The organism is Oscillochloris sp. ZM17-4 (assembly GCF_019599295.1).
Taxonomy (GTDB): Bacteria; Chloroflexota; Chloroflexia; order Chloroflexales; family Chloroflexaceae; genus Oscillochloris.
This window is the reverse complement of sequence record NZ_JAIEWN010000003.1, coordinates 55,497-99,660: the sequence shown is the minus strand read 5'-3', so window position 1 is coordinate 99,660 and position 44,164 is coordinate 55,497. Positions and strand designations below refer to the sequence as shown.

The following is a 44,164-nucleotide window of genomic DNA, read 5'->3' as shown; positions in this document are numbered from 1 at the left end:
ACTGACGTGCTCGTTGGCGGCACTGGCGTGCTCGTCGGCGCGGGCACCGGCGTGCTTGTTGGCGGCACTGGCGTGCTCGTCGGCGCGGGCACCGGCGTGCTTGTCAGCGTCGGATCTGGCGGCCTGCTAGAATTCGGCTTCTTCGTCGGCGTCGGCGTCCCCGTCGGCGTGAGCGTGTTGGTCGGCGTCAGCGTGGCCGTGGCCGTGCTCGTGGCCGTGGGCGTGCTCGTGCTCGTCGCCGTGGGCGTCGCCGTGGGCCGCGCTGTGGCGGTGGAGGTCAGCGTGGCCGTCGCCGTCGGCGCGGGGGCAGCGTCGGCGCGCGCAGGCAGCGCCAGCGGCAGGAGCGGCTTGCGCAGGAAGGGCGAGGCGAGGCGCAGCAGCGTGCAGGGGCCAGCGGAGTCGATATTCACTGGGGCCGAGTCTAGACTTTGACTCGGCGCAGACGCCTCAACCTGTAGCACCAGACTGGTGTTGTAGCGCGTCTGGCAGGCCCCAACATTCGGGAACGTACCATCTATCGTGATCACCAGCGTGGCACCTACCGGTATGGTGCCGTTCCAGCTCACTGTCGCGCCGGTGCCTGTCGTGAATGTGAATGCGCCAGCAAGGCTTGCACTTGGTGGTGGCGTATTCGTCAGATTGTAGGTGGCGTCGAGCGTATCGGTGACAATCACATTCAGGGGAATGCCCGTCGATAGCGGATTGTTGATCGTGATCGTATACCGCACCGCGGTCGTGCCGCCCGGCCCTGTGTTCAGACCCAGCACCGCCGTCTTGTTGAAGCCAACGACCGAGTCATCGTTGGTGATCGTGCCGGTGCCCGTAGCGCCGTTGCCGATCGGGCCAGTGATCGACACCGAGAACGTCTCATCGGGCTCGAGGGCATCATCGCCGTTGATCGTCACCGGCAAGTCCACAAAAGGAGCGTTGGCAGCAAAGGCGACGATGCCGTTTGTCACGGGCACATAATCATTGTTAGCGACCGTGGCAGTGCCATCAGCCGTGCTGTAGATAATCACGCCGGCAGAGGTAGGCGGCGACACGAAGGTCGCGCGGAAGTTGAGCGTGGTCGTTACGCCAGCCGCGCCCTCAAGGACTGAGGGGGCATTAAATGTCAGCGTCGAGAAGTCATCGTTGAGGATGGTGCCGGTGCCCGTGCCGTTTGTCGCCGAGATCACCGCACCGCCAGTCGGGTTCTGAAGCTGGATCGTGAAGGTTTCGTCCGGCTCCGCTGTCGTGTCGCCGATGATCGTCACCGGGATTTGCCGAGTCATGCCCCCTGCACTGGTGAAGGTGAAAGTCCCAGTCGCGGGGGCAGCTATGTAATCGCTATCGGCTACGGTCGCCGTGCCATCCTGCACCAGATAGACAACGGTCACCGGCGCGATAAGCGCCGATGGCTGGGCGTTCAGGCTCACCGTAAAGGTCAAGACCTTCGTCCCACTGTTCCCCTCGGTAATCGATGGCGAGTCAATACTCGCAGTCAGCGTGTCGTCATTGATGATCGTACCCGTGCCAGTCGCCCCGATAATCGGGGCAGAGAAGCCGCTCACGCTCGCGCTCGTCAGCGAGATGGTGAATGTCTCGTCCAGCTCGTAGGTCGTGTCGCCATTGATCGTCACAACGATCAGCCCTGTCTGCTGGCCCGCATTGATGTTGACCGAGCCAGCCGCCAGAGCGACGTAATCCGAGCCAGCCGTCGCCGTCCCATTCACCGTGGGGTCATAGTTGACCGTCACCGTGTAGCCAGCCGGCACTGGAGCGGGCAGAGTCACCGTAAAGGTCAAGACCTTCGTCCCGCTGTCCCCCTCGGTAATCGATGGCGAGTCAATGGTGATGGTTGAGAAGTCATCGTCGGTAATCGTGCCGATGGCGCTGCCGGCCGTGATCTGCGCGCTGGCGGGCGCGGGCGCCGTCAGCGTGACCGTCAGCGTCTCGTTCGGCTCAGTGATGCTATCCTGCACCACCTGCAGCGTGATCGTCTGGGTCGTGCCGGCGGCCGACCCCGCCGGGAAGGTAAGGGTGCCGCTCGCGCTCGCAGTTGTCACATCCGTACCGATCGTCGCCGGGTTTGCGCCCGACCCGGCGGCGGCATAGCTCAGGCTCACCGCCGCGCTGGCCGGGTCGAGCAGCGTCACCGTAAAGGTCATCGGCGTCGTGCCGGCCGCTGAGGTGCCCTCGGTCACGCTGCGCGTCGCCGGGCTGATGCTCACCCGCGGCAGATCATCGTCGAGGATCGTGCCGGTGGCGCTGCCGACGGTGATCTGCGCGCTGGCGGGCGCGGGAGCCGTCAGCGTGACCGTCAGCGCCTCGTTCTGCTCAGCGATGCTATCCTGAACCACCTGGAGCGTGATTGTACGGGTCGTACCAGCAGGCGCGCCCGCGGGGAAGGTGAGGGTGCCGCTCACGCTCGCAGTTGTCACATCCGTGCCGATCGTCGCCGGGTTCGTGCCCGACCCGACCGTCGCATAGCTCAGGCTCACCGCCGCGCTGGCCGGGTCGAGCAGCGTTACCGTAAAGGTCATCGGCGTCGTGCCGGTCGCTGAGGTGCCCTCCGTCACGCTCACTGTCGCCGGGCTGATGCCCACCCGCGGCAGGTCATCGTTGAGGATAGTGATCGTCGCCGGCGATATGCCAAGCGTGGCGTTTGTCGGGGCGCTCAGGGCGACGGTGAATGCCTCGTTCAGCTCGGCGACCGTATCGCCGTTCACCACGACCGAGATCGTCTTAAGAGTCTCGCCGGGCGCGAAGGTCAGCGTGCCGCTGGCGGCCACATAGTCATTGTTCGCCGTCGTCGCCGTGCCATCGGCCGTAGCGTAGTTCACCGTGACGGGCTGGAGGCTCACACTGCTCAGGCTCACATTCAGCGTGACCGTCGTCGTAATGCCGGCAGAGCCCTCGGCCACGCTGCCCGACGCCGGGGACGCCACGGCGATGCTCACCGCAGGATCATCATCGTTCAGGATCGTGCCAGTCGCCTGCGGCAGCGCCGACAGCAGCCTGAGGCCCTGCGGGTTAAAGAGCTCAAGGATAAACGACTCATCAAGCTCATCGACCACATCGCCGACCACCTGCACCGTGATCGTCTTTGTCTGCTCGCCGGGCAGGAAGGTGAGCACGCCATTGAGTGCCTGATAGTCATTGTTCGCGACCGTCGCCGTGCCGTCGATCGTGCGGAAGCTCACCTGCGCCGTCGAGATCGCCCTGATATCCAGGCTCACGGTAAAGGTCAGAGCGGTGAGGCCGCTGTTCCCCTCAGCCACAGAGACGGTCGTCGCGGCGAAGAAGCCGGTGGGCACCGGGTCGGGCACACGCGTCGATGTTGGCGTGCTCGACGGAGTTGGCGAGAGCGTCTGCGTCGGCGTCTGCGTCGGCGTCTGCGTCGGCGTCTGCGTCGGCACCTCCGTCTGAGTCGGCGTGGCAGTGCTCACCAGCGGCGGGGTCGGCGTGCTTACCAGCGGCGGGGTCGGCGTGCTTACCAGCGGCAGGGTCGGCGTGCTCACCAGCGGCAGGGTCGGCGTAGCTATCGGGATGCTCGTATCGCTGGGCAGCGGCACCAGCGTACGCGTTGGCGTCGCGGCCCCATTCGTCGGCAGAGTGGTGGTTGTCGCCGTCGGCGTGCGCGGGGTCGTCGGTGAGGGGGGCAGCGTAGGGCCGGTGGTAGCCGTGGAGCCAGAGATGATCACCAGGCTTGTCGGGGTGGGGGAGATGCCCGCGCCGCCGGCCACATCGGTGGGAGAGGGGGCTTTTGTCGCGGTGGGGCGCTGCGCAGCGACGGCCGTCGGCGTCGCCGTCGGCGTCGGCGGGTCGATCTGTGAGACCGGGGGAGCCACCTCAACGACTGGGGCGACGGTGATCGCGCCGCGCAGCCCCACCGGCGTCAGCTCGCGGCGAGCGATCTCCGTCTCGCGCAGGTTCGGCAGGTTCGGGTCGGGGGCGGCGTAGCTCAGGCCTGGAGGGAAGGGCATGTAGGCGCTCAGTCCCGACGAGGAGCCGACATCCTTAAACGGCGCGTTGGAGGGCGTCACGAAGCGCAGCGCCAGATCGGCGACACACCCAATAGGGAGGAGCGCAAGGAGTAGGGCGAGAAGGACAAGCCATGCTAGCCCGTCACGACGACGCCGTGGATCCGTTTGATTGTGCGACCGCGAGCGAGTGTTCATTGGCCTGCAACAGCGTAATTGTAAACGTGCTTCCCTGGCCGGGCGTGCTCACGACGCCGACACTCCCGCCGTGGCGGTCGATCAGCTGCCGAGTGATAGCGAGGCCGAGGCCGCCGCCGCGCTGGGCTGAGTTATTGCCCTCAACGCGCTGGAATCGCTTAAAGAGCATCGGCAGCATCTCGGATGAGATGCCGTGGCCCGTATCGATAATATCCACCTGGATGTTGTTACGGGCATCCAGAGAGGCCCGGACCGTCACGCTGCCCGCATCTGTGTAGCGCATGGCGTTATCGAGGATCTGGCCGAAGGCACGCTTCAGCTGCTCGCGGTCTGCCAGGACCGGCGGCAGGTCGGGCGGAAGATCCAGGTTGACCGCGATATTCTTCGACTCAAAGCCCTGGCGCAGCGGCGCCATCGCCATGCTGAGCACCAGCTCGACATCCTGGGGCTGCAGATCGGTCTGGAGCTGGCCGGACTCAATATCGGCAATCATGATCGCGTTATTGACCATATTGGTCATATCGACGGCCCTGGCGCGCACCTGGCCAAGCAGGTCGGACTGATCTGCCGTCAGCGCCTCGTCGCCGCGGCCGCGCAGCAGCAGCTCGGTGAAGCCGCGGATCACGGTGAGCGGCGTCCGCAGCTCGTGCGAGATCGTGGCGATAAAGTCCGTCTTGGCCTTATCGATAGCGACCGCCTCGGTGACATCGTGCAGGACGATCACCTCGCCGAGCGCCTGGGAGTCCTCAGCGACGACAGGCGCCCGCGAGAGCGTGATGAAGCGCTCGCCGAGGCGGAACTGCTCATCGCGGCCCTGGCCAAACACCTCACGGCGCTGCTCGACCTGCTCCAGGGGCAGGTCGGCGAAGCGCAGGGCAGAATGCTGCCAGTCATACCGGCCAAGGATCTGCTCGGCGGCGCGGTTGAGCAACACAATCTGGCCGCGCTCATCGCAGACCACCACGCCATCGCTGATCGAGGTCAGGATGGCCTGGCGCTGCTTGGCATCCTGCTGGACCTGGGCGTAGAGCACGGCGTTCGAGAGCACGGCCTGGGCCATATTCGCGATCACCGCGAGGCTCTGCTGCTGCGCCTCATCGAGCGGGTCGGAGCCTGAGAGGGCGAAGAGCAGCGCCCCAGAGAAGCGGCGCTGGCGAAAGAGCGGCGCGACGTAGAGCATCTGCACGCCGACATCAACGCCCAGGCCCACCTGCGTGCGCAGCTCAGCGTCAGCGATCGGCAAGACCCGGCTCTCCTGATCGCCGTGGGTGGCAAGGTCGGTCAGGAGCACGTGGTCGGCCGCAAGCTGCTGGCCGACCAGGGCGCGCAGCGGGGCCGGCGCCTCGGGCCGAACGCGGAAGAGGTAGAGATCATCCGCAGCGATGAGCGCCAGAGCCTCGGTGTCAGGGACAAATGACGCCGCAGCCGCGCTGACGACGGACAGCACCTCATCGATCTCGATCGTGCGGTTGAGCTCGCGGCTCGCGGTGTAGAGCCGCAGCAGGTGCTCCGTCATCTGGTTGAAGGCGGTCGAGAGCTGGCCGAGCTCATTCACATCAGCCACATGGCTGCGCCGGGCGAGGTCGCCGGAGGTGACAGCCGCCGCCGTATCGACCAAGTCGCCCAGGGGGAGCGTGATCCGGCGGGCCACATAGTAGCCGAGAAAGACGGCGCTCATCGCCAGCACGGCGGTCACGGCCAGCACAGCCGATCGGCTGCTCGACCATGCGCTCACCACAAAGTCACGCGAGAGGCCGACCGCAAAGTAGCCCGACTGAACGCCGCGGATCAGCAGCGGCGCATAGACGACCTGGTACTCCCGGTCGGCGAGCACCGTCGTGGTGTTGACTGAGCATGTGGGCAGCCGAGTCGCCTCCAGGGGGGTGACGAGGCGGCCGGTGAGGTTGCCAATATCGAGGCAGGGGTCCTCTGCATCGCCGGTGCGCTGCCCGCCGCCGGCCTCGGCCGCGCCAGCGACCGGCGCATTCAGCGCCGCCACCTGATTGATCAGATCAGCGTCAAGGTCGAGCGCCATCGGATCGACGCCGGTGACCGTCGTAGCCCGCGCGACGCCGTTGACATCGTAGATGGTGCTGATCGCCGACTGGCTCTTATTCTGTAGAAACTGAAGCAGCGTATCGAGGCGCTGGGCCACGAGCAGGCCGCCGACCAGCGTGCTCTCCGTGGTATCGGCGTTGCTGAGGTAGACAGGGGCGACAGTGAAGAAGTAGAGGTTATCGGTGCCGCTCTTCGAGCGGAAGGCGATCAGGCCGCTATACTTATCGCCGAGGGTGTCGCTGTTGGCGATCGGCGTCTGCTCCCTGCCCAGCACCGCCTTCACCAGAGGCAGGTCCGACAGGCTCGTGCCGACATAGCGAATGGGATCGTTCGCATTCTCCGGGCTGCGCTCCCAGTCGAGCAGCGAGACGCCGCGGGTGTCAAAGACGATCAGGCGATCCTGGTCGACATTCTCATTCCCCAGGCCCACCTGCCACAGCCCTTTGAAGGCGAGCTCAAGGCCGGCGCTATCGAGGTCGTGCATCGCATCGACGACCGACGGCGCCCCGGTGACCTGGTTCGGCGCGGTGAACTCGATCTGGCGGAGATAGGTGATGTTGCCAATCTCGCGCTGCGCAAAGGACTCGCTGAAGTTACGCGCCACCTGGCCGAGCTGGTTATTGAACCGCTCCTGCCAGTTGTCAGCCACAAGCGTAATCGCAATGCCGGAGCCAATCAGCATCACAATGATCATCAGCACGATATAGGGCAGGATGATCATGTAATGAATTTGTGACTGTAGCTCGCGGTATAAGCGACGCATTGATCAACCTGTGCGTGTAGAGGATTAAAGCGTCACCTGTAAAGCGCCTCTGGTGCAGCTTTTGGTCAGACTCTATTCTTACAGTTTGTAATAGATAGATGAGGGGGCGACTTCATTATATATGATTGCCAAAGCACATACAAACTGATTGTTGGCGACCGAAAATATGTCAAAGATGTAAAGCGTTTCCAGCAAGAGACACCCCTCCGTCCGCTGTCACGCAGAGCGGATGGGCATCAGTACGGGCTCGCCGTCCGCTGCTCCTGGCTCAGCGGCAGCGCGAGCGCAAAAATACTCCCCTTCCCCTCCGCACTTTGCAGCCAGATTCTCCCCCCATGAGACTCGATAGCGAGCTTACAAAATGTTAATCCCAGCCCCGTCCCGCGCACTTTCCGCCCCCGCACCTGGCCAAACTTCTCAAAGATACGCTCGTGGTATTGCGGCGGAATGCCCGGGCCCTGGTCGCGCACCCAGAAGGCCAGCCAGTCGCCTGCGGGCAGCGCGGGCAACTGCAGCGGCAGGCCATCCACCGCGCCGGTCACACCCTCGACGACCCGCAAGTGGACAGCGCCGAGCGTCACAGCGGCGCCGGTCGGCGAGAACTTGATCGCGTTATCGAGAAGATTCTGGAGCACGCGCACGAGCTTCTCCCGATCGGCCTCCAGCAAGGGCAGGCTCACCGAGAGCTGCTGCTCCAGCTGCACCCTCTGGTCACGGGCAGAGACGATCAGGCGGTCGAGGGTCTCATCGATGAGGGCATAGGGCGAGATCGGCTCCACCTCCAGCGCCATGTGACCCTGCTCCATCTTCGAGATATCGAGCAGGGTGTTGACCATCTCCAGCATCGTCTGGCTGCCCTGGTGGGCGATGCTCAGCAGCTCCTGCTGCTGGTCGGAGATCGGCCCGCCGAGGCCGCGCTTGACCATCATGATCCCGTTCATGATCGCGGTCAGCGGCGCGCGCAGATCGTGGATGAGCATCCCGGTATAGTCTTCACGCAGCTGGGCCAGCTCACGCTCCTTGGAGATATCCTGGAACAGCGCGAGCCGACCGATCTCGGAGCCGTTCGCCTCGCGCACCGGCAGCGTATAGTGGCGGATGAAGCGGGCCTGCGGGCTGCTCAGCTCCAGCTCAACCACCTGATCGGCGGAGTCATCGTCGTTCAGCCATGACGGGCTGCTCACCGAGAGGGCGCGCGCGCTCAGCTCAGCCAGCAGATCATCGATCTGGCGACCGATCAGCAGCTCCTTCCGGCAGGCGAAGATCTGGGCGGCCATCGGGTTCGCCGTCACCACGGCGCCGTGCATATCGGCCATCAGGATGCCATCGTTCGTCGAGTTCAGGATGGCCTCGAAGCGGTCGCGCACCGTCGTCACCTCCTGGAAGAGGCGCGCGTTATCAATGGCGACGCCGATGGTCGCCGCCATCCGCATCAGGCGTCCCGCATCCTCCTCGGTGAAGATACCGTCGCGCTTGTTGAGCAGCTCGATCACCCCAATCGTCCGATTCTTCACAATGATCGGCACGCAGAGGATGGTATGCACCTCGTAGTTCACCGACTCGCTCACCTTGACGTAGACGCGCGGGTCGTTCTGCACATCGTGGACGAGCTCATAGCGCTGCGACTGGGCCACCAGCCCGACGATCCCCTGGCCCTGCGGGACGCGCACGCCGAAGAGCTTCTCCTCGCCGGCCTCCAGCGTCATCACAAAGACCAGCTCATCCGTCTCGGGGTCGAGCATCAGCAGCGAGCCGGCGTCCACCTGAAAGTACTCATTCAGCTTCTCCATCACCAGGTGGTAGACATCGCGCGCGTTCAGCGAGGAGGTGACGGCGGCGGCGATCTCGTTGAGGGTGGCGAGCTCCGCGGTGCGGCGCTGGGCCTGCTCGGTGATGCGGAACGAGGTGATCGCGGCGGCGAGCTGCCCGGCCATCAGGCGGGCCAGGGCCACCTCGCTCTCGGAGAAGTGCCGTGGATGATCCACCGTCGCGAAGATCATGATGCCGATCACCCGATCCTGAGCGACCAGCGGGATCATCAGCAGCGAGCTGATATGCTCGCGGTCGAGGAGCTGGATCAGCCGCCGCGTCGTCTCGCTGGCGTGTGCCCCAAACTGCTCGTCATGGAGGTCGCCGATCTGGACGACCCGGCGCTCAGTGACGACCTGGAGCAGAGACGGCGTCTCGACGAGCGTGATCGGCATCGGCAAGCTGACCCGCGGCGGGTGAAGATTGACCATGCGGGCGGTGGTGCCATCCTCGCTGACAAAGAGCACGCCACTAAAGGGGATAGCAAAGAGCTGCGAGAACTCGGCGAGGCCGAGCATCAGCAGCTCATCAAGAGTCGCAGCCGTCTCGATGACCGAGGCGATTCGCAGCAGCGCCGTGGTGCGCAGGTCGATAAGCGACGGATCGCCGCCGGAAGCCGGAACCGAGAGGCCCTTACTCATCATCCCACCACCTTCTGCATTGCCCAGAACCAATCCCCGGAGCGATGGCCATGATACCTGATCAGGCGCGGCCTGCCGCGAGCCGATACACCGCGCGCATACCATCGCCGCTCGCGGAGTGAAACGGCGCAAGAGTCTCGAACTGAAAGACGCTCTCAGCGCCGAGGCTATCGACCAGTGTATCAGAGACCAGCACCTCGTCGGCGCGGGCGAGCTGCTGGAGCCGCCGCGCCTCACGGATCGCATCGCCGATCAGCACATAGCGCTGGTGGAGATCGGCGCCCACGAGTCCAGACGTGAGTGTGCCGGGCGCGAGGCCGACGCTCATCATCAGGTCGCAGCCGATCTGGGAGCGCCAGCGGCCGCGCAGGCGCCGAGCGACGATCTGGATCGCGAGGGCGGCCTTGATGGCGGCGATACGGCTATCGCCATAAATGGAGGGGAAGCCAAAGACCACCAGGAAGTTGCCGTCGTCGTAGTGCTCGACATAGCCGTGTTGCTCGTAGGCGATCGCGCTGATCTCCTCAAGGTAGGGCGTGATCACCTGTGTCAGCACCTGATCGGCGGACAGGTGCTCGCCGATGCGGTCGAGCCCGCGCACGCCGACAAAGAGCGCGACGGCGAAGCGGGTCTGCGATGCAAGGGCGCGATCAATCGCGCCGGCGTCAGCGAGCAGGCGGTTCAGGTCATCAGCGCTTATCCGCCCCTCAAAGAGCCGACGAGCCACAACCATACTGCCGCTATCGATCATCGCATCATGCTGCATGCGGGCGAGGATATTCACCGCATAGGCGGCCAGGGCAGAGGCGAGAGCGAGGCTGCGCATGCTATAGTGCCGGGGGATAGGGTCGGCAAGGGTGAGCACGCCGAGGGCGCGCTCGCCGTAGAGCAGCGGCACCACCAGCACCGAGCGCATCTCGCCGAGGCCGGGCACCGGCAGCCAGCGCGTATCGCGCTCGGCGTCATCGACAATATCGGCGCGGCGCTCACGCAGCGCCCAGCCGGCCAGCCCGTGCTTAAGAATGGCGCCGGCGGTCACGCTGAGCGGCAGAAGATCGCCCTCCTTCAGGGTGATCCGGTAGCGCACGCGGCTCTCATCGGGCTCAAGGAGCAGGAGCGACCCGTGCATCGAGTCGGTCACGCGCGCAGCGACGCGGAGCACCTGCTCAAGCGCGGACTCGAAGCGCTCGCTGCTATCGATCATCGTGCCCAGCCGCTCAAAGGCCGACAGCCGGTCGCTCTCGCGGTCGAACAGCATGCGGTGCATCGTGCTCTGGATAGCGAGGGTGAGCATATCGGCGATCGAGCGGGCGTAGGCCTGCTGATCACCGCCGAGGCGCACATCGGCGCCGGCGCTGGTGAGGCAGAGCATGCCGAAGGGCTGGCCGCGCACCAGCAGCGGCATGCAGAACAGCGTCATCGACTCGGGGCCAACCTGGAGCGGCAGCAGGTCGCGCACCTGCGCGCCGCTATAGAATGCCGTGCGCTGCTCCTGGAGGGCGCGGCCGATAGCCGTCTCATACAGGTCGAGGGTGACACCATCAGGGAGGCTCGCCTGGCCCCAGGTGGCCGACGGGTAGAGCAGGCCGCGCTCGCCGTCGAGGATGAGCAGCAGGGCTCCCTGGATCTGGAGGTGGTTCGCGATATGGCCAGCCGCAACGGCGAGGGCGGCCTGGGTGTCAGCGGCCATCGCCAGGCCTTGGGCTATCTGCGGGTAGCTGTCGGGGCGCGGCACATTCTTAATGGCCCGGGCCAGCGTGTTGCGCATATAGGCAACCTCGTCGCCCAGGGCGTGCGTCTTCGGCGGCGGGAGCGAGGTCTCGGTAAGCGCGACGGCGTACTGGTGCAGCGAGGCGGCCACCGTGCGGAGCGCCAGCTTGATAGCGACGATGAAGCAGAGCCCGACGAGCGCGCCGACGATCAGGGCGAGCAGCACGGCCCCCTCACGCGAGAGGTCAACGCTCAGATCGGCGGCCCGCACGAAGCCAACGATCAGCACGCCGAGGGCGAGTCCGCCCACCAGCGCATAGCTGAAGATACGCCGTATGTTGGTGCTCGGCAGTTGCACGCCAGGCCTTCCCGATGAGCGCAGAGTCCGTCAGAGAGATGAACGGATTGCGGCTCTGAGTTTGCATCTATAGGCGAGCAGGCACAATAGGGCACAGTATAGCCTGCGCCTCAGCGCGCTGCAACCGATGCGTAAAGCAGGGCGTGCGGCGTATGTTTTCGGCGCATACGCGAGGCACCCGGCCGTGAACGGCCGGGCTGATCCACAACGCCCGCTTCGCGGGCTGATGGCGGCAGCCCCGCAGGGGCTTCGTCGATCAGCCGGGCCGTTTACGGCCCGGCGGAGCTGGCAGCCCGAAACAATACGTCGCGCCCGTAGAGCATGGCGTGCTGGCGGGCGATCTGCGGCCAGCCGAACGGGGCGGCGGCAGCGCGCCCGGCGGCGGCCAGGTCGGCGCGCAGATCGGGGGATGCGGCGATGCGGGCGAGCGACTCGGCCAGGGCGGCGCAGTCGCCGGGGGGGGTGAGCATGGCGGCCGCCCCGTCGCCTAGCGCGGCGGCGGTCTCGGCATCGGCGGGGGCGCTGGTGAGCAGCGGGCAGCCGTGGGCGAGGGCGGCGAGCAGGCTCCCGCGCCGCAGCGAGGCTCCGTCGCGGAAGGGCAGGGCGGCGCAGTCGGCGGCCAGCAGATGGGCCGAGACATCCGCCGCATCGACGTGCCCGGTGCGGATCACGCGCTGGCCGAGGCCGAGGCGGGCGATCTGGGCCTCAAGCTCGGCGGCGAAGGCGACATCCTGCGGGGCGATGGCGGCCCCGCCGACGATCAGCAGCCGCCAGGGCGTGGCACTATCGAGGGTGGACAGCGCCTCGACGAGCAGGTCGGCCCCCTTGCTGCGCGAGAGCAGGCCGAAGTAGGCCACCAGGAGCTCGCCGGGGCCGACGCCGAGGCGCTCGCGCCAGGCCGCGCGGCGGTAGCCGGGGGGCGGGGCCACAGCGATATTCGAGCCGATCGGGATCGTCGCCAGGGCCGGGCCGCGCAGCCGCATGGCCGCCAGCCGATCCGCGTCGGCGGCGTTGGTGGCCACCACCGCGTCGGCGTCAGCGGCGAGGCGGCGGTTGACCCACGCGCGCAGGGGGCCGGCCTTGGGGAAGAGGTAGGGCTCCAGCAGATCGTGGAAGGTCACGGCGATCTGCGGGCGCTCCGGGAAGAGGCGCAGGTAGCGGGGGAGCAGGTTGACGCCGGCGCTCATCGCATAGGCCCCGGTCTGGTACTGAATATGCAGCCAGTCGGGGTGCCATACGTGGATGGCGGTGCGGATGGAGCGCCAGGAGCGCGGCGACCAGGTGAGCGGCCGGGGATCGCGCAGCATCTGGAAGGTGACAAAAGATGGCTCGGCGAGGTCGGGCCGATCCATGATCTGGTCGTAGATCGCCAAGCAGCCGTCCCTCATCGTGATCGCCACCACCTGATGGCCATCGGCGGCCAGGGCGCGGCCGAGCTGGCGGGTGTAGTCGCCAACGCCGCCGGGCTGCGGCGGGTACTCGCCGGTGAGGAAGGCGATGCGTAAGGGCGCAGCAGCGCGGCGCTGCTGCGCCCTTACGGCACTACGACTGCCGGCCAAGCAGGCTCTCGGCGACGGCGCGGATCTGGGCGCGGGCGGCGGCCGCCTCGGGCGAGCCGCCGGTGCCGAGCGCGTCCAGAGCGGCGAGGGCGGCGTGGTGGTGCTCGGCGGCCATCGCGGTGCAGTACTGGCGCGAGCCGGCGGCGTCGAGGATGGCCAGGGCGCGGCTCACCGCCGCGTCGTCAGGCGCGGGCTGAGCGTAGATAGCCGCCAGATCAGCGGCGTCGGCGGCGTGACGCAGGGCGTGGACCACCGGCAGGCTGAGCTTGCGCCGGTAGAGGTCGGCCGCGCGCGGCTTCCCGGTGAGCTCGGGGTCGCCCCAGATGCCCAGGATATCGTCCTCGATCTGGAAGGCCAGCCCGAGGCTGCGGCCGAAGGTGCCGAGGGCGGCGACCGTAGCATCATCGGCGCCAGCGGCCATCGCGCCGAGTGCCGCCGACCCATCGATCAGGGCGGCCGTCTTGCGCCCGATCATCGCCAGGTAATCCTCGGGGGAGATCGACAGGTCGCCCTCGAAGCTGATATCGAGGAACTGGCCCTCGCAGACGTGCAGGATCACCTCGTCGAAGCGGCGGAGGACGCGCAGCACCCGCTCGGCGGGCACCCCGGCGTCGACGAGGCCGTGGATCGCCAGGTGCGCGATCACAAACATCCCGTCGCCAGCGTTGATCCCTTGTGCGAGGCCCCAGAGGTGCCAGAGCGTCGGCCGGCCGCGGCGCGTGTCGCTATCGTCCTCGATGTCATCGTGGATGAGGGTGAAGTCGTGGAGCAGCTGGATGCCGGCGGCCAGGGGCAGCGCCTGGGCCGGGTCGCCGCCGGCGGCGCGGCAGGCGAGCAGCACTAGCTGCGGGCGGATGAGCTTGCCAGGGTCGGAATCCGTCGGCGCGAGCTGCGGGTCGCGCCATCCGAGGTGGTACTCCTGCATCGCATAGAAGCGGGCGACCCGGTCCTCGGCCTGGGGGAAGGCCGCGCGCATGGCGGCCTGGATACGCTGGCGCGTATCAGGTTTAGTGTCAGGTTGTGTCATTCTGTTCTCATCTAAACGGCTTACACACCACCGTTGGATATAGTACGAGATGCGATAGTATTCTCCGCATCCCAATGGGCTACGAGCCCGAAGCGTACGAACTCTTCTGTAACCAGGCCGTAATCAAAATCCATTGTCGGACTGAGGCCAGACTAGTACACTGCGACATATGTAAGGCCGTAGGAGCACAGGCAACAAGCAGCACACAACGACTGTTGCCCAGCGCAGAAAGCCTGCAAGTCGCAGCCACAATCTTGAAAGGAGTGCAGTGATGCCGCTCAACATGCGTTTCCGCTTCAGCCCGGCGAAGGATGGCCTCGTGAAGGTGCTCGGCCCGCTCGAGACTGAGATCATGCAGATCCTCTGGCAGGATGAGCGCAGCACCGTCAAGAAGGTTCACCGCCGGCTCTCGGCCCAGCGCGAGATCGCCTACACCACCGTGATGACGACCATGAGCCGCCTGGCCGAGAAGGGCGTGCTCAACCGGCACCGCGAGGGTCTCGCCTACGTCTACGCCCCGTCCATCTCGGAGGAGGACTTCGTGACGATGGTCGTCCGACAGGTGCTCGACGGCCTGCTGGACGACTACAGCGACACGGCCATCGAGTATATGGTCGACTACCTGGCCCGCAACAACCCCACCGAGCTCAAGCGGCTCCAGTCGGCCATCCAGAGCCGCACGGGCGCCTGAAGCGAATGTTGAATGCTGAATGTTGAATGCTGAATGTGACATTCAACATTCAACATTCAACATTCATTTCCCCCCACAGATCGTAATCTGTCGCCTGCGTGACGTGTACCGTCACAATCTCCCCAACCGGCGGCGATCCCCACACGAAGACCTGACCATCAACCTCCGGCGCGTCGCGGAACGAGCGGCCCAGCGCGAGCGGGCGTCCGTCATCCGCCGTCCCATGACCCTCAACAAGCACATCGATCCTACGGCCAAGCCAGTGCTGACTACGCTCGCGCGAGATCCCCTGCTGGAGCTGCATCAGCTCGTGCCAGCGCTTCTCGATCACCTGCGGGCGCACCTGCCCCGCCAGGGTTGCGGCGTGGGTGCCCGGCTCCTGCGAGTAGCGGAAGGCGCCGACCCGGTCGAGGCGCACCTCATCGAGGAAGGCGAGCAGCTCCTTGAACTCGGCGCTCGTCTCGCCGGGGAAGCCGACGATAAAGGTCGAGCGCATGGCCATATCGGGCATGGCGGCGCGCAGGTCGCGGATGATCCCACGGGTGCGGTCGGCGTCCGGGGGGCGACGCATGCGGCGCAGCGTGTCGGGGTGGGCGTGCTGCAGCGGCATATCGAGGTAGGGCAGCACCTGCCGTCGGTCGGCCATCACCTGGATGAGCCGATCGGAGACCCCGTGGGGGTAGGCGTACATCAGGCGCAGCCAGACATTCTCGGGGAGCACCTGGCAGAGCTCATCGAGCAGCGTGGCCAGGCCATCGGTGATCTTCAGGTCGCGGCCATAGTCGGTGAGGTGCTGGGCGACCAGGACGATCTCGCGCACGCCACGGGCGGCCAGCTCCTGAGCCTCGGCGAGGATGGAGCCGACCGGCTTAGAGGCCATATCGCCCTTGAAGCTCGGGATGGTGCAGAATGCGCAGCGCAGGTTACAGCCGTCGGAGATCTTCAGGTAGGCCGAGGGCGCGCTGCGGGTGCGGCGGATCTGGGCCGTGCGCCAGTCGGCGTAGGAGCTGGGGGTTGGGGGTTGGGCACTGGGGGTTGGGGCCTTTGCCGCAGGCTCAAGGCCGATCACGGGCACCTGCCTGCCGTTCGCGCTGGCACGCTCGCCAACCAGCTCGCCGATACGCATCCACTGCTGGGTGCTGAGGGTGGCATCGACGCCGGCCACGCCGGAGACGAGGTCGCCGTGGCTCTGGGCCATGCAGCCGGCGGCGATCAGGCGCTGGCCCTCGCGCTTCTGGGCGCCGAGCTCGCCGAGGACGCTCAGCGTCTCGCTGCGGGCGGCGGCGATGAAGCTACAGGTGTTGACGATGATCACATCGGCGTCATCGGCGCGGGCGGCCTGCGCGTGGCCCTCGCCGGAGAGGATTCCGTCCATGCCCTCGCTATCGACAGCGTTCTTGGGACAGCCAAGGGTGACTATGTGGTATTTCATACGAATGAAGGGGAGGGTTTTGGGGAGGGCACGCCCTCCCCAAACCTCCCGGCCTTCTTCTAGCGAAAATTCGTAAACTGGAGGGGAACCTCGATATCGCCCTCGCGCTCGCGCATGAATGCGATCACGGCCTGGAGATCATCGCGGCTCTTGCTGGCGACGCGCAGCGTATCGCCCTGGATGCGCGGCTGGATCTTGGGGAACTGGTCGCGGATCTGCTTGGCGATCTTCTTGGCGAGGTCGCTGTTGATGCCCTTCTGGAGGGTGATCACCTGGCGCACCCGGCTGCCGCTGACATCCAGGGCGGGGCCGTAGCTGAAGATCTTGAGCGAGAGCTTGCGGCGCAGGGTCTTCGTCTCAAGGATATCGCGCACGCTGGTGAGCGACATCTCGTTATCGGTCTCGATCACCAGGTCTGTCTTGCTGAGCGTCAGGCTCGTCTTGGTATCCTTGAGGTCGTAGCGGGTCTGGATATCGCGCTGGGCCTGGTCGACGGCGTTCACCAGCTCCTGGTGATCGAAGTCGGACTCGATGTCGAAGCTTTGTTCGCTTGCCATAGATTTCGGTGATTATGAATCGCAGCAGCGCTGCGCACGCGGATGAACGGTTAAGCCTGGGGCAACGCCACAAGGCGCAGCGATCACGCACGCTTCACGAGCTCAGTGGCTCAGTGTTCTAGTTCGGCGGCCAGGGCCAGTTCACCGGCTGGCCGGAGACCTGTCCGAGCGGGCCTTGCTCCAGGCCGTTGACGGTGACGAGGACCGCCGGCGGGTTGCCGGCGCGGATGAGGATGCGGCGCTGGGCCTCAAAGACCTGGCGCTGACCGGAGCTCATGGTGCCCTCGTAGATCGTATTGCCATCAGACTGGACGCGCACCCAGGAGCTCTCATCGCCGCGCAGCGCGGCGATGCGCAGCTCGACGATGATCGGCGCGGATGCGGTGGCGGTCTGCGTCGCGGTGAACGAGACGCCGCCAGCCGGGCCTGCGGTGGGCGTCCCCGGGGCGGGCGTCGTCGCGGGGGAGATGGGGGCGGCGGCGATCGCGGTGGCGCGCCCGGCGGTGGGCGAGGGCAGCGGCGATGGCGGGGGGACGGTGGCCGAGGGCTCGACCGTCACCACGCTCGCGATGCCACCATCGCCGATGCGCCCGATCGCGTTCAGGGTCACATAGGCCAGGCCGATCAGCGCGACGGTGACGAAGAAGACGCCGAAGAAGCTGGGGAGGACGTAGGATCGGCTGCGGGGCGGGTTGGTTGCCGGAACGATCCGGATCTTATCGGTGGCCCCGCGCTCGCGACGGTAGAGCTCGATCAGCTCATCGGCGGGGAGGGCAAGGTACTGGGCGTAGTTACGGATGAAGCCGCGAATAACAACATCGCCGGGGAGGCGCTGGTAGGCTCCCTCCTCAAGCGCTATCAGTGACTGCTGCAATATGCGGGTGTCGACAGACGCCTGGGCCAGCGAGAGCCCCTGGCCCTCACGCGCCTGGCGTAGCCGCGCACCTAGCTCACTCATGACAGGGGAACCTCATGGGCGCGCTCACAGCGTGAGGCGGCCTTCACTCGTTGATAACAGCAGCGACGGCCAGGGTATGCCGCGCCACCACACATCACATCCCTATTGTGTTATGGTCTTGCTACATCTGCCATATTATACCATACTGGCAGGGTACGGCCTCTTCAGATGATTAGAGCGCGGAGGAGCGACCCATGAGCGGAGTGCAGGCGGGCGGCCAAGACTGGCTGGCGATCTGGCGGCAGATGTACGAGGCCGAGCGGGCGCAGGGCGAGGCAGCGACCGACCCCTCATTCGGGCGGCACGCCGACCCGTGGGCCGGGCGGGCCAGGCGCTTCGCGGCGGCGAGCCAGCGCCAGCCCCAGCCCGACAGCTTTATGCGCGCCCTGCTGCCCCGCCTGCGCCCCGACGACACGGTGATCGATGTCGGCGCGGGCACCGGGCGCTACATGCCGGCCCTGGCGGCGGCGGTGCGCGAGGTGATCGCCGTCGAGCCGTCGGCGGCGATGCGCGCCGAGATGGAGCAGCTGATCCCGGCCGAGGGGCTGCGCAATGTGACCGTGCGCGCGGAGCGCTGGCCGCCCGAGCGGCCGATCCGCGGCGATGTGGTGATCTCCGCCCACGTCGTCTACGGCGTGGCCGAGGTCGGCCCGTTCCTCCGGGCCATAGACGGCGCGGCGCGGCGATCTTGCCACCTCTACCTGGGGCTGCGCCACCCCGGCTACGCCCTCGCGGCGTTCTGGGAGCGGGTCCACGGCGAGCGGCGGCTGGCGCTGCCCGCCGCCATCGAGGCGCTGGCCTGCCTGCACCAGCTGGGGATCTACGCCTCGCTGGAGCTGCTGCCCATCCCGGGCTCCTTCCGCTTCGCCGACATGGGCGAGGCGATCGAGGAGATCCGCCACCGTCTGCGGCTCTCCCCGCAGCCAGATCGCGACGCCCGCATCGCGGCGGCGGCGGAGGATCTGCTGTCGCCGAGGGATGACGGGAGGCTCTCCCTGCGCGCACAGCCGACTCATGCGGCGATGATCAGCTGGGCGCCTGCGACAAAATAATGAGTCTGTGCGTACAATCAATGGCGTTAATGGCAACTAGGCAACGCCCGCCGCCGAAGGTGCGCGCTATCCAAGGAGACCCCAATGACACTGATCATCCTCATGATCATCGCCGGCATCCTGCTGCTCACCGCCATCGGGTGGGGCACCTTCTGGGTGCTCATTCAGCTCGGGGTGATCGTGCAGAAGGCCGGCGAGCCGCCGACGACCGACACGAATAACTACTCCATCGGGCAGGGCCGCGACGTAGGGAATGGGGAGTGAGGGACGCGTGGATCGACGCTATGCTGAGGCAGCAATCATGGGGCTGGCCATCGGGCTGGGTGCCATCCTGCTTGAGGTGTGGGTCGGCCACGCCGGGTGGCCGGCGCGGATCGCCGCCCTCGTGGTGATCGGGGCGGTCATCTGCGCGGCCCAGTATGGCCTGATGCGCTGGCGCAAGATACGGTGACGGGCTAGGACGCCTCGGGGTAGGTCGCCACCTGCTCGCCGGCGCGGCGCCGGGTGAGCCGGCCCGCGCGGGCGGACACCTCGCGCAGCACGCGCCCCTTGTCGATGGTGAGCAGCCGCCTGCCGCGCATGAGCACGCGCCCGGCGACGATCAGCGTGTCCACGTCGGCCGGCTGGGCGCTGTAGAGCAGGGCCGCCGGGAGATCGTGGGCCGGCTGCATGTGCGGCGCGTCAAGGCGCAGCAGGGCGATGTCGGCCTGCATGCCGACCTGGAGCGCGCCGACGGCCCCGCCCAGGCCGAGGCAGCGGGCGCCGCCGGCGGTGGCCAGGCCGAGGGCCGCGCCCACCGGCAGCACCTGCGCGTCGCGCCGGGAGTGCTTCTCCAGCAGGGCGATCAGCCGGGCCGCCTCTAAAATATCGTAGCTGCTGTTGCTGGCCGCCCCGTCGCTCCCCAGGCCCACCGCAACCCCCGCGCCCAGCAGATCCACCACCGGCGTCACGCCGACCCCCAGCTTCATCTCGGTCTTCGGGCAGGCCGCGACGGCCACGCCGCAATCGGCAAAGACCGCGATATCCTCGGCGGTGAGGTGCGCCGCGTGGGCGACCAGGGCCGGCACCTCGAACAGGCCGGCGTCGCGCGCGAGGGCGACTGGCGTCTTGCCATGGGCGGCGAGGCTCTGGGAGACCTGCTCAGCCGTCTCGGAGAGATGGATATGGATGCCGAGGCCCGAGGCGCGGGCGGCGGAGGAGACCAGCGAGAGGAAGCCCGGCGTGCAGGTGTAGGGCGAGTGCGGGCCGAGGCAGGTGCGGATCCGTCCGCCGGCCGCGCCATGCCAGTGCGCGGCGAAGGCCAGCGTGTCCTGGAGCTGATGTTCCTCGTCGGGGCCGCTGAATACCGTCCAGGCCAGCAGGGCGCGCACGCCGGACTCGTCCACGGCGCGGGCGACCTCGTCCATGGCGAAGTAGTGATCGGCGAAGGAGGTGACGCCGGCCTCGATCATCTCGGCGATGCCCAGCAGCGTGCCCCAGTAGATATCCTCAGGGGTGAGGTTCGTCTCCATCGGCCAGATGCGCTGGTTGAACCACACATCGACCGGCACATCCTCGGCGACGCCGCGGAAGAGGCCCATTGCGGCGTGGGCGTGCGCGTTGACCAGGCCGGGCGCGGCGAGCATGCCGGCCGCGTCGATCACCTCGGCGGCGAGGCCGGGGCTGATCGCGGGGGCGACGGCGACGATGCGCCCGGCCCGCACGGCGATGTCGTGCCCGGGCAGCAGGCTGGCGGCGGCCCCGTCGATCTGGAGCAGGCCTGCGCCGCGGATGAGGAGGTCGTACATGGGCACCTGGGCTCCGGGGCGTTTGAAACACGAAGGGCGCGAAATGGCGCGAAGGACACGGACGCGAAACGGCGCGAACGCGAAATGGCGGGCACGTAAAGGGGCTGCGCTATTGTATGCTGATGCGCCGCCGCTGGCAAGTCTGTGACGCCACTAATGGTACAATACGCGCATAGTGCTCGCATATCGCATATTGAGGATGTGACATGAGCGTTTTTATGATTCGTGTGATCGCCGCAGCGGCGATGGCCATAGCCCTGGCGGCGATGACGCGCCGGGCGCCCGCCCGATCTTCTCGGCGCAGCGCATTCGGGTTCAGCGCTGCGGCCTTCGCCATGTTCGCCCTGAGCAACGGGCTCGCGTCTGCCGGCGCGGGCGCGCAGCTGGTGCAGGTCTCTAGCATGCTGGGGGTGGCGCTGATCGGCGTGAGCCTGCTGATGATGGTGCGGTCCTACACGGGCGGCGAGATGGGCGAGAAGCTGCGCCGCGCCCGCGAGATGGTGGCCGAGGAGCGGGCGCGCACGAAGGAGCGACGATGAGCGGCGACCTTGAGCAGATCGGCCGGCGGGCGAAGGCGGCGGCGCGGCAGCTGGCCCGCCTGGGACGCGCAGAGAAGGACGCGGCGCTCCTGATGATCGCCGATGTCCTGATCGAGCGGCAGGAGGCGATCCTGGCCGCGAACGGCGATGATATGGATGCGGCGCGCGCCGCCGGCACCAGCCCCGCGCTGCTCGACCGCATGCTACTCACGCCGGCGCGGCTGGAGGTGATCGCCGCCGACACGCGCAGCGTGGCCGGGCTGCCCGACCCGGTGGGCGAGCTGTTTGACGCGGCCGATCTGCCCAACGGCCTGCGCCTGCACAAGCGGCGCACGCCGCTCGGCGTGGTCGGCGTGATCTATGAGGCCCGGCCGAATGTGACGGTCGATATCGCCGCGCTCTGCATGAAGACGGGCAACGCCTCCATCCTGCGCGGCGGCAGCGATATCGCCCGCAGCGTGGCCGCGATCACTGAGGCAATCGGCGTGGCCCTGGGGCGCTGCGGGCTGCCCGCCGACGCCGTCCAGAGCATCACCGACCCCGACCGCGAGCTGGTGCGCGGGCTGCTGTGCCTAGATCGTTATGTCGATATGATCATCCCGCGCGGCGGCGGCGGCCTGCACCGCTTCTGCCTAGAGAACGCCACCATCCCGGTGATCACCGGCGGCATCGGGGTCTGCCACATCTACGCCGACGCGACGGCGGACGTGGCGCGCGCCGTGCCGCTCATCCACAACGCCAAGGTGCAGCGCCCGAGCGTCTGCAACAGCCTCGACACGCTCCTGGTGCAGCGCGAGGCCGCCCCGGCCCTGCTGCCGCCGGTGGCCGAGTCGCTGTGCGCCGCCGGGGTCGAGCTGCGCTGCGACGCGGAGGCGCTGGGCATCCTGGCCGACGCGCCCGGCGCCGCGGGCTGGCGGATCGTGCCCGCCGGGCCGGACGACTTCGGCACCGAGTTTATGGCCCTGATCCTGTCGGTGCGCGTGGTGGACGGGCTCGATATGGCCCTCGACCATATCGCAGCCTACGGCACGCACAGCGACGCCATCCTCACGGAGGACGCGGCGGCGGCCGAGCGCTTTGTGCGCGAGGTGGACAGCGCGGCAGTGTTCGTCAACGCCAGCACGCGGTTCAACGACGGGGGCCAGTTCGGCCTCGGCGCCGAGGTGGCCGTCAGCACCCAGAAGCTGCACGCCCGCGGGCCGATGGGGCTGAGGGAGCTGACGACCTATCGGTGGGTGGCCGTCGGTGACTATAGCGTGCGGGCGTAAGCGTGCGGTAAGGGCGCAGCAGGGGCCGCGCCTCCGAGTAGCCCAGCGACCTCATATGCATCGGGCGCGGCCCCTGCTGCGCCCCAACGACAATCCCATGATACAACCCTCTATCTTAAAGCTCGCCCACCTCTACCCCGCCGAGATGAACGTGTATGGAGATCGCGGCAACGTGATCGCCCTGCGGCAGCGCTGCGCCTGGCGCGGGATCGCCCTGGAGGTGACGCCGGTGGAGCCGGGGGATAGCGTGGACTGGGCCGGCTTCGACCTGGCCTTCTTCGGCGGTGGGCAGGACAGCGGGCAGTCGCTGATCGCCGCCGACCTGCTGGAGCGCCAGGGGCCGGGGCTGCGCGCCGCGATCGACGACGGGCTGGTGCTGCTGGCGATCTGTGGCGGCTACCAGCTGCTCGGCCACTACTTCATCACCCACACCGGCGAGCGCCTGCCGGGCCTCGGCGCCCTCGATGTCCACACCGTCGGCGGCAGCAGGCGCCTGATCGGGAATATTGTGATTGAGGTAGGGGTTGGGGGTTGGGGGTTGGGGGCTGGGTCTTTCGTGCCAACCCCCAACCCCCAACCCCCAACTCCTGTCCGTCTGGTGGGCTTCGAGAACCACAGCGGGCGCACCTACCACGGGCCGGGGGTGCGCAGCCTGGGGCGCGTCCTGTCCGGCCACGGCGACAGCGGCGAGGATGGCCGCGGCGGCGCGATCTACCGCAACACCATCGGCTGCTACCTGCACGGCTCGCTGCTGCCGAAGAACCCGCAGCTCACCGACCACCTGATCGACCTGGCCATGCGCCGCCGCTACGGCGCGGATGTGGCCATCGCCCCCCTCGACGCGTCGCTGGAGCTGCGCGCCCAGCAGACGATGACGAGCCGACTGCTGTGAGCATACTATGAGCACACCTCTCCAGATCCAGATCATCGCCACGCCCGGTTCCGCCGACCCGACGAGTGAGGAGGCCGCCGCCGCAGTCGCGGTGATTATGAGCCTGATGGCCGAGGGAGCCGAGCAGCCGGCCGACGACCCCGAGCCGGCGACCGGCTGGCGCGACACCGCCAAGCTTGTATCCCACGGGCTCGCGCCGAGCCGCGCGCCGGCCCGGGCGGGGTGGGGCACCATCGAGCGAATCCGCCGCGCCGGAAAGGGAGGCAGCGGAATCACCGGACTGTGACGATACCCGCCAGATGTTCAGGGGCACAGAGGTATAGAGCCCGCGTCTCTATGCCGCTGTGCCCCACGTGTTTGTCGCGTAGGAGAAAGTGAATCCCCGCATGAAGACACGCTATCGCGCCTACCTTGAGCTCCCAGCCCCCCACGATCTGGCGGCCGATCTGCTCAGGGATGCCCAGATCTGGCCCAAGCTCCCCGGCGGATGGGAGTCGCTCGGCACGCTCTGGCGCTATGACAGCGACCTCTACCGCATCGATATGCGCGCCGACAGCCCGGCAGGCGACCAGATGCGCTGGGAGGCCGCGCCGGTGACCGGCCAGGGCACCCGGGCCACGCTGACGATCACCCTCCACGACGGGGCGGTATCGACCCACGCCGAGGTTGAGGTGGTGCTCGATAGCCCCGGCCCGGCGTGGCCCTGGCGACAGATGCGCCTGGGGGGCGAGCTGCGCCGCCGGGTCGCGGCGTGCTACGCCGAGCTGAGCGCGGAGCTGCGCCGGCGCCTCGTGCGCGAGCCGGCCCTGATGATCGCAGGCGATGACGATGACGACGATGACACCGGCGGGCCGGCGCTGGTCTCGCGGAGCGTGAGCGCGGCCCAGGCCGCGCTCATCGACCAGCTCCGGCCGCGCTACCCGCAGACGGTCGAGCACTTCCTGGAGATGGGCGCCATCGAGCACCTGGAGCGCGTGGCGCGCCTGGAGGCCGGCTGGGAGCAGATCATGCGCGGGGCCTACGACGCCTCGGTCTATGAGGTCGCGGGCGAGCCGACGCCGACCCCCGACTTCGACCTGATCTACGCCGGCGGCGGGCTCGGCCTGCTCCACGCGGCGGTGATGGCGGCGCGCTACGGCCGCAAGGTGATGGTCTTCGACCGCAGCGAGGTGGGCTGCGCACACCGCGAGTGGAATATCAGCCGGGCCGAGCTGGATGCGCTCGTCGGGACGGGCGTGGTGAGCTGGGACGACCTAGACGCCGTGGTGATGCGCGAGTACCGCGACGGGCTGGTGCGCTTCCACAGTGGCAAACACAGCGACGTGCCATCCACCGACCTGTGGCTGCCCGAGGTGCTGAACGTGGCCATCGACGCGTCGGCGCTGCTGCGGCTGATGCGGCGCAAGCTGGAGGATGCCGGCGGCACGGTGCTCAGCGGGCGGATCTTCCGCAAGCTGCGCGTCTCCACGGGCGACCGGCCGACCGTCGAGGTGGAGCTCGCGCCGGCGGGCCGCGGGGATGGCGAGCGCTACAGCGCCCGCCTGCTGCTCGACGGCATGGGCAGCACCTCGCCCCTGGCCCTGCTTCGCCACGCCGGCCGGCCCTTCGCCGGCGTCTGCCCCACCGTCGGCACGGTGGCCCACGGATTCGCCCAGGGCGACGGCCCCCAGGAGTACGACCCGACCCTGGGCGACATCCTGGTGAGCGTGGCCGACTCGCAGAGCGGAGAGCAGCTCATGTGGGAGGGCTTCCCCGGCCGGGGCGACGAGCTGACCGTCTACCTCTTCTACTACTCGGCGATCCGGCGCGACAGCGCGCGCAGCTACTCGATGCTCGACCTGTTCGAGCAGTACTTCACCCTGCTGCCCACCTACAAGCAGCCGGGGCCGGCCTTCCGCCACACCAGGCCAGTCTACGGCTACATCCCGGCCCGCCACAGCCTGCGCCTCCAGGAGGCGCCCCTGCTCCCCGGCGTGCTGCCTGTGGGCGACTCGGCGGCCCAGCAGAGCCCGCTCACCTTCTGCGGCTTCGGCTCCCACGTGCGCAACCTGCGCCGCACCGCCGGCCTGCTCGACTACGCCCTGTCCCACGATCTGCTGGACCCGACGCACATGGCCCCGATCAACGCCTTCCAGGTCAACGTCTCGCTCAACTGGGTCTTCAGCCGCTTTATGGAGCCCTGGGAGCAGGCCGATGATGTCAACCGGCTCCAGAACATCTTTATGCGCGTGCTCCACGAGATGGGCGTCGAGACGGCGACCCGCTTCTTCCAGGATCGCATGCGCTGGGCCGACTACCACCCCATGCTGCTGGGGATGATGTGGCACAACCCGAAGATCCTGCTGGCCGCATGGAAGGTGCTCGGCCCGCAGGGCATCCTCCAGTGGATGGGCGACTACTCCCGCTTCACCGCCGCCGCCGCGACGGCGGCCATCGCCAGGGCGTCCGGCCGGCGCGCCGAGGCGGCGCTGATCGGGCTGGCCGACCGCGTCGCGCCCAGGGTCAGCCTGCGCCTGCGGGCGCGCTACGCCGAGTGGCGGTCGATGGGATGGGTGTGATGCTGTAAGGGCGCAGCAGCGCGGCGCTGCTGCGCCCTTACGATAGTGCTCAGCCAGTAGGCTGAGCTGTGGCCCAGCCTACTGGCTGAGCACCCAGTCCCGCCACTCGGCCTCAAGCTGGTCCAGGCTCTTGCCGTAGACGCCGAGGTAGTCGGCGGAGCCGGGGTCGGAGTGGCCGCTGACATAGAGGGCGTCGAAGCGGTCGCGGCCGTAGACCTTGATCAGAAACTCGACGAAGCTGGCCCACTCGTAGTAGAGCGTGTTCATGTCGTTGATCGGGCGACCGACATAGCTGGTGGCCAGGGGCAGGGCGTTGCCGGCGGCAACCCACGGCCGCACGAAGGCGGCGAAGCTCGGCTCGCCGCCCAGCCAGTAGTCGCCGGCGCCCCAGGTGGCCACCCCCTCCAGCAGGATCAGGTCGGCCTGAAGGTGCCGGTCGCCATAGCGATCCTGGGCCAGCTGGTGGACGAACTCGTGGGCCATGATGTTCACGGCGCGCGCGCGCGGCAGGTCGGGGCATGTGTAGACCTGCACCATGCGCTCGGCGGTGTAGGCGATCCCGTGCAGGCCGCAGCCCGGCTCCAGGACGAGGTAGGCGCTGATCCGGCCGGTCGGCCCGCTGCCGAAGCGCTGGCTCACGTAGGCCAGGGCGCGCCCAAGGTCGGCGGCCAGGGCGTCCTTCTCGCCGGCGGGGAAGAGCCCCTCGGCGCTGACGATATCGAGCGCGCCGCCGGGGGTGTACTCGCCCGAGATGGCCATGGGAGTCGGCGTGGCCACGCCGGGCAGCACCAGACGCTCCGGCGCGGCCGGGGCGCCCACCACCGCCGAGGGCGGCGCGATGCCCGGGCGGGGCCGCGGGGCCAGCAGCGCCGCCATCAGCACCAGCAGCGAGGCGATCAGGATCGGGCCGAGCGCCTCGCGTGAGATCCGCGGCAGGGAGCCCATCACTTGGAGGTCACGCTATAGCTCGCGACCTCAGTGGTGTGCAGGGTCGCCCCCATCACCATCAGCACGCCGCGCTCGCCGGGTGCCAGCCGCGCCGCCGCCCGCCCGTCGGCGCCCACGGACAGCGGCTCCACCCGCACCGAGCCGTCGGCGGCCGTGATCACCAGGCGCAGCTGCCAGTGCTGGGACAGGTCACCGTCCACGCGCACAAACCCCGCCGCCTGCCAGTCGCCCGCCCCCTGCTCCACATCGTCGCTGAAGCCGAGCTCCGGGATGGCGATGTTATCGATCAGCATGCCCGGCGCGTTGAAGCCCTGGTCGTTGATCTGCCAGAAGCGCAGCAGCACCTGCTGGCCAGCGTAGGCGCTCAGATCCATCTTCTCGCTGACCCAGCTCCCGCGCAGCCCGTCGTCAAGGGCGCGGCCGGGCGCGCCGCTCACCCCGGTGATGCCGTTACCATAGTTCACGCCCTGCGGGTCGTCGGTGGTGGTCAGGCTGCCGGGCAGGGTCTCCCAGGTATCCCCGCCATCGGTCGAGACCGTGACAAAGGCGTAGTCGTAGTCGTTCTCGATCTCGTACCATGTGTCGAAGGTGAGAGTGGCCGCGCTCAGGCCGCGCAGATCGACGGCGCGGGTGAGCGTAGCCTCACTATCATCGCTGCGGTTGCTCCACCAGGTGTAGCGGCCCCTGGGCAGCTCGGCGGCCAGGCGCACGCTGGTGGAGCCCTGAAACTCCAGGCTGGTGGTGCCATCGGGCAGGGCCAGGTAGTCGGCACCGAACTGCGACACCGTGTCGCTCATCTGGCCGCCGCGGATCGGCGTGGTATCGGCCTTCATCGGCAGCAGTTCCGGCAGATCGTGGCCGGTCTGGTAGGTGAAGCGCCCGTCGCCGGCGGATGGGTCATCGATCAGATTGGCCACCGCCCAGTCGGCGACCAGCTGGCCAAAGCCGGCGATATCGGGGCGGGTCTTGTCGGCCAGGGCCACGAAGGCATCCACCTCATCGCCGGCGTCGGCCTGGATGAGCGGGCGCAGCTGCTCGGTCCCGGCGTACTGGGCGTAGAGGTAGCGCAGGAAGAGGTGCGCGGCGCCATAGTGATTCGCCGAGCTGCCCGGCGCGCTGCCCCATGTGTTCAGCTGCGTGTCGGGGTTAAACAGGTAGCTGGTGGTGAAGCCATCGCTGATGAAGCCGTTCAGATCCTCGGAGAGCTGCGAGCAGCCCTCGTTGAACCAGATCGCCGAGTTGGGCTGCTGGTTCTGGTGGATCATGTGCTGGAACTCGTGGGCCAGCACATCGAGGTAGTGCGTGCCGCCGAAGGCGAGGGCGGCAGCATTCATGAAGAACATGTCGCGCTCGTTGCTGAAGCGGTTGACCTGGGCGGGCAGCGAGTCCTGGGATGAGTAGTAGCCCAGCACGGTGCCGCTAGGGTCGTTCGCGTTGAGGATGGTCAGCCGGTTGTCGCCATCAACGCCGGGCTGCACCTCAGAGCCGAAGATCTCGCGGGTGCGCGGGTAGATCTCCTGCTCGAAGGACTGCGCCGCCCGCTCCAGATCGCGCTGCCGGTAGTCCAGGCCCTGCTCGACATACATCAGCACCACCGGGCCGGCGTAGCGCAGCTCGGCCTGGATCTGGCGCTGGCCGTTGGTGGCGAAGTCGGCCACCCAGAAGCTGCGCGTCTCGCCAACCTGCACATCGAGCGGCGTGGTGCGGGCCACCGTCGGGCAGGCGGACGGGTCGGCGCGGCAGGAGCCGAGCGCGCGGGCGAGGGCAACCTGGTCGCGGGCGAGGCGGGGCGAGGCCGCGATCGCGGCCAGGTCGGCGGCGTCAGCGGCCGGGTCGGCGGTGGCGATGGGGGCGGCGGTCGGCGGCGCGGCGGTCGGCGTCTCGCTGATCGCCAGGGCGCTGGCGATCGGCGCGGGGGAGGCCGTCGGCGGCGCGGCGGCGCTAGATGCCGCCGGGGAGGCCGGGGGTGGGTCGGCGACAGCCGAGGAGCAGGCGGCGAGCGCGAGCGTGAGCAGCAGGGTGGCGGCGCGTTTCTTCATACGCCCATTGTACCCCGGCGGATCGGCGGGCGACAAGGGCAGCGCGCGGCAGATCCACATTGATCGGCCGCGCGCTGCATGGGGGGAGGGAGATGTTATGCGGCGACGAGGCCCCGTCCAGCCATGGCCCGCAGGCGAGCGATCCGCTCGGCGGTGGCCGGGTGGGTGCGGAACAGGCCGGCAAGCCCGCCCACCAGGGGGTTGACGATGTACAGGTGCGAGGTGGCCGGGCTGGCCTGCATCGGCACGCGCCCGGATGCCCACTCCAGCTTCTCCAGGGCGCTGGCCAGGGGCAGCGGGTCGCCCAGGATGCGCGCGCCGCCGGCGTCGGCCAGGTACTCGCGCGAGCGCGAGATCGCCATCTGGATGATCATCGCCGCGATCGGGGCCAGGATCATCATCAGCACACCGCCGACCATCCCGGCGATGCCCTCGTCCTCGCCGTCGTCCGAGCCGCCGAGGCCGGCGAACATCATGCCCCACATCGCCATATCGGCGAGCATCGAGATCGCGCCGGCGATGCTGGCGGCGACGCTGGAGATCAGCGTGTCGCGATGCTTGATATGGGCCAGCTCGTGGGCCACCACGCCGGCCAGCTCATCGCGGGTGAGCAGGCGGGCGATGCCGGTGGTGACGGCCACCGCGCCGTTGGCCGGGTTGCGGCCGGTCGCGAAGGCGTTGGGCGTCTCGCTCTCGATCATGTAGACCCGCGGCTTGGGGATCTCGGCGCGGGCCGCGAGCTCCTCGACCATGCGGTGCAGCTCGGGCGCGTCGGCGGGGCTGACCTCCTGGGCGCCGCTCATACGCAGGGCCAGCTTGTCGGAGAACCACCACGCCCCCATATTCATGCCGACGGCGAGGACCAGGGCGATCACCATGCCCGCCTGGCCGCCGAGCGCGCCGCCGATCACCACAAACAGCGCGGTCAGCGAGGCCAGCAGGGCCGTCGTCTTAACGTTATTCCACATCCTCATCGGTTCGCTCCATCGGTGCTTGCACGCCGGGGTACCATGCCCGGCGATGCACCTATGGTAGCGCGGGGAGGGGGGCGGCGGTAGGGGAAGGTGTCGGGGGCGGGGCGGGGATTCTTCCCCGCCCCTAGCGGTCTGGAACCGAGAAACTGAAGCATGTTCTGTTGGTGCGAGCATAGCTCGCACCAACAGAACATGCTTCATGTACCGTGTCAGGCCCCGAGCAAGATCAGCGCACCTCGGGCGGCGGCACCAGGCCGCGCTGCACGGCGGCGATGGCGGCCTGGGTGCGGTTGCTGACGCCGAGCTTCTGGAAGATCTCGCTGAGCCGGTTGCCGACCGTCTTCTCGGAGAGGCTGAGCTTGAGCGCGACGGCGCGGTTGTCGTCGCCCTGGGCCACCAGGGCCAGGATGTCGCGCTCGCGGGGGGTGAGCAGGTCGCCGGCGACCACCGCGCCCTCGCCGCGGCGCAGCAGGTCGAGGACGCGGGCGGCCGCGCTGCCGGCGAGGGCGGCGTCGCCGCGGTGGACGACCCGGATGGCCTCGATCAGCTCGGCGGCGTCGGCGTCCTTCAGCAGGTAGGCGTTGGCCCCGGCCCGCAGCGCCTCCAGGATGGTGCGCTCGTCGCGGTGCATCGTCAGGATCACGCTGCGGGTATCTGGGCTGGCCGCGGCGATCTGGCGGGCGGCCTCAATGCCGGTGAGGCCCGGCATCGAGACGTCGAGCAGGGCGATATGCGGGCGCAGGGCGCGCGCCTCGGCCACGGCGGCCTCGCCGTCGCTCACCTCGGCGATCACCGTGAAGCCCCCCTTGCGCTCCAGGATCTCGCGCAGGCCCTGGCGGAACATCGTGTGGTCGTCGGCTATAAGGATGGTGATAGGTTCACTCATAGCATTCATCATACCATTCTCCTGATGCATTGGCGGCGAATCCGCCCTGATGTGCACCTCCTTTGCATAATCGTACTATACCTCGTCTGTACAGGCGGTATAATGGGATGCATCTCGCGACAGCATCGCTCCATCGAGGGCAAGATTCCTGGGTAGTTTACAATTTGACCTGATGCGTCGCATGCGGTCAAATCTGCAATCTACAATCTGCAATCTTGCCTATCCCAGGCCACGCCTATGATGCCTCAGCCCAGCATCCTCCTCGCCCACGGCGACACGCAGGCCCGCAGCGCGCTGGCCCATGCGCTCTCCTCGGCGGGCCTGCGTGTCGCCGAGGCGGCCTCGGCCGATGCGTGCCTGCGCCTGGCCGCCGAGATCAGCCCGGCGGTCGCCCTGGTGGCCCAGGATCTGCCCGGCGGCGACGGGCTGGCCGTCTGCCGCGCGCTGCGGGACAGAGGGGTCGCCCGCACAACCCGATGCGCCCTGCTCGCCACCGCGCCCCCCGATACGCAGGTCGCGGAGGCGCTCAGCAGCAGCGCCGACATGTGGCTCGCCCCCCCGTTCAGCGCGCCGCAGCTGCTGGCCCTGGTGCGCCTGCTCCTGCGCACCCACGCGGCCGAGCGCGAGCAGGCGCTGCTGCTGCCCTACGAGAAGATTGTCCAGTCGGCCATGGAGGGCTTCTGGATCGTGCGGGCCAGCGATATACGCTTCCTTGCCGTGAACGACGCCTACTGCGCGATGATCGGCTATAGCCGCGATGAGCTGCTGTCCATGTCCGTCCGCGACGTTGAGGCCATCGAGAGCACGCAGGACACCATAGAGCGCAGCGCACGCATTATGCGCCAGGGCTACGACCGCTTCGAGACGCGCCACCGGCGCAAGGACGGGACGATCTTCGATGTCGAGGTGAGCGTACGGCTGATTGAGGCCGCCGAGGCCATGATGGTCGTCTTCGCCCGCGATATCACCGCAAGCAAGCGGGCCGAGGAGGATCTGCGCCGCAGCGAGGCCCGCTACCGCAGCCTGCTCGAGGCCATCCCCGACCGGGTCTTCCGCCACGATGCGCAGGGGCGGTTCATCGACTACCACAACCCGCGCGACGCGGCGCTGATCATGCCGCCCGAGATGTTCATCGGCAAGCACTACCGCGATGTCGTCCCGCCGGCGATCAGCGAGCCCTTCGCCGCCGCCCTTGAGCGCGCCGCCAGCAGCGGCCAGATGGAGCGCTTTGAGTACGATCTGTCAGGCTCTGACGGTATGACTCACACCTTCGAGACGCGGCTCGTCATCGGCGAGGATGCGGACATCGTGACGATCATCCGCGACATCACCGAGCAGCGCCAGGCCGCGCGCGCCGTCCAGAAGCAGCACAAGCAGTTCCTCACGATCTTCGACGCCTTCCCGGCGATCCTCTATGTCGTCGACCCGACCACCGACGAGGTGCTCTTCGTCAACAAGGTCTTCCAGAATCTGCTCGGCAGCAACCCGATCGGCGGCACGTGCTACCGCGAGTTCCAGGGCCTCGCGGAGCGCTGCCCGTTCTGCACCAACGAGATCATCCTGCGCACCCGCCAGCCCTACACCTGGGAGTATCACAACCCCCTCCTGCATACCGACTTTCTGATCACTGACCAGATCATCTGCTGGCCCGACGGGCGCGATGTGCGCTTCGAGCTGGCGATCGATATCACCGCGCGCAAGCAGGCCGAGGTCGCCCGCGAGCGCCTGAGCGGAGATCTGGCCCGCAAGAACCGTGAGCTTGAGCAGATCGTCTATGTCGCCTCCCACGACCTGCGCTCGCCGCTGGTCAATGTGCAGGGGTTCAGCCGCGAGCTTCAGGCGTCGCTCGATGATCTCAAGCTCGCCCTCGCCGAGCTCGATCTGCCCGCCACGCAGCGTGACCAGGTCAGCTTCCTCACCGAGCAGGATATCCCCGAGTCGCTCAGCTATATCCTCACCGGCGTGAGCAAGATGGACGCCCTGCTCAAGGGGCTGCTGCGCCTCTCGCGGCTGGGCCGCGCCGCGCTCAGCATCGAGCCACTCGATGTCGGACAGATTGTCGCTGAGACTCTGATCGCCCTCGACTTCCAGATCAAGCAGGGCGGGATCCACGTCGATCTCGGCCCGCTGCCGCACTGTCGCGGCGATGCCACCCAGGTCGGGCAGATCTTCGCCAACCTGATCGGCAACGCCCTGAAGTACCTCGCCCCCGAGCGCCCCGGCAGCATCAGCATTACCGGTCGCACCGCCGAGGGCATGGCCGTCTACTGCGTGGCCGATAACGGGCGCGGCATCGCCGCCGAGCACCAGGAGAAGATCTTCGAGCTCTACTACCGCCTAGAGCCCGCCCAGAGTGAGGGCGAGGGGCTGGGGCTGACGATTGTGCGCACCATTGCTGAGCGGCTCGGCGGCTGGGTGCGGGTCACCTCGACGCCAGGTGTGGGCAGCCAGTTCGCTGTTGCGCTCCCGGAGGCGCTATGAGCCACCCACAGAGAGAGGCTGCTGTGACGGATGAAGTGGTTATCCTGATCGCCGACGACGACGACGGACATGCGACCCTGATCCAGAAAAACCTGCGCCGCGCCGGCCTGCATAATATGATTATGGTCTTCGGCAATGGACAGGAGATCCTCGACTTTCTTTTTCGACGCGGCGACGGGCCACAGCGCGATCACGGGCGCGCCTACCTGCTGCTGCTCGATATCCGCATGCCGAGGGTTGACGGGGTCGAGGTGCTGCGCCAGATCAAGGCCGACCCCGAGCTGCGCAAGCTGCCGGTGACCATGCTGACCACCACCGAGGACCCGCACGAGATCGAGATCTGCCACCTGCTGGGCTGTAGCAACTATGTGACGAAGCCGGTAGACTACGATGCGTTTATCAAGGCGATCCGGCAGCTCGGGCTCTTCTTCAGCATTGTGCAGGTGCCCTCGCTCAACGGGCATAGCTAAGACAAGATTGCAGATTGTAGATTGCAGATCGCAGATTTGGTGCAGAAGAACGCCATGCACGGCATCAATTGGAACGCCATGCGCGGTAATCTGCAATCCAAAATCTGCAATCTGCAATCTGCAATGGTATAACAGGTATCGCAGAGGTGCTGGATGAACGACAGCGACACACCCCAGCCCGGCACAGGGGACACGGGCCGCCGCCAGCTGACATTGCTGGTTGTGGAGGATGATCCTGGCCTCAACCGCCTCATCCAGAAGCGGCTCACCCGTCACGGCTTTGTGGCCGAGGGCGCCCTGAGCGGCGCCGAGGCGCTGCGCAGGGTCGCCGAGCTGCCCGAGCTCCTGATTCTGCTCGACTACCGGCTGCCGGATATGACCGCCAACCAGCTCATCCTGACCCTGGCCGCCCAGCGGCGCGCGATCCCCTTCATTGTGATGACCGGCAACGGCGACGAGCGGATCGCCGTCGAGATGATGAAGCTCGGCGCCCGCGACTACCTGACCAAAAGCGAGACCTTCCTCGACCTGCTGCCGACCGTGGTGATCCAGGCGGTCGAGCGGATCGCGACCGAGCGGCGCCTCCAGCAGGCTGAGCGCGCCCTGCACGAGGCCGAGCACCGCTTCAGCCTGCTCTTCCAGCGCATCGGCATCGGCATCGTGCTGAGCACAGCCGACGGGCAGATCCTCATCGCGAACGAGTCTATCCTGCGGATCACCGGCTACTCGCTGGACGTACTGCGGCAGACCCCGATGGCGGCGCTCTATGCCGACCCCGCCGCGTACGCGGCGATGATGCATGCGGTGTCCGCCGAGGGTGGCGTGCGAGAGGCCGAGGTCACCATGCGCCGCAAGGACGACACGCGCTTCCAGGCGAGCTGCTCGTTCGACACGCTCGACATCGAGGGCAACCGAACCATCCTGATAACGGCTGAGGACATCACCGAGCGGATCGCCTCCCGGCAGCGGATCAGGCACCTGAACGCGGTGCTGAATGGGATCAGACGGGTCAACCGCCTGATCGTCGAGGAGGCCGACCGCGACAGGCTGATCCAGAGCGCCTGCGAGAGCCTGATCCAGACCTTTGGCTACGGCAACGCCTGGGTCGCGCGACTCGACTCGCAGGGTGGCGTTAGCGGCATCGCGAGCGCAGGGTTCGCTAGCAACACCGCGCAGCAGCTCAACACCATTGGCACCAGCAACACCCTGCCATGGTGCGCGCAGCAGGCGCTCCATCACACCATCGCACTCGCCATCCGCAGGGCGACAGCCTGCACGAGCTGCATGCTCGAGCGATCCTGCGCCGAGGAGCCGCGCCTGGTGATCCAGATGGCCTACAATGGCAAGATCTACGGGGTGATGTCGGTCGGGCTCGCCCCCGGCTTCGTGGTTGAGCAGGAGGAGCAGAACCTGTTCGCCGAGGTCGCCCGCGACCTGGCCTTCGCGCTCTATAAGATCGACATTGAGACCGAGCGCAGCAAGGCCGAGTCCGAGCTCCAGACATCGCGGGAGAGTCTCAAGCAGGCGCTCGACGAGCTGGAGCAGCGCGTCGCCGAGCGCACCAACGAGCTGAGCATGGCGAACCTGCACCTGGCTCGTGCCGTCCGTGTCAAGGATGAGTTCCTCGCCAACATGAGCCACGAGCTGCGCACGCCGCTCAACGCCATCCTTGGCCGCGCCGAGATGTGCCGCGAGGGCTTCTACGGCGCGCTCAGCCCGGGCCAGAGCGAGGCGCTGCGCACCATTGAGGAGAGCGGGCGACACCTGCTTGAGCTGATCAATGATGTGCTCGATGTGGCGAAGATCGAGGCTGGGCGTGTCGATCTCGACATTGAGCTTGTCCAGGTAGACGCCGTCTGTGAGGCCAGCGTGCGTCTGGTGAGCCAGCAGGCGCTCAAGAAGCGGCTGCGGCTCACACAGCAGCTCGACCCGTCGGTGGGCCTGATCTACGCCGACGGGCGCCGGCTCAAGCAGATCCTGGTCAACCTGCTGAGTAATGCGGTCAAGTTCACGCCCGAGGGCGGCGAGATCGGCATTGAGGTTGCGGGCGACCGCGAGCGCGAGATCGTCTCGTTCAGCGTCTGGGACACGGGAGGCGGCATCGCCGCAGAGCACCTGTCGCGGCTATTTCAGCCCTTCGTGCAGGTTGACAGCAGCCTCTCGCGGGCCCACGAGGGCACCGGCCTCGGCCTGAACCTTGTCCTCAACCTCGCGAAGTTGCATGGCGGCAGCGTGAACGTCACAACCGAAGTTGGACAGGGCAGCCGCTTTACCGCCGCCCTGCCATGGCGCAGCCCTGAGGCCGAGGCGGCGGTGGCGTCAGCCCAGCCCGAGGCTATCGATATGGCTACGCGGCCTGCGGATCAGTGCTACCTCGACGGGCCGCTGATCTTGCTAGCCGAGGACAACGAGGACTCGATCAGCCTGATCAGCAGCTACCTTGAGTTCCACGGCATGCGGCTCGCCGTGGCCCACAACGGCACCGAGGCCGTGCAGCTGGCCGCCGACATCCTGCCGGCGATGATCCTCATGGATGTGCAAATGCCACAGCTCGATGGCCTGGCCGCAACCCGCCAGATCCGCGCGATCCCTGACCTGCGCGACACCCCGATCATCGCCCTGACCGCCCTGGCCATGCCGGGCGACCGTGAGCGCTGCATTGAGGCCGGGGCCAGCGACTATATCAGCAAGCCGATCAGCATGCGCCACCTGCTCCAGATCATCAGCACCTTTATCGAGGCCTGACGCGGTGTTCGCCGGTGGGGGTGCGGGGGCGGCTTCGCCTTGTTTATTGTGTTTGGGCGGCGAAGCCGCCCAAACACAATAAAAAACCGGGTCTGGGGCGAAGCCCCAGGACGTTGCAGAAGCCCTGCAACATGGCCAGCTTCGCTGGCCATGTTGGCCAAGACACGGTTTTTAGGGCGGCAGACCTAAACGCGATGCGTCTGGGGCTTCGCCGCGCCCTATGCGCGCTGCGGGCGCGGGCGGGACTGCCACTCGCTGAGCAGGGCGCGGGCCTGCTCGTCGCTGAGGGCCTCGCTCGCGACGCCGAAGCGCTGGCTCGTCTCCGCGTCCAGGCTGAGGGCGCGGGTCTGGGCGATGCGCGCGAGGGCCTGGAGCTGCTTCTCGCTGGCAGGCTGGCTGGCTCCGGCCGGCTGATCGGACACCGCGCGGGCGCGGCCCTGGTCGGCGCCGTAGCGGGTGCGGTCATCGGCGACCTTCTTCAGGCTGTCGATAAAGCTGGAGGCCTGGCCCTTGGTCATCGTCACCAGGTCCACGCTGTGCTCGCCGGCGTAGCTGCCGAGCTGCTCGTTCGTCCAGCTCAGGTCGTCCTGGAGGGCGGCGATGTAGTTGCGCTGCTTGTCGCTGGCCGGCGAGTCCGGGTCGCGCACCGTGATCGGCGCGGCCTGGCCGTGGCCCTCGCGCGCGCCGGCGACCTGCTGGGCTACGGCATCGCGCTGGGCCGCGTAGATGCGCCAGCCGAGATCGACGGCCCGCTGGACATCCTCGTCGCTGGCGTCCAGCGGCAGGGTGACGGTCTCCTCAAGGGTGATGAAGTCTTCGCCGAGGCGGATGGCGGCGCGGTAGGTGCGGGTGACGCTGCGCTCGCCGGGGGTGGGCTTGGGGCTGGCCATACGTACTCCTTGCCGAGGGCGCCGGCCGTGGCGCGCGTTCGGCCTGCGTGTTCTGACCTGTCGTAGGTGCTCGTCCCGTGTGTACCTGGGGTGCCCAGTCTGATTGCTGATTGCTGATTGCTGATTGCTGATTGCAGATTGCAGATTGCTGATTGCTGATTGCAGATTGCACATTCCGCGCCTGGGTGCCCGCTGCTCTGTCGCTCGGCCTTGCAGCAGGAGCCATGTCAGTATAGCACGTTTGTTCCTATTGCACAAGGGGGGCGTTATACCAATTTCCTGTTGAACATACCGCATATATAGTACAGACATAGCGCATTGGAACGCACTGTCCGGCAATCTGAAATCTGAAATCTGAAATCTGAAATGGTATTAGCCGTCAGCCGAGTGATGCTATAATCCCCACAACGATTGAGCGTGCGGCGCGAGATTCAGTGGCTCAGTGACTCAATCATTCCGCTCAGTGCTCTAAGAAAGGACCGCCGATGGCAGCCGACACGACAGAGGCCGTGGTGCAGGCCGACCGGGAGTATATTCTGCAAACCTACGCCCGCCCCGACTTTGTGTTTGAGCGCGGCGAGGGGGTGTACCTCTACGACACGGATGGCAAGCAGTACCTCGACTTCGTGGCCGGGATCGCGGTCAACGCCCTCGGCTATGGCGACCCAGACGTGACCGAGGCGATCGCCGCGCAGGCCGCCAAGCTGATCCACGTCTCGAACCTCTACCACACCGCCCCCGGCGGCGAGCTGGCCCGCATGCTCGTCGAGAGCAGCCCGGCCTTCGACAAGGTCTTCTTCAGCAACAGCGGGGCCGAGGCGATCGAGGGGGCGATCAAGTTCGCCCGCCGCTACGCCCGCGAGCACTTCGGCGAGGGCAAGACGACGATCGTCGCATTCGACGGCTCGTTCCACGGGCGCACCATGGGCGCCGTCGCCGTCACCGCCCGCGAGAAGTACCGCGAGCCGTTTATGCCGGTGATGCCCGGCGTGCGCTTCGCCGACTATAACGATCTGGCCTCGCTGGAGGCCGCCATGGGCGATGATGTCTGCGCCGTGCTGCTGGAGCCGATCCAGGGCGAGGGCGGCCTGCGCGTGGCCGATGAGTCCTTCCTCAAGGCCGCCCGCGCCCTCTGCGACCGCCACCACGCCCTGCTGATCTTCGACGAGATCCAGTGCGGGATGGGCCGCACCGGCACGCTCTGGGGCCACGAGCCGAGCGGCGTGCGCCCCGATATGATGACCGTCGCCAAGCCGCTGGCCGGCGGCCTGCCGATCGGCGCGGTGCTGCTCAACCAGCGCATCGCCGACACCATCCACGCCGGCGACCACGGCACCACCTTCGGCGGAAACCCCCTGTCCACCGCCGTGGCCGGCGTGGTCTTGCGCAAGATCAGCGACCCCGACTTCCTCGCCCACGTCCGCCAGGTGAGCAGCTACCTCGACGAGTCGCTCCAGGATCTGGCCGCCGACATGCCCGGCACCGTGCTTGAGCTGCGGGGGCGCGGCCTGATGCGCGGCATCCGCATCGCCGGGTCGGCCGGAGCCATCCGCGAGGCCGCCCACAGCCACGGGCTGCTGGTGGCCACCGCCGGCGACGATGTGATCCGCCTGCTGCCGCCGCTGGTGATCGACACCCAGCATATCGATGCAGCGGTCGCCGCGCTGCGCGAGGTGCTGCGCTAGGCCAGGGTGAGTGCAACGTCCCTGGGGCTGCGCCCCAGACCTCACTTTTGTCAGGTTTGGGCGGCCAAGCCGCCCAAACCTGACAAAAAAAAGAACGCGGGGGCGGCTTCGCCGCCCCCGCGCCCCCACGGGAGGTGACGTTGCACTCGCCCGGTGCGCTAGGCGCTGTCGCCGCAGCCGCCGGCGCGATATCTGCTACAATTGCGGGGCAAGCGCGTTGTTCGTAGCGCCCTTGCCCTTCTGACCGCTTAGGCTTCACGCGCGCCGCTCGCCAGCGCCGCTGGAGTCCACCCACCTGAAAGGGACGGCCATGTCAGTCGTCGCACTCATTGGCGCCCAATGGGGCGATGAGGGCAAGGGGCACCTTGTCGATCTGCTCGCGAGCAAGGCGCGCCTGGTGATCCGCTACGGCGGCGGCAATAACGCCGGCCACACGGTGGTGAACCACCTTGGCACCTTCAAGCTCCATCTCATCCCCTCGGGGATCTTCGACCCGGCCACCGTCAATGTGATCGGCAGCGGCGTGGTGGTGAGCCCCGAGGCGCTGCTGACCGAGATCCAGGGCCTCGAGGACCGCGGGGTGAACACCAGCAAGCTCTTTGTCAGCGAGCGCGCCCACGTGGTGATGCCCTACCACGTCATGCTCGATAAGCTCCAGGAGGAGGCCCGCGGCGAGGGGAAGATCGGCACCACCGGCCGCGGGATCGGCCCGGCCTACGCCGATAAGATGAGCCGCAGCGGGATCCGCATGGCCGACCTGCTCCACGAGGAGACGCTGCTCAACCGGCTGCGCGGCGTCCTTGAGGAGAAGAACCGCCTGCTCACCAAGCTCTATGGCGTCAAGCCGCTCTCGCTCCACGACACCTACCTGCGCTACCTCGACTTCGGGCACAAGCTGGCCGACCACATTGCCGACACGCACCCGATCATCCTGCGCGCCCTGGAGAAGGATCTGCCCATCCTCCTGGAGGGTGCCCAGGGCAGCCTGCTCGATGTCGACCACGGCACCTACCCCTATGTCACATCCTCGCCGCCCGGTGCCGCCGGGGCCTGTCAGGGCGCCGGGATCGGGCCGACCCGCATCGACTCGGTGATCGGTGTGTATAAGGCCTACACCACCCGTGTCGGCGAGGGGCCATTCCCCACCGAGATCGATGGCCCTGACGCCGATGCGCTGCGCCAGATCGGCACCCCCTGGGCTGAGGTGGGCACCACCACCGGCCGGCTGCGCCGGGTCGGCTGGTTCGATGCGGTCATGGCCCGCTACGCCGCCCAGGTGAACGGGATCGACACCTTGGCGATCACCAAGCTCGATGTGCTCGATGGCGTCCAGACGATTAAGATCTGCACCGCCTACAAGCTCCACGAGACGACGCTGGAGTTCCCGCCCGCCACGACGGCTGTCCTCGAACAGGTCGAGCCGGTCTATGAGGAGATGCCGGGCTGGATGACTCCCACCACCGCCGTGCGCCGCTTCCAGGATCTCCCTGATAACGCCCAGGCCTATGTCGCCCGCATCTGCCAGCTGGTCGGCGCCCGCCTTGGGATCATCTCTGTCGGCCCCGACCGCGACCAGACGATCATGGCCGCCGAGGTGTTCTAGTAACGCTTCCTACGCAGTGAGGGGCGGCCAGGCTTAGCCTGTCCGCCCCTCACTGCGTGATCGCTATCCGATCAGCTTGGCCTGAAGCTCCATGTTCGATGGCTCGACCAGGATTGAGCCGTCGGGGAAGACGATCGTCGGGACGCTCTGGTGGCCGCGGTTCACCTGCATCACATAGGCGGCGGCTTGCTCGTCCGACTCAATATTCACGTAGGTGTAGGGCCGACCGACTTGATCTAAGACACGCTGGGCACGCCGGCAGTCGGGGCACCACGTCGTTCCGTACACAACAATCTCCTGGCTCTCCATAACACCATTCCCTTAGCATACGAGCGATGGCCGCGAGATATCACTGCACAGAATCATTATAGCAGATGCAGTTGCGCGATCAGTCCAGATCAAGATGATATTTAACGGGATTTTTCCCTCTTTGCACACACCTTGTCAACCCCTAAACGTTTGACATCTCCAACACCGGTATGCTACCATAATGGCATCAGCACCTCACAAAAGTTGTTGTCATTCTGATCACTTTGGCGGCCTGTGCCACGTGCGATGGTGCGCGGGGCTGTGTCCCATGCTTCGTTGTTTGGCCTGTGTTCGGCGCGCTGTCGGACGCAGGGGAGCGCACCAGAACCCATGAAACTGCACGAGTAGCAGGCCCGCGATCTTCTCGCCAAATACGGGGTTCCAGTAACCGGCGGCGGCGTCGCGAGCACCCCCGCCGAGGCCCGCGCCATCGCCGAGCAGATCGGCACCAAGGTCGTGGTCAAGGCCCAGGTGTTCGTCGGCGGGCGCGGGAAGGCCGGCGGCGTCAAGCTCGCCGACACGCCCGAGCAGGCTGAGCAGGTCGCCGGGCAGATCCTGGGCATGGACATCAAAGGTCTGACGGTCGAGAAGGTGCTGGTCGCCGAGGCGATCAGCTACCAGAAAGAGATCTACGTCAGCGCCATCCTCGACCGCGCCACGAAGCGGGTGATGATGATCGCCTCGGCCGAGGGCGGCGTCGAGATCGAGGAGGTCGCGAAGACGAACCCCGGCGCGATCATCAAGATCGCCGCGCACCCGCAGCTCGGCCTGCTGGACTATCAGGCCCGCGAGCTGGCCTTCGCCATCGGGCTGAAGGACGGCAAGCAGGCCCGCCAGTTCGCCCAGATCGCCAGCGCGCTCTACCGGGTCTTTGTGGAGTCGGACGCCTCCCTGGCCGAGATCAACCCGCTGGTGATCCGCGACGATGGCAGCCTCCAGGCGCTGGACTCAAAGGTGCTGCTCGACGACAGCGCCCTCTTCCGGCACGCCGACCTTGAGGATATGCGCGACTCGTCCGATGAGCCGGCGACCGAGCGCCAGGCTCGCGAGGCCGGGATCACCTTCATCAAGCTTGATGGCAACATCGGCTGTATGGTCAATGGCGCCGGCCTGGCCATGGCCACAATGGATGTGGTCAAGCTCTACGGCGGCGAGCCGGCTAACTTCCTCGATATCGGCGGCGGCGCCGGCAAAGAGAAGGTCAAGGCGGCCCTCCAGATCATCCTCGCCGACCCGAATGTCAAGGCGGTGATGTTCAACATCTTCGGCGGGATCACCCGCGTCGATGAGGTCGCCCGCGGCATCATCGCCGCCCTCGAAGAGGTTGACACCGATGTCCCGATGGTCGCCCGCCTGACCGGCACGAACGAGGTCGAGGGCCGCCGGCTGCTCGCCGAGTCGCGGCTTGTCCCGGCCGAGTCGCTCGCCGACGCAGCGCAGAAGGCGGTCGCCGCCGCGCGGGGCTAGCGTGCAGACGGTGAAGAGGTGCAATGACGCAGCCCATCGTGTGCCGTGTCGCTGCACTTCTTCCGCTTTTCTACAGGCTCGCTAGCAGCCGCCGGGCACATGCGATCAGCTCCTGCTGACGCCGATCCACAAGCGACCGGCTCAGATCATCGATAATGAGCGACCAGCGATCTCGCACCGTACGAACAAGTATCGTATAGTCTGGAGAATCGTAAAGCTGGCATAACCACTCATGATCACGCTGAAGCAGCGCCAGCTGTAGCTCAACCTCAGTATAGCGGCAGGCCACCACAGGCAGCCGCTCGGCCTTCGCCTCAGGGTAGCCAGTGTCGGCCACGAGCTCGCCCGGCTCACACTTGAACAGGCCTGCGAGCAGAGTCACCGTACGCTCGCCCGGAACAGAGAGCCCCACCTCCACGTGCGAGATGGCCACCCGCGAGATAGCAACCCGCTCCGCGATCTCCTGCTGAGTCCAACCATTCTCTGCGCGAAGGCGCGCAATACGCCGGTGAAGCGGCTCGATCATCGATAACTCACTTAGCAGACAGCGACGACTCAGACTGCTATAGTACCATCGGTTCTGAGTCACTCTGTGTCTGCAACGTGAGGAGCATCCTATATGAAGAAGCGTGCGCTTATTACCGGTATTACGGGCCAGGACGGCAGCTATCTGGCAGAGTTTTTGCTAGGGCAGGGCTATGAGGTGATCGGCATGGTGCGCCGCACCAGCACGGTCAACTTTGAGCGGATCAAACACTTCCAGAGCCGGCTCACGCTGGTCACCGGCGACCTGCTCGATGAGGTGTCGCTGATCAACATGCTGCGCGACCACCGGCCGAGCGAGGTGTACAACCTGGCCGCCCAGTCCTTCGTGCAGACGTCATGGCCCCAGCCGGTGTTCACCGGCGAGACGACGGCCCTCGGGGTGACGCGTATGCTCGATGCGGTGCGGCTGGCCGACCCCGACATCCGCTTCTACCAGGCCAGCAGCAGCGAGATGTTCGGCAAGGTGGTGGAGGTTCCCCAGAAGGAGACGACGCCCTTCTACCCACGCAGCCCCTACGGCGTGGCCAAGGTCTACGGCCACTGGATCACCGTGAACTACCGTGAGAGCTACGACATGTACGCCTGCTCGGGAATCCTGTTCAATCATGAATCTCCCCGCCGCGGGCTGGAGTTCGTCACCCGCAAGATCTCAAATGCGGTGGCGCGGATCAAACTCGGGCTCGATGAGGAGCTGCGCCTTGGCAACCTCGACGCCCGGCGCGACTGGGGCTTCGCCGGCGACTATGTCGAGGCGATGTGGATGATGCTCCAGCAGGATCAGCCCGATGACTATGTGATCGCCACCGGCGAGACCCACTCGGTGCGCGAGTTCTGTGAGCAGGCCTTTGGCCACGTGGGGCTCAACTATACCGACTATGTCGTCATGGACGAGCGCTTTATGCGACCGGCAGAGGTAGATCTGCTGATAGGCGACCCATCGAAGGCGCAGGGCGCGCTCGGATGGAGGCCAAAGACCTCATTCGCCGATCTGGTTCGGATGATGGTCGATGCCGATGTGCAACTACTTAAGGAGCAGAACCGATGACTCAGGCGGAGATGCGACTGATTGAGGAAGGCTGGGATGCGCTGGTGGAGCGTTTGGGCATCGCTGAGGCCACACGCTTCGCTATGCTCCTAGACCGCCGCACTGGAGGTGCGCTCCAGCACCTGCGCGTCCTCTGGACAACCCCGAGCGCCGGAAAGCGGCACGCGGGTGGGCTACAGAGCCAGCCAGTCAATCAGTTCGACGCCTAGGTCGCCGCGAGGCGCACCACCTCAATGATGAGCAGGCCAGGGGAA

33 protein-coding genes and 1 pseudogene are annotated in these 44,164 nt (G+C 67.2%); 17 read left to right on the top strand and 17 right to left on the bottom strand.

The genetic code is table 11. The features are described 5' to 3' along the window. The 6 genes from K2Z83_RS03775 to K2Z83_RS03750 all read right to left on the bottom strand — a co-directional run. On the bottom strand, positions 1-4,028 hold a 4,028-nt coding region (locus K2Z83_RS03775; RefSeq protein WP_370650045.1), incomplete at its 3' end, for a Calx-beta domain-containing protein. An 82-nt stretch (positions 4,029-4,110) separates the two neighbouring features. Beyond that, a complete protein-coding gene (locus K2Z83_RS03770; protein WP_220593846.1) occupies positions 4,111-6,984 on the bottom strand; it encodes an ATP-binding protein in 2,874 nt (957 codons plus the stop codon). A gap of 236 nt (positions 6,985-7,220) precedes the next feature. Continuing rightward, positions 7,221-9,437 carry a GAF domain-containing protein gene (locus K2Z83_RS03765; protein WP_255603257.1) on the bottom strand — a complete coding sequence of 739 codons (2,217 nt, stop codon included), beginning with the start codon at positions 9,435-9,437 and terminating at the stop codon, positions 7,221-7,223. 58 nt (positions 9,438-9,495) lie between these two features. Next, the gene (locus K2Z83_RS03760; RefSeq protein WP_220593845.1) at positions 9,496-11,502 is read right to left on the bottom strand and encodes a GAF domain-containing protein; all 2,007 of its coding nucleotides are present in this window, start codon (positions 11,500-11,502) and stop codon (positions 9,496-9,498) included. A 269-nt stretch (positions 11,503-11,771) separates the two neighbouring features. Then, positions 11,772-13,061, bottom strand: coding sequence for a glycosyltransferase family 4 protein (locus K2Z83_RS03755; RefSeq protein WP_220593844.1), 1,290 nt, complete (start codon positions 13,059-13,061; stop codon positions 11,772-11,774). Then, a complete protein-coding gene (locus K2Z83_RS03750; protein WP_220593843.1) occupies positions 13,045-14,088 on the bottom strand; it encodes a polyprenyl synthetase family protein in 1,044 nt (347 codons plus the stop codon). Before K2Z83_RS03750 ends, K2Z83_RS03755 begins: the two co-directional genes overlap by 17 nt. A 271-nt stretch (positions 14,089-14,359) precedes the next feature. Between K2Z83_RS03750 and K2Z83_RS03745 the strand changes: the two genes are divergently transcribed. Then, positions 14,360-14,779 carry a BlaI/MecI/CopY family transcriptional regulator gene (locus tag K2Z83_RS03745; RefSeq protein WP_220593842.1) on the top strand — a complete coding sequence of 140 codons (420 nt, stop codon included), beginning with the start codon at positions 14,360-14,362 and terminating at the stop codon, positions 14,777-14,779. A gap of 49 nt (positions 14,780-14,828) precedes the next feature. Here the strand turns inward: K2Z83_RS03745 and rimO are convergent, their stop codons facing one another. The 3 genes from rimO to K2Z83_RS03730 all read right to left on the bottom strand — a co-directional run bounded on the left by rimO (position 14,829) and on the right by K2Z83_RS03730 (position 17,726). Continuing rightward, positions 14,829-16,211, bottom strand: a complete 1,383-nt coding sequence (gene rimO, locus K2Z83_RS03740) for a 30S ribosomal protein S12 methylthiotransferase RimO (protein WP_220593841.1) — start codon at positions 16,209-16,211, stop codon at positions 14,829-14,831. A 59-nt stretch (positions 16,212-16,270) separates the two neighbouring features. Further along, on the bottom strand, positions 16,271-16,768 hold the full coding sequence (locus K2Z83_RS03735; protein ID WP_220593840.1) for a YajQ family cyclic di-GMP-binding protein: 498 nt from the start codon (positions 16,766-16,768) through the stop codon (positions 16,271-16,273). Positions 16,769-16,886: 118 nt separating this feature from the next. After that, entirely contained in the window at positions 16,887-17,726 is an 840-nt protein-coding gene (locus K2Z83_RS03730; protein WP_220593839.1) for a helix-turn-helix domain-containing protein, read from the bottom strand. Positions 17,727-17,920: 194 nt separating this feature from the next. On the opposite strand from K2Z83_RS03730, the gene K2Z83_RS03725 reads away from it, so the two are divergent. The 3 genes from K2Z83_RS03725 to K2Z83_RS03715 all read left to right on the top strand — a co-directional run bounded on the left by K2Z83_RS03725 (position 17,921) and on the right by K2Z83_RS03715 (position 19,229). Continuing rightward, on the top strand, positions 17,921-18,778 hold the full coding sequence (locus K2Z83_RS03725; RefSeq protein ID WP_220593838.1) for a bifunctional 2-polyprenyl-6-hydroxyphenol methylase/3-demethylubiquinol 3-O-methyltransferase UbiG: 858 nt from the start codon (positions 17,921-17,923) through the stop codon (positions 18,776-18,778). Positions 18,779-18,862: 84 nt separating this feature from the next. Beyond that, positions 18,863-19,042: a hypothetical protein gene (locus tag K2Z83_RS03720; RefSeq protein ID WP_220593837.1), complete on the top strand. Its 180-nt coding sequence runs from the start codon at positions 18,863-18,865 to the stop codon at positions 19,040-19,042. Positions 19,043-19,049: 7 nt separating this feature from the next. Then, positions 19,050-19,229, top strand: a complete 180-nt coding sequence (locus tag K2Z83_RS03715; protein ID WP_220593836.1) for a hypothetical protein — start codon at positions 19,050-19,052, stop codon at positions 19,227-19,229. Positions 19,230-19,233: 4 nt separating this feature from the next. Here K2Z83_RS03715 and K2Z83_RS03710 read toward each other — a convergent pair whose 3' ends face one another. After that, on the bottom strand, positions 19,234-20,565 hold the full coding sequence (locus tag K2Z83_RS03710; protein WP_220593835.1) for an amidohydrolase: 1,332 nt from the start codon (positions 20,563-20,565) through the stop codon (positions 19,234-19,236). Between the two features lie 218 nt (positions 20,566-20,783). Here K2Z83_RS03710 and K2Z83_RS03705 point away from each other — a divergent pair, with 218 nt between their 5' ends. From K2Z83_RS03705 to K2Z83_RS03685, 5 genes are all read left to right on the top strand, one after another. Beyond that, entirely contained in the window at positions 20,784-21,104 is a 321-nt protein-coding gene (locus tag K2Z83_RS03705) for a hypothetical protein (RefSeq protein WP_220593834.1), read from the top strand. Further along, the gene (locus K2Z83_RS03700; RefSeq protein ID WP_220593833.1) at positions 21,101-22,372 is read left to right on the top strand and encodes a glutamate-5-semialdehyde dehydrogenase; all 1,272 of its coding nucleotides are present in this window, start codon (positions 21,101-21,103) and stop codon (positions 22,370-22,372) included. The genes K2Z83_RS03705 and K2Z83_RS03700 overlap by 4 nt, the downstream gene beginning before the upstream one ends. A gap of 97 nt (positions 22,373-22,469) precedes the next feature. Then, entirely contained in the window at positions 22,470-23,264 is a 795-nt protein-coding gene (locus tag K2Z83_RS03695; protein WP_220593832.1) for a type 1 glutamine amidotransferase, read from the top strand. A gap of 7 nt (positions 23,265-23,271) precedes the next feature. Continuing rightward, positions 23,272-23,550, top strand: a complete 279-nt coding sequence (locus K2Z83_RS03690) for a hypothetical protein (protein WP_220593831.1) — start codon at positions 23,272-23,274, stop codon at positions 23,548-23,550. A 100-nt stretch (positions 23,551-23,650) separates the two neighbouring features. After that, a complete protein-coding gene (locus K2Z83_RS03685) occupies positions 23,651-25,822 on the top strand; it encodes an NAD(P)/FAD-dependent oxidoreductase (protein ID WP_220593830.1) in 2,172 nt (723 codons plus the stop codon). A gap of 78 nt (positions 25,823-25,900) precedes the next feature. Here the strand turns inward: K2Z83_RS03685 and K2Z83_RS03680 are convergent, their stop codons facing one another. The 4 genes from K2Z83_RS03680 to K2Z83_RS03665 form a co-directional block, all read right to left on the bottom strand. Continuing rightward, the gene (locus tag K2Z83_RS03680) at positions 25,901-26,767 is read right to left on the bottom strand and encodes a hypothetical protein (RefSeq protein WP_220593829.1); all 867 of its coding nucleotides are present in this window, start codon (positions 26,765-26,767) and stop codon (positions 25,901-25,903) included. Then, the gene (locus tag K2Z83_RS03675; RefSeq protein WP_220593828.1) at positions 26,767-28,809 is read right to left on the bottom strand and encodes an immune inhibitor A domain-containing protein; all 2,043 of its coding nucleotides are present in this window, start codon (positions 28,807-28,809) and stop codon (positions 26,767-26,769) included. The genes K2Z83_RS03680 and K2Z83_RS03675 overlap by 1 nt, the downstream gene beginning before the upstream one ends. A gap of 95 nt (positions 28,810-28,904) precedes the next feature. Then, positions 28,905-29,777 carry a zinc metalloprotease HtpX gene (gene htpX, locus K2Z83_RS03670; protein ID WP_370650044.1) on the bottom strand — a complete coding sequence of 291 codons (873 nt, stop codon included), beginning with the start codon at positions 29,775-29,777 and terminating at the stop codon, positions 28,905-28,907. A gap of 232 nt (positions 29,778-30,009) precedes the next feature. Then, positions 30,010-30,681, bottom strand: a complete 672-nt coding sequence (locus tag K2Z83_RS03665) for a response regulator transcription factor (protein WP_255603252.1) — start codon at positions 30,679-30,681, stop codon at positions 30,010-30,012. Between the two features lie 225 nt (positions 30,682-30,906). On the opposite strand from K2Z83_RS03665, the gene K2Z83_RS03660 reads away from it, so the two are divergent. The 3 genes from K2Z83_RS03660 to K2Z83_RS03650 all read left to right on the top strand — a co-directional run bounded on the left by K2Z83_RS03660 (position 30,907) and on the right by K2Z83_RS03650 (position 36,365). Further along, a complete protein-coding gene (locus K2Z83_RS03660; RefSeq protein ID WP_220593826.1) occupies positions 30,907-33,150 on the top strand; it encodes a PAS domain S-box protein in 2,244 nt (747 codons plus the stop codon). A gap of 23 nt (positions 33,151-33,173) precedes the next feature. Further along, positions 33,174-33,620: a response regulator gene (locus K2Z83_RS03655; protein WP_220593825.1), complete on the top strand. Its 447-nt coding sequence runs from the start codon at positions 33,174-33,176 to the stop codon at positions 33,618-33,620. A gap of 153 nt (positions 33,621-33,773) precedes the next feature. Then, positions 33,774-36,365, top strand: a complete 2,592-nt coding sequence (locus K2Z83_RS03650; protein WP_220593824.1) for a response regulator — start codon at positions 33,774-33,776, stop codon at positions 36,363-36,365. Between the two features lie 218 nt (positions 36,366-36,583). Here K2Z83_RS03650 and K2Z83_RS03645 read toward each other — a convergent pair whose 3' ends face one another. Next, positions 36,584-37,255 carry a hypothetical protein gene (locus tag K2Z83_RS03645; RefSeq protein ID WP_220593823.1) on the bottom strand — a complete coding sequence of 224 codons (672 nt, stop codon included), beginning with the start codon at positions 37,253-37,255 and terminating at the stop codon, positions 36,584-36,586. A 485-nt stretch (positions 37,256-37,740) separates the two neighbouring features. On the opposite strand from K2Z83_RS03645, the gene K2Z83_RS03640 reads away from it, so the two are divergent. Continuing rightward, the gene (locus tag K2Z83_RS03640; RefSeq protein WP_220593822.1) at positions 37,741-38,940 is read left to right on the top strand and encodes an aspartate aminotransferase family protein; all 1,200 of its coding nucleotides are present in this window, start codon (positions 37,741-37,743) and stop codon (positions 38,938-38,940) included. Between the two features lie 310 nt (positions 38,941-39,250). Next, complete coding sequence (locus tag K2Z83_RS03635) at positions 39,251-40,543, top strand: adenylosuccinate synthase (protein ID WP_220593821.1); 1,293 nt, start codon at positions 39,251-39,253, stop codon at positions 40,541-40,543. A 63-nt stretch (positions 40,544-40,606) separates the two neighbouring features. On the opposite strand, the gene K2Z83_RS03630 is transcribed toward K2Z83_RS03635, so the two are convergent. Next, entirely contained in the window at positions 40,607-40,831 is a 225-nt protein-coding gene (locus tag K2Z83_RS03630) for a mycoredoxin (protein WP_370650043.1), read from the bottom strand. 351 nt (positions 40,832-41,182) lie between these two features. Between K2Z83_RS03630 and sucC the strand changes: the two are divergent. Further along, positions 41,183-42,319: pseudogene (sucC, locus tag K2Z83_RS03625) on the top strand (ADP-forming succinate--CoA ligase subunit beta). A 70-nt stretch (positions 42,320-42,389) separates the two neighbouring features. Here sucC and K2Z83_RS03620 read toward each other — a convergent pair. Continuing rightward, the gene (locus K2Z83_RS03620; RefSeq protein WP_220593819.1) at positions 42,390-42,845 is read right to left on the bottom strand and encodes a helix-turn-helix transcriptional regulator; all 456 of its coding nucleotides are present in this window, start codon (positions 42,843-42,845) and stop codon (positions 42,390-42,392) included. Positions 42,846-42,938: 93 nt separating this feature from the next. Here K2Z83_RS03620 and gmd point away from each other — a divergent pair, with 93 nt between their 5' ends. Both gmd and K2Z83_RS03610 read left to right on the top strand, forming a co-directional pair. After that, positions 42,939-43,910, top strand: coding sequence for a GDP-mannose 4,6-dehydratase (gene gmd, locus K2Z83_RS03615; RefSeq protein WP_220593818.1), 972 nt, complete (start codon positions 42,939-42,941; stop codon positions 43,908-43,910). Next, a complete protein-coding gene (locus K2Z83_RS03610) occupies positions 43,907-44,119 on the top strand; it encodes a hypothetical protein (RefSeq protein WP_220593817.1) in 213 nt (70 codons plus the stop codon). Before gmd ends, K2Z83_RS03610 begins: the two co-directional genes overlap by 4 nt. Positions 44,120-44,164 lie beyond the last annotated feature (45 nt).

Coding starts and splice junctions, on each gene's coding strand:
- K2Z83_RS03690 (WP_220593831.1), top strand. CDS start 23,272: ATGAGCACACCTCTCCAGATCCAGATCATCGCCACGCCCGGTTCCGCC.
- gmd (WP_220593818.1), top strand. CDS start 42,939: ATGAAGAAGCGTGCGCTTATTACCGGTATTACGGGCCAGGACGGCAGC.
- K2Z83_RS03735 (WP_220593840.1), bottom strand. CDS start 16,768: ATGGCAAGCGAACAAAGCTTCGACATCGAGTCCGACTTCGATCACCAG.
- K2Z83_RS03695 (WP_220593832.1), top strand. CDS start 22,470: ATGATACAACCCTCTATCTTAAAGCTCGCCCACCTCTACCCCGCCGAG.
- K2Z83_RS03750 (WP_220593843.1), bottom strand. CDS start 14,088: ATGACACAACCTGACACTAAACCTGATACGCGCCAGCGTATCCAGGCC.
- K2Z83_RS03635 (WP_220593821.1), top strand. CDS start 39,251: ATGTCAGTCGTCGCACTCATTGGCGCCCAATGGGGCGATGAGGGCAAG.
- K2Z83_RS03675 (WP_220593828.1), bottom strand. CDS start 28,809: ATGAAGAAACGCGCCGCCACCCTGCTGCTCACGCTCGCGCTCGCCGCC.
- K2Z83_RS03610 (WP_220593817.1), top strand. CDS start 43,907: ATGACTCAGGCGGAGATGCGACTGATTGAGGAAGGCTGGGATGCGCTG.
- K2Z83_RS03770 (WP_220593846.1), bottom strand. CDS start 6,984: ATGCGTCGCTTATACCGCGAGCTACAGTCACAAATTCATTACATGATC.
- K2Z83_RS03685 (WP_220593830.1), top strand. CDS start 23,651: ATGAAGACACGCTATCGCGCCTACCTTGAGCTCCCAGCCCCCCACGAT.
- K2Z83_RS03640 (WP_220593822.1), top strand. CDS start 37,741: ATGGCAGCCGACACGACAGAGGCCGTGGTGCAGGCCGACCGGGAGTAT.
- K2Z83_RS03665 (WP_255603252.1), bottom strand. CDS start 30,681: ATGATGAATGCTATGAGTGAACCTATCACCATCCTTATAGCCGACGAC.
- K2Z83_RS03765 (WP_255603257.1), bottom strand. CDS start 9,437: ATGATGAGTAAGGGCCTCTCGGTTCCGGCTTCCGGCGGCGATCCGTCG.
- K2Z83_RS03660 (WP_220593826.1), top strand. CDS start 30,907: ATGATGCCTCAGCCCAGCATCCTCCTCGCCCACGGCGACACGCAGGCC.
- K2Z83_RS03620 (WP_220593819.1), bottom strand. CDS start 42,845: ATGATCGAGCCGCTTCACCGGCGTATTGCGCGCCTTCGCGCAGAGAAT.
- K2Z83_RS03680 (WP_220593829.1), bottom strand. CDS start 26,767: ATGGGCTCCCTGCCGCGGATCTCACGCGAGGCGCTCGGCCCGATCCTG.
- K2Z83_RS03705 (WP_220593834.1), top strand. CDS start 20,784: ATGATTCGTGTGATCGCCGCAGCGGCGATGGCCATAGCCCTGGCGGCG.
- rimO (WP_220593841.1), bottom strand. CDS start 16,211: ATGAAATACCACATAGTCACCCTTGGCTGTCCCAAGAACGCTGTCGAT.
- K2Z83_RS03720 (WP_220593837.1), top strand. CDS start 18,863: ATGACACTGATCATCCTCATGATCATCGCCGGCATCCTGCTGCTCACC.
- K2Z83_RS03645 (WP_220593823.1), bottom strand. CDS start 37,255: ATGGCCAGCCCCAAGCCCACCCCCGGCGAGCGCAGCGTCACCCGCACC.
- K2Z83_RS03700 (WP_220593833.1), top strand. CDS start 21,101: ATGAGCGGCGACCTTGAGCAGATCGGCCGGCGGGCGAAGGCGGCGGCG.
- K2Z83_RS03730 (WP_220593839.1), bottom strand. CDS start 17,726: ATGAGTGAGCTAGGTGCGCGGCTACGCCAGGCGCGTGAGGGCCAGGGG.
- htpX (WP_370650044.1), bottom strand. CDS start 29,777: ATGTGGAATAACGTTAAGACGACGGCCCTGCTGGCCTCGCTGACCGCG.
- K2Z83_RS03710 (WP_220593835.1), bottom strand. CDS start 20,565: ATGTACGACCTCCTCATCCGCGGCGCAGGCCTGCTCCAGATCGACGGG.
- K2Z83_RS03650 (WP_220593824.1), top strand. CDS start 33,774: ATGAACGACAGCGACACACCCCAGCCCGGCACAGGGGACACGGGCCGC.
- K2Z83_RS03725 (WP_220593838.1), top strand. CDS start 17,921: ATGAGCGGAGTGCAGGCGGGCGGCCAAGACTGGCTGGCGATCTGGCGG.
- K2Z83_RS03745 (WP_220593842.1), top strand. CDS start 14,360: ATGCCGCTCAACATGCGTTTCCGCTTCAGCCCGGCGAAGGATGGCCTC.